Genomic DNA, 57,671 nt, shown 5'->3' with positions numbered 1-57,671 from the left:
AATAAGGAGCTGTGCCTCAATCACTTTTCCAAAAGATAGGATGAACTTATTACCGAAATATTTCAATTCTACATAGAGCCAAGCAATTTTACTTTCACTCAACCGGGAAGTAAAAGCAACAATTCGCTTCTTTTCAAGACTAAAGAAAAAGCTCAAAATCGTTGCCAAAATAAACGTGGTGCCCCAATTGCTGATGCGAAGGATATATTCAAAGCCATGTTTCATATAGTTTTGCAAATTTAAATCTTTTAACGTTTTATACATAAAGCGCGAGACTTCATCATCAGGTACGGGTGAATTCGTCATTCTGACTAAAACTTCTTTTAATTGCAAGATTTGTTCAAACACCTTAGGCATGTAGTTGACGATGGATACGACAATGACAGTCAGCATGACCAGATATAAGAAGATGAGAATGACTTTACTATTTATGGGGATGTATCTGCTTAGCTTTAGGTTTACCAAATTTAGAATACTGTTCATCAGAAAGGCCATTAAAAAAGTTAAGAGAACTAAATTGAGCATGTCTCTGATAACAAATAAGATAAGGCCAATCAGTATCAGAATCGAAAACCGCCGTACTGTTCCATTCATAAACAAATTCCTAATATACGCCATGATGATAAATGTCTCCATTCCAATGAACAAACTTGAACTGCCTCTCCTTTTCTAGTGTACAGAAATAACGTTCTTATAGCAATTCGCACACAAGACTGGCATAAAAAAGCGTCTGATATCTACTTCGAAATGAAAAAACGGAACCTACTACACCTCGGTGCAATGGCTCCGTTTCATCTATTTTGACCCCGTTCGTTTAATTCTCGCTCCTGAAATTAAATTCATTCTTCCCCTCACTCAAGGGATAACTTTCATTGTTCCATATCAAGGTACCAGGCAAACCTTGGGGTATTGCAACATCGACGTGCCACTGGCTGCCCCGACTCGCGACGTTCACTTCGATGAACCCTTTCGGATGCGGAAGCTTACCTTGCAACATGGTTAACGAGCCTGGCTGCGGACGAATAACGACGGAGGCGAACTCCATCGACGCCGGGCGAATGCCAAGCAAGTTCGTGTACAGATGGTAGATCGGATGAGCGCCCCATGCATGACAGTCTGAACGCGTCGTATCGAGGAATATTTCCGGCGTCGTCTTCAGACCATTCGCTTCCATGCCAAACCATGGCTCGAGTCGACCCAGTAGCGCGTCAATCTGATGGGTAGACGCTAATGCTTCGAATGTATAATGGTCAAAATAGATGCTGGTACGCATCAAGTCGACTTCCGTTTTCAGCATTTCAGGTACTGCGCGCTGGCTGATCTGCGGCGAGATTGACTCGCAAAATAACGAGAGAACTTGAGGATGCTCCGAATAATACTGATGCCCAGTATCATCAGCAAACAGCCCTCTCTCCTCATGCCAGAACAGCTGCTCGACCACGATCGCCAGCTCCTGAGCCAGCCGTTGTGCACGGGATGCCATCTCGACCTCGCCAAGGTAAGCTTCCAACTTCGCGACCAACTCCAACGTATGGATCATCTGCAGATTGTACGCTGCATTTAATCGGTCCGCTGCATGCGGTGGCACACCCTGACTCCATGCGTCGGAAGACGCGGTCTGCCAATCCATGAAATTCCATGAGATTGGCAACTTAATAGCTCCATTCGGTGCGCGATGCAGCAATAGCCGATCCAACTCGTCACGAACGCTGCTCATCATGACGCGAACCCACTCCTTGTCTCCTCTCCACAGGGCATAATCGTAGACCATCGCTACCCACCACAAGGAGAAGGAGGAAATATGTTTGCCGCCTTGGTCTGGATATGCACAATTCACAAGACCAAGATGATTGTTGCGCGAAGCTCGGAACATATCCAGCGCTTTACGCGGTAATCGATCATCGAGCGTACTCACGTAAGTTACGAGTGATTGGATGCGAGTATCCCCCACATACATCAGCTGCTCCCAATAAGGGCAGTCCATGTACGTTTCGTGCGCACACATTTGCAGCGTTCTGAAGGCTGGGGTTACGATTTGATTGACGCGTTCATCACTGCTATGAATCGAACCTTCCATTTCCAAGGGATATCTCGTTTCCAACAGTCTGAACGCATCAAGGTTTAGCGGCTCGCTATCCGTTTCCACGATCAGCTCGCCATATCGTCCCGCATGCCACCAGAGGGTATCGAACTTGCGGTGAACTCCGCCATCTGGACGAAACGTTTCGCCAATACCTTTGAACCATTTGCCCTCAATCTCGTTCCGATTCGTCTTGCGTCCACCTTGCGCTTCGTCATATAAGGATTCCTCCCAATGAAGTCGAATGACGGAACCTTTCCCGCCCGATACAACAACCTCAGGATAGAAACAATAGTAATTACCTAAATCGATAATGACGCGTCTTTGGGTAAAAGCTGGAATGTACATAGGTTGTCCGGCAATTAGATCCTGCCAACTGTCATGCTCATCTAGGAGATCGCGACTTGCCTCTATCAATTGACTCTCGGAATCGAGGATGCCAGCCTGCTCCACAAAGCGAACAGCTTGTGGCGTAAACCGCACCTCTTGCATCGCAGGCAAGGTAGCTGGGCTCATAAGACGCTGCACGGAAGTAAAATGATAATTATCCGTTCTGTGGTAGACTTTCTCCGTCACTTGTACCGGCAGCCAACCGTCGCCTCCCCCCACTAGGGCATCCCAATCAAAAGCAGCGCCATCAATGGCTAACTTTGCGCCTGTACCGATGCCGGAGTGCGTCGGGATAAAGCGATAGCCCGGCATTGGCTTCGCTTCCCACTGCGCAACGCCAGTCCCCATCAAAGGGGCGAGCGCTTCATCATCCGGACTTAGCAGAAAGCCTGGTTGTACACTAACCTGCGCCCACGGCTTATGCTTGCCAATCGCCCAACAGCGGGCAATCCATTGATGTTCGCCTGCCGGAAGCTCGACCTCATACGACTCATAAAACCAATTGGTGCGATCTCCACGTTCGCAACCTCGGCCAATTCTTATTTGATTCAGATACAGCTCATATCGTTCGTCGCCAGATACGTGAACCCTTAATCGACGAGCTTCACTGAGCGTGAACTTGCAACGATAAACGATGACATGTGGCGGTTTAACAGCCTCTGCGCAAGTCACCCAACGACTTGGCCAACCTGTCGCTTGCTCCCACGGTTTTTGCGATTGATTTTGTGCGATTTGTTCGCTATAGGGTAAGTCACTCAGCAGTACGCGCAAACCGTACACTTCCTTCCTTATCGGATCTCATTCAAAACGTAAAGCTCGATATTGCGGATATTCATCTCTTCCAATGTTGTTGCTGGCTTCGTATTGCCCGGCATATAGATTTGATCAAAGGTCACATTTTCGATCTGGAACGGACCTGTGCCACGCAGCATGGACGGCAGTCGGCCTTGATCGCGCACCTTGATATTTTTCAAGACCACTTGGTTAACGGGGCCAATCCCTCTTCCACTGTCTTCAATTTCTAGATGCAGCCAAAATGGGCCATTTCTTGTATGGATGACTTGTTCAATATCGATGTTCTCAAAAGTAATATGTTCTGCAGCGTACGTACCGAAGCGGTGATGAATCGCTATTGCACGACTAGCTTGATAGACGTATGAATTTTTAAAAACAACATGTCTTTGTGCTTGCTCAACACCCATCCCGACCTTAAAACCGCACAGCAGGTCCATGCTACGCAATCGTCAAACGTCACATCCTCAAGCACTTGTGGCGAGCCCGGCCAATTTTGGGCAATATCGGTGGCTTCATTCCATGTCTTGGTTGAGAACGGGTCATCCTCTGAAATGGCAATCGTATGTGCAACAAGTACGTGCTGGGACTCCACGATATCAATGGCGTCATCCTCATAATCGACCAGCGATTGAAAGCCCTTATAATTCGCAATCTTGACATGATTAGAGCGAGTCGGAATGAGAGCCCAGAGCCCTGCATCTCGACCAATAATGCCATCAATCGAAAAGTTAGAGGTAAGTATAGGCACAATTAAATTGCTCACAAATCTTTGATTCGCTCTCAGCCAGGAGCCATTCCCATCAATCGTCCCTCTGCCAGTAATCGCAATATGCGTGGAGTTGGGCTCTGTTTGGATAAGCCAAGTTCCGTCGTAATTGAGGGAATCCTTATGAAAATCGACGGTGTAATCCTCTTTCTGATCGGTCGCTCGAAGCACAGCTCCCCCTTGCAGATAAAGGGTAACATGGCTTTTCAGAATCAAATTGCCGATTAAGAATACGCCTTCGGGCACATAGATTACGCCTCCGCCAGCTGAACTCGCAGCATCAATGGCTGCTTGAATCGCCGGTGTAGCCTTTACCTTGCCTGTAGGGTCCGCGTCATAATCCGTGACCACATGATAAATGCCGTCACCAGATGAAGGCGGAACGTTCACTTCCCAAGGATCTGCGATGATAACGAGTTCCTTTAAATGGTTGATTTTCACAATGAGGTAGCGCGATTCTTTCAAGTTGAACGTAAGCTGATTCCCAGCTACCGTCCCTTGTATCTCAAACGCTAACGGACTTATCGTATACGTATCGATCGGCTCGCAAACCGTAATGGTGATGGTTGCCACGCCGGAAAAAGAGAAATGAGCGTAATCATAATCGCGATCCGTTAAAAAAGAAATGACCGACACGCCGATCTGATCGGCTTTTAAGGTGTAATACGTGGATTCCGAGTAAATGGAAGGCACGGAATAGGTGTTAATCATTGCAGGCATACTAATCCTCCTATGCTTTATAACTAATAGGTTTACCATACCGACTTCGCTCCCCCACATCAATCTACATTTCTTTGTAGGATTAACATGCAGGCAGCTAAACCAAGAAGCCTGAGACTCTGAGCCTCAGGCTTCTTGGTTACCGATTATGGTATATAGCTTACCGTGGCCTCATCCACGCTCATCGAGCTTGCATTGCCTCCGATCGATGAACCTAGCTTGTCGACCTTGGTCACGCTAGCATAACGGTAGCTCCACTGTGAGCCTCGCAGCTCACCATTGACATAGACATCGAACTTTTTCGTTGTCGTATTGATGATGACTTTGAGTTGGTAGGGTTCGCCATTCGTGGTCGAGGTCTGTATATTCGTTGCCGTACCGCCATTGTAGCCCCAAATTCTGCCTGCTTGCATAATGAGATGAGCAGCACTGTTGTTCGAGGTGAGGCTGCTGTCAGAGACGACCAGCGCATTTTTCCAGTTGTCATCATCTGCTATGACAGTCGCTTCTGCAATAACCGTGCTGTTTGCCGGAGCGGTAAACACCTTATACGCTTCCGCTTTGCCACTAGTGGACGTAGTCGTCAATTTGAGGGATTTGTTCGATCCGCTCACCGTTTGTACCACGCCTGTGTTCCCAGTCACGCCGCCGTTATCAAACACCCAACCACCTTGCCCATTCACATTGCCAAGCGCAAGACCATCAAACTCTTCATCGATAAGGGAAGTTAACGTAAGAGGCTTATACGATATCTTCACATCGTCTACGCTCATTGAGCTTGCGTTGCCAGCAATGGATGTAGAGAACTTGTCGAGCGTAGCCACGTTGTAACGGTAGTCCCAGCCCGTAGCGAGCAGCGCATCGTTGACGTAGACGTCGAATTTTTTCGTTGACGCGTTGATCACGACTTTCAGACGATACGGCTGACCATTCGTAATCCCCGTTAATACATCGGTTTTGGTGCTTCCGTTATAGCCCCAAATCTTACCGGCTTGCATGACAAGTTGAGCAGCATTGTTATTGGACGCTATGCTGCTATCAGCGACGATGAGTGCATTTTTCCAATTGGCATCATCCGCTATGACAGTTGCTTCCGCTGTGATGTAACCGTTCTGCGGGGCATTAAACAGACGATAGGCTTCGGCACTTCCGCTTGTGGAGCCTGTCGTTACTTTCAGCGATTTTTCCGTGTTATCTGCGTTTAACGGCTGTACAACAACGGTATTCGCAGCAACGCCAGCGTTGTTGAAAATCCAGCCATGTTGCCCAGTCAGTGAACCCGGCAGCATGTCATCGAAATCTTCGTTTACCGTATAACCAGTAATCGGTACGCCAGTAGGCGTTGCAAAATACGCCTTGATACTTTTGCCACCTGCACCGTTCACATTGACAGTAAGTGTAGTCGTACCGCCGCTTGTGCTCGTTGTGACCCGTGAATCTTTATACACAACAGGTCCCAGATTTTGCGTAAGCGTCAGCTGAATCGTGCCCGTATTGGACAGCGTCGGATCGGATACGGAAACTTCCGTGCCATTCTCCGTTGTATGAACCATCACGGACGCCTTTTTGTTGCTGGTGACGCCGCTCACTGTTTTGGTAGCATCATTCCAGAAGTTAATGCCTAGTATGCCTAATGAATTTTCTTTGACTGCTTGTGCATCACCCGAGTTCTCAACTACCGTAATATCCGGGTTTAATGCATAGGTGTCCACCTGCCCGCTAGTCTTGCCTGGTAGAAGTACATAAGCGTAAGTGCCATTCATCGGATTCGTACCATGGTCGAACCACAGATTCATGTAGTTGCGTGTAAAATTCGTCGTGTAATCGGTGCCCAGATTGTAGAGATTGATGCTCGACCATTGGTCTGTACGCGCTTCACGCAATCCCTTAAGCGTAGTTGTCGTAGGGAAGTAGTAACCCACATCCGAACCGGCCACACTTCCTGCCAAATGAATACGATTGACACCCGTCATTGTCTCGGCCCAGCCAAGTGATGACGTTTTAGCTACACCATTAACGATGAGCGCATTGTTTCCGCTGCTGTTCAGCTTGCGGTTATCGACAATCGTTTCGACAACTTTACTATCCGTAGACGTAATGCCTGCGCCAAGATTCACGATTTCATCATCAAACATAAACCAGGATTTCTTCGCTGTGAGATTGTAGCCATTAGCCGTGTATTGCATCCCTGTTGCTCCGTACAAGCCTGCGACTTCTGTGCCTCCGACCCAACTATTCGGATTTTTGGCATTAGCTGCAGCCGTGGTATTCTGATTAACAGTCGTACCTGGCATGCGATAACTATTGACAGTTGGCCAGAAGGAATCTTTATATTGTGTCAAATCCGAGTTGTACAAATAGGTCATTCCGTCACCGGTATGCCAACCCCTCAGATTAACATTATTGATAAGCTCATAATTCCCGATTCGATTGGACGACATGCTGACACCAAAGGCAAATCCTGGTCTATGGTGAACAGCTCTTGCCATACTAGGATATTGTTTATTCATGATTAGCGGTGCTCTTGGCGTAACGGAGGTATCACCCTCGATTAGCTTCGCTTGGACAATATCGCTCATCATGACCAAATCCGCATACTTCGTAGGCGAAGTGGCTTCCAGCAACCATTTTTTGATCATCGATTTATAAGCCGCACGATCGCTGGCATTGGGTGCGGACAGTGCCATCCGAACCACGGCAGGCCCAATCGCTTTAATCGAAGTTAATCCTTTATCATCGTCTCTAAAACCAGCAATGCCTCTTCCTCTGACATTATCAAACATGGAGTTATTATAGTAGAGCGGTTCAAAAGCCGTATAAATCCATTGATAAATGTTATTCACATCCGAATCCACGATATCCCAAGTGGACCCCGCTACGACATACATCAATTTCGTCAAATTATCGAGCAAAGCTGTGCCGTATCCTCCGTTGTAAGGAATGAGTGCGGTATGCTGAATGAAGGAACCATCGCTGTACACACCTTCTCCGGAAGTCACATAATCAAATACCGAGCTAAGTTGGTCTCTGCCCTCGATAATTTTGGCGCTGTTCTTGACGATAATGCCGCTTTGAATTTTAATGTAGCAAGCCCACACGCGATTGGCTCCAGTTAAGCCAGTTCCCCATGCAAGCGCTTGCCAATCGATAACGGCATGCCAATTGCTAATTTGCGTAGGTGTTAAACTGTCATACAACCACGTCGTGATGTTATTGATAACGAGCGGTGACGTAACCTGCCAGTCAAACCAATTGTCGTACCCTCTTTTAGGAATGGTGGTATTGTATCTGTTCGTATACATCCAATCCATGGCACTGATAATATCTGCACGCAACGTTGCATTGTTTTGAAGCGTTGAACCTCTCGTTACATAAGCCAGCGTCATCGCTTCTAACCGTTGGTAGCTTTGGGAAACGTGCTCCGACTCCGTTGTCGTTGCCAAGACACTCCACAGATAAGTTCTATTTGTACTCTTATCCATCCAATCCCAGTAGTTCTGTGCTTGAGTCGTAATATTCGTAATCTTGACGCTGATGTCCGAATCAGCCGTATCGTACGTAGATCCTCCTGTTGTAAAATCGTACATTTTCGCGCGCAAGGTGTCATACTCATCTGCGGCTTGTGCAGGTTGAACAGGTAGTGCCACAACGTTGATGACCAGAGCTAACAACAATATAAGCGCTTTCACAACTAGTGCTTTACCTTTTAACATAAATATCTCCTCTCATAAATAAATTGTCTATCCGCTTGAATTATAGGTGGTGATTTAACGTTAGAACAATATACAAGATTCCTGTCGATGAAAAAAAGCTCCTCTTCATGGTTGGAATATGATTAACCATACCAATGGAAGAGGAGCTTATGACTGAACGAGATGTTAGGCTAACTCTAAGTGAAAACCTTATTGCATATAGCTCACGTTGACATCATCAACGCTCATCGAGCTAGCGTTGCCGCCAATGGATGAACCCAGTCTATCAACTTTAGTCAGACCGGAATAGCGATAATTCCATTGCAAGCCACGCAGCTCGCCATTCACGTAGACATCGAATTTTTTCGTCGCTGTGTTGATAATGACTTTAAGACGGTAAGGTTCACCGTTCGTCGTTGAGGTCAGAATGTTCGTTTGCGTGCCACCGTTGTAGCCCCAGATTTTGCCGTTCTGCATGATCAGATGAGCGGCAATGTTGCTTGAAGTGAGACTGCTGTCGGATACGACTAAAGCATTCTTCCAGTTGTTATCATCGGCAGTCACGGTTGCTTCTACAATCACCGTGCTGTTTGCCGGTGCGGTAAAAGCGTGATACGCCTCGGCTTTGCCGCTGGTGGACGTTGTTGTTAACTTAGCGGCTTTGTTCGTTCCGCTCACTGTCTGCACTACGCCCGTATTTCCAGTGACGCCGCCGTTATCGAACACCCAACCGCCTTGCCCGTTCAAATTACCAAGCGTCAAGCCGTCAAACTTCTCATCGACGAGGGACGTTAATGTCAAAGGCTTATACGCTACTTTCACATTATCCACGCTCATCGAGCTCGCATTGCCGGCGATGGAAGATGACACTTTGTCGAGCGTGGCTACCGTCGAGAAGCGATAATTCCAGCCCGAGGCGAGCAACGCATCGTTAACATAGACGTCATATTTTTTCGTAGTCGGATTAATGACGACCTTCAAGCGGTACGGCTGGCCACTCGTAATCCCCGTTAACACATCGGTTTTGGTGCTGCCGTTATAACCCCAAATTTTGCCGTTTTGCATAACTAATTGTGTAGCTACGTTATTGGAAGTCTGGTTGTTGTCTGAAATAATAAGCGCATTCTTCCAATTCGTATCATCGGCTGTGACTGTGGCTTCTGCTAGGATGTAACCGTCTTGCGGGGCATTAAACAGACGATAAGCTTCGGCACTCCCACTTGTAGAAGCTGCCGTTACTTTTAATAATTTGTCCGTGGCAGAGCCATTGTCCTTCTGTACGACAACCGTATTCGCAGCCACGCCTGCATTATTGAACATCCAGCCGTTCTGACCCGTTAGATCGCCAGGCAGCATGTCGTCAAAATCTTCATTCACTGTATAGCCAGCGATCGGAACACCTGTCGGCGTTGCAAAGAATGCCTTGATGCTTTTACCACCTGCACCGCTAACATTAATCGTGAGGGTCGTTGTACCGCCGCTCGTGCTCGTTGTAATTCTTGAATCCTTATACACAACAGGTCCCAGATTTTGCGCAATCGTTAATTGAATCGTACCTGTATTGGACAGAGTTGGGTCGGAAACGGAAACCTCGGTTCCATTCTCGCCTGTGCGGACCATGACGGATGCCTTTTTGTTGCTCGTCACGCCGCTCACCGTTTTGGAAGCATCATTCCAGAAGTTAATGCCTAGAATGCCGAGTGCATTTTCCTTCACAGCCTGTGCATCTGTGGAGTTCTCCACGATCGTGATGTCCGGATTGGCAACATACGCGTCCAACTCCCCGCTGGACTTGCCTGGCAGTGTTACATAAGCGTAGGTGCCGTTCGTTGGATTCGTGCCATGATCAAACCAGAAATTCACGTAGTTGCGTGTATAGTTCGTCAAGTAGGCAGGATCTGCCGAAAGGTTCACACTATACCAATTGTCTGTTCGCGCCTCGCGCACACCCTTGATTGTCGCTGCTGTCGGGAAGTAATAGCCGACATCTGATCCTGCCACATTGCCGGCCAAGTGAATTTTGTTCACGCCGGTCATCGTTTCGCTCCAACCTAACGCGGATGATTTAGCCGCACCATTGACGGTCAGCGCATTGTTGCCGCTGCTGTTCAATTTGCGATTCTCAACAATTGATTCTACAACCTTGTTGTCTGTGGACGTAATGCCTGCGCCAAGGCTCACGATTTCATCATCGAACTGGAACCAAGATTTCTTCGCTGTGAGATTGTAGCCATTGGCGGTGTACTGCATACCCGTAGCTCCGTACAAACCGGAGATTTCCGTGCCGCCAACCCAAGTGTTTGGATTTTTCGCGTTGGCTGTTGCCGTTGTGTTTTGATTAACGGTCGTACCAGGCAAGCGATAGCTATTCACGGTCGGCCAATAATTATCCTTATACTGGGTCAAGTCGGCATCGTAGAGATACGTCATCCCGTCACCCGTATGCCAGCCTTTTACATTCTCATTGTTAATGAGTTCAAAATTCCCGATTTTGTTCGAAGACATACTGATACCAAAAGCGAATCCTGGTCTAAGGTGGATCGCTCTAGCCATGTTCGGGTATTGTTTGTTCTTGACAATTGCATCTCTTATCGTTACCGAAGGATCGCTCATAATTTGTTTCGCTTGCACGATAGAGCTAATCATCACCAAATCCGAATACTTGGTAGGTGACGTAGCCTCTGTCATCCACTTTTTAACCATAGATTTAAACGCTGCGCGATCATCGGCGGAAGGGGCGGACAACGCCATCCTTGCTACGCCTGCTCCTAGCGTCCCCATGGATGTTAATCCCAAATCATCATTTCCTTTTCTTGAAATATTGCGTCCTTTGACCATATCGACCATCGAAGTATTATAAAATAGCGGTTCAAAAGCATTGTAAATCCATTGATAACTGTTATCGACATCCGGATCTGTAATATCCCACGTGGAACCTGCGATGATATACATGACCTTTGTCAAATTATCAATCAAGTTAATACCATAACCACCGTTATAAGCAATGAGTGCAGTATGTTGAAGAAACGAACCATCGCTATACATGCCTTCGCCAGAAGTCACATAATCAAATACGGGACTAAGCTGGTCTCTCCCCAAAATGATTTTGGCACTATTCTTCACAATAATGCCACTTGTAATTTTAATGTTGCAGGCCCATACGCGATTGGCTCCAGTTAGGCCAGCACTCCATTGAAGCGCTTGATAGTCGATGACGGCATGCCAATTGGTAATCTGCGTCGAGGTTAAACTCGAATAAATCCAAGTCGTGATGTTATTAATGCTGAGTGGCGAGGAGATCTGCCAGTCGAACCAGTTGTCATAACCTCTATACACGACGCTTGTGTTATATCTGTTCGTGTACATCCAGTCCATGCCGCTAATAATATCCGCCAGCAAAGCGGCGTTATTTTTTAGTGTTGAACCTCTTGTCACATAAGCTAGCGTCATGGCTTCTAACCGTGCGTAACTACCAGAGACATGCTCGGACTCTGTTGTCGTGGCCAAATCACTCCACAGGTAGGTTCTTCCTACGCTCTTATTCATCGTATCCCAGTTCGTCTGTGCAGCCGTCACAATATTGGTGATCTTGCCGCTGATGTCTGGATCATTCGGATCGTACGTCGGTCCTCCAGTCGTTAAATCAAAAACCTTTTGTCGCAGGGTGTCATACTCATCTGCCGCATAGGCAGAGTTCATTGGCAGTGCATGAAAGGTAACTGTCATAACCAAAACCAATAAAAGCGCTTTCAATAAACGTAATTTAATCATTAATAATCCCCTTTCATATTGAAATGGCTTCCTTCCCGAACAAATTCGCTGCAGGAAGGAAGCACATGATGAACTACTTGTATGAATTTATCATTCTTAATTTATAATGCTTATTTCGTCAACAATTTATAGTAATCTTTTGTATAAATAACGTCTTTCTTGTTATCTGTATAGGCTTTCGTGTAGAAGTCATCGACTTTCTTACCGCCGCCTTTTTCCCAAGCGTCTTGTGCATCTTTCATCGCTTGATCAACCGTATAACTTGCTCCACCTACAACAGCTTTTGTATAAATGTTGATGAGTGTATTCTTCAACGTGTTTTTAATAACTGTCAAATCATCTGGCAATGTTATTGGCAATACGATCTCGGACGTTGTTGGACGATCTGGCGAGATATAAGCTTCTCTACCTTGCTTAATTAAGTCGATATACGCTTTATCATTTGGCTTAGAAGGATCCAATGTGTTCGTGTAGTCTACACATTTGCCCATTGTGCCTGTTTGGGACATCATTTGGAAATCGCCATTCCAGTTCAATTCTTTTTTGTTTTTCTCAGCATCTATTGGTTTCGGGCAGCCATCTACCGTCTTGTAGTGTACGCCTTCCATTCCATACATCAATGTCTTTTGAACATCTGGGTTCATTAACCAATCCACGTATTGAACAACAGCTTCTACGTTTTTCGCAGTTGCATTAATTGCGGAAGTAAATTGCATTGGAACAGCACCAGCTGGTGAGAATTGACCGATTTCAGACTTCGGAAGCGGTAGAATCGTTACCTTCGCATCTGGATTATTTTTGATCAACGTATTGTAAACGTCGTAACCTTTCGCGCCTTCAAGAACATCTGAACCGTAGATGCCAAGCTTGCCGTTAACCCAATCCTGCTTTGCCTTTTCCATGTTTTTATCTGTGAATGTATCTTTATCAACAGTACCAGCATCATAAAGAGCCTTTCTGAATGCTAAATCTGCTTTTGGACGATCCCATGTGCGAACATATTGATCATTGATCAAGTGGTAGGACGTAACCATCCCTAATGTCTCATCACTCGCTTGACCTAATTGATAGAAATAATCGACATCAAAGAAAGTGGAACCCAGTGTATCTTTCTTACCATTGCCATCTGGATCTTGTTCTGTGAACGCTTTCGCAACTTTCAAATACTCTTCCGTCGTTTTCGGCATTGGAAGCTTCAATTTATCCAACCAATCTTGACGGATCATCACATAGTGATTCGCTGAAAATGGCAATGTGCGACCCATGAAGAACGTTTTTCCATTATATCTCGTTAATTTCTGTAGTGACTCATTCGCGGAAATCACCTTTTTGTAATTCGTGGAATACTTCGCAATCGCATCATCCAGTGCAATAATTTGCCCTTTGGATGCCAAATCCTTCATGTAAGGATTCGAGAATTCCATGATCAAGTCTGGTGCTTGCCCGGAAGCGAACAATACGTTCCATTTCTCGGAAGAATTCGTACGTGGAACTGGGATAAATTCAACTTGTACAGGCGCATTCTCATTAATCCACTTTGTCCAACGGTTGTTCGTAATTGTGCCTTCACCCTCAGGGACATTGTTACGATCATAGATAGAAACGGTAATTTTCGGCTTAGGTCCAGCAGGTTTCGCACTTGCCGCAGCTGTGCTTGCAGAACCTGGCGTCGTCGTTGCAGTATCTGTCTTCTTATCGGATGCACAAGCTGTTAGAAGTGCTGTGCTTGAGAGTACAAGTGCTAAGGATACGGACGTTGCTTTCATTTTGCTAATTTTCTTCATATGAATAAGTCACCCCTCATGTTATGTACGTGCAATTTTTAAGATAACCCCAATTATTTCATATCTTTGTACAGCTAAGCCTATCATGTTTCGCGCTGCACATCACCCCTTTCAAATTTTTACCATTACCCTTTCACAGCACCAATCATGACACCCTTCACAAAGAACCGTTGTAAGAATGGATAGACGATTAACATCGGTAATGTCATTACAATAACACCTGATGCTTTCACACCTTCCGGCGTGATCAATGCGGCCATTTCAGGCTGTGTATTGGTCAGCTCTTGCATTAAACTTTGATTCTGAATCATTTGTTGAACGAGTACCGCTAAATTCAACTTACTGGAATCATTAATATAAATCAGGACGTTCATAAAGGCGTTCCAATGAGCAACCCCATAGAATAAAGTTAATGCTGCGAGAACTGGCATTGACAATGGCAGTACAATCTGAATGATTAAGCGCCATTCAGAGCAGCCATCAATACGTGAAGCCTCCTCTAATTCTTCCGGCAATCCTTCGAAAAAGCTTCTCAAAACCAAAAGATTATACACCGTGATCAAACCAGGCAGCCACAGAGCGCCGTAACTATTGATAAGTCCCAGTTTTTGAACCAATAAATACGTAGGAATGAGTCCGGCTGAGAAGAGCATAGTGAAAATAATGGCGAATGAATAGAATTTGCGTCCGATAAAATAACGTTTAGACAAAGGGTATGCAGCCAGGATAGTGAACCCCATATTCAAGATTGTCCCTACTACTGTAATAATCACACTATTGGTAAAATCCTTGATGATAGGGCTTTCCTTGAAAAGTGCATTATAGCCATCCAGACTAAAATTAACAGGCCAAAAGCTAACGGTTCCAGACATTAACGCATGTTTATCACTGAGTGACAGAGCAAATATATGGACGATTGGCAACAAACAGCTGAGACCAATGATGGACAATAATAGATAGTTGAGGGTGTAAAAAACCTTTTCTCCCCGTGTATGTTTCATAAGCTTCTCCTTCTTAGCATAGTCAGTGTGCTGCGTGTTCGCCTACCATAAACCTTGGCCGAAGCGGCGTGCAATCCGATTAGCTGCAAGTACTAAAATGAGTCCTACCAAGGATTCAAACAATCCCATGGCTGTCGCAAGGCTGAAATTCGCTTGTTGGATACCGATTTTGTACATAAAGGTACTAATAACCTCAGATATTTCAAGAACAGCATTATTCTGGAGTACAAACACTTGGTCGAACCCTAATTCCATCAGGTGTCCGATCTTCAAGATCAACATAATGATAATCGTTGGCAAAATCCCAGGCAGTGTAATCCGAAACGTTTGCTGCCATTTATTCGCGCCGTCAATACTTGATGCTTCATATAAACTTTGGTCAATGGAGGTTAATGCTGCGAGATAAATAATGGCGTTCCAACCCGCTTCCTTCCATACACCTGACGCCAGATAGATGGAAATCCAAGAACCTTCTTTATATAAGAACGGATACGTTTCTCCAAAAATCTTTTCAATGAGATGACTAAGTGTGCCCGTACTTTGTGAAAACACCGTAACGACGATGCCTCCGACAATAACCCAGTTCAGAAAATGAGGTAGATACACTAGCGTCTGCATCACTCGCTTAAAGGCCATCTTCCTTACTTCATTGAGCAGCAGAGCTAATATGATAGGCATTGGGAAACCAATGATGATGCTTAACCCACTCAGTTTTAGCGTATTCCACACGATTGCAAAAATTTGTTTTGTCTGAAAAATCATTTTAAAGTTATCGAAAGCTGCCCAAGGGCTGCCCCAGATCCCTTTAATGAAGCTGTACTTCTTAAAGGCAATCACTAACCCCGTCATCGGGTAATATTTAAAAATAAGGAAGAAAGCGATGACAGGCACAAACATGATGTACAACGGAATGTTTTGTTTTAGTATGCGTTTGCCATACTTCCTTACTAACCAATTGCTCTTGGTTTTAACTGTACTCGCCTTCTGATTAACCATCGCTGGTGTTGAAGGAGGGAGTGTTTGACTCATCGGGTTCACATCCTTGCGCTGTAATTTGTTGAGCTCATCGTACCTGCTGATCCGCCACCTGGACAATATACATGATTTCGATCAGTTAACAGGTTGAATTATCTTGGATATTCATTGCCCGATATACACTTTTTCTGGCAATATACATGTGTAAAACGCTTCATATATCTGGCTTTCGTTCATCGTTAAACAAAATATTTTCTTACAAAATACGTGGTTGTGCAGCTCCAAGCATGGCAATAACTATTGATTAAATTGCTTCCATAAGGAGAGAATGATTTATCCGAAGGATTATACAACTCCCAGAAGCAGTCCGCTCCATCCTCGATCATACCTCCCCAATAGTAACGCATTCGTTCTAATGCTCGTTCTCTATACCCACTTGTGATCAACGCCTCAATGAGATGATGGTACATATACGGTGTGTTAATCGGAATGGCGGTTGGAAACTTATTCATGTTCTCCAGTAATGCCGCGTTCCTCTCCTGGCTTTGCACCTCAGCAAGGACCATCCAGATCTGTGAAGCCCACGAGACTTGAGCGTCACTTCCACTAATAAAGACCATTTTCTCCGCATCCCATAAATACGCCAAAGCAGCTGTGGTTAAAGCCTGGATGTCATTTTCCAATTGGGTACATTCATCCAACATCATCAGCTCATTAGCCAATGTTAAGCCTCGTTTTAAACAATAAATCAGCACAGCTTGCGCGGATGCCTGTTTGTTTAAATCTTGGTGCCAATCAATGAAGCACCACCCGGTTGCATCATCTTTTACCAAGTTATTAGGATCCAGTCGACGCAGTCCGATTCGAAGCTGTTCCCACGCAATAGACCACAGTTGTGAAAGTGTTTCCTTATCACCACTCGCGATATAATAATCATGGAGTGTCGCTACGAACAACAGCGAATAATCATACAGAAGTGTGTCATCCACATGCGGTTGTGGCTTCTCGAACACACAGGCGCCAACCTCCCCTCCATCCAGTCTCATCCCAGCAAATAAATATAAGCAGCGTTTAACGAGATCGTTATTTCCAAAAGTCTCATAATTAGCTAACGCTTGCAGCCGCAAATCTCCTATCCAAAGTCTGCGATCACGCTTAGGACCATCTTCGAAAACAGTTTGCATACAATCTGCAAGTGTCCGAATGCCAATATGATCCAATTTTTTCAATTCTAAACTCACATGATCCGGCAAAGGAATTACTCTAGTAACATCCGCAGAAGTTACAGTCGTACAACTAATTTCCGTAAATGCCACTTTATATTTCGGAGAAGTATCCAGTACGATCACCTTCATATAGCGGAAACAATATCGTCTAGGCAGTTTGATCACCGCTGGAAGTATATCTACATAGAAAGTTTCTTCCTGCAACCACGTGCGACTTAACCAACCTTGATAGTTCTCGAACGGCTCTGCCACTTCACAAGGCATTTCGCCAAAGATGAGCTTCAATCCGAGCGGTGCATCTGGAGGACTGCCAACAGCTGATATTCCTAACGTAATATAGCCCACACGATGATCGCCAAAGTCCAATGTAAAGCTGTCATCTTTACCAAAAGTCATAGCCTTGATCTCTTTGAAGCTCTGTACATTCCGAACACCCCACCCTTGAAAGGCATTGTCATCTGAGTAAACCTCAACAGACGTCTCCGGTATGACCTCAACTTCATAAAGCTTGGGTTGTAATGCTTCTGCAACATCCACATAATTCGGATTGATTTTCATCTTCTTAATGTACCTGCTGCTCCTATTTCCCAAAAAGAGCGATGACCTTGCAGCTTCGACAATGCTTCCATATAGTAGTAATCGCCGTAAATGAGCGGTTTGTTAATATTCTGATTGCCTGGCAAGTTGCCGGTCCCAGAAAGCAAGATTGCTTCTTCCGCATCATCTGCACGGTAACGGTGAGTTAATGACTGCAAGATCGAACACGCTTGTTCCTTATAAAAGAGTGCTTGATCGCCTTCGCATACCTCAGCTAAATCCAGCAATCCGCTTGCCGCTATCGCTGCGGCACTCGTATCGCGCGATGCACCTTCGAAGGTGGGCAATCGGAAGTCCCAGTACGGCACCTTATCCTCAGGTAAGTGTGAGAGGAAGAACCCCGCCGCATGCTTCGCTGCTTCCAGCAGGTCGGCACGGCCGGTATGACGGTAGCTGAGCACCGAGCCATAGATCGACCATGCCGAGCCCCGTGCCCATGCGGACTCTTCCGCATAGCCTTGGCCGCCAAGAGCGCCGGTGCGTTCCCCAGTCTCTGGGTCGAAGCAAACGACATGATACGCAGACCCATCCTTACGAATAAACTGCTTGATGACCATCTCAGCATGTGCTTCCGCGATATGCTTAAAGCGCGGATCGCCAGTTTGCTGCGAAGCCCAGTAGAGCAGTGGCAAATTCATCAAACAATCGATGATTGCCCATCCTACACGCTCCGGATGATTCCATGCCCGGATGAAGCTTCCCTTGATGTTGAATCGCCCCGCCAAATGGCTAGCTATCTTCAAAGCTCGACGTTTCGACTGTTCGTTGCCGGTCAGGTGCCAATTCGTGATCGAAGTTAATGTCCACATGAAGCCCATATCATGATCGAGAGCTTCATAAGCCTCGATGACAGTATCCATTTGTGTTTCACAGCTCTCAGCCAAGAGGCGTAATTGTTCATCTTGGCGATCTTGATAAATAAGCCACAAGATCCCTGGCCAGAACCCTGCTGTCCAGTAATGCGGCGAGGTCAATTGGAATTGCCCCTCATTCGATCCGTGAGGAAATGCTGCACCTACTCGCAGGCTCGTGTTCTTTACTTTGCGGACGCCTTGTTCCCAGGCATCTCCTATCCATTGTTCTTGTGTCATTCTCTACACTCCCTCCGTTGAATGTCCCAAGCATATCTATCGGAGGCCGCTTGCTCAATATACATGTTTTCGTTGGGTTAACAGGAACATGAAAAAGGCGCCATGCAAGGGAAATACCCTTGCTTGGCGCCTCTGTATCTTATCTTTTATCCTATATCGCTTCCAACTACCTCTTGCGCTCTACTTAACGTTTTCTCTTTGGCGGCAATCGTTTGTTCATATCTGGAAATTTTATGATCCAACCGTTCAAACACGCTCTTCATTTCTTCCATTCTTGTAAGTAGCTGCTCCCGCTGCTCGATCAAGAGTTCTTTTCTAGCCTCTAGGGTTTCATCGCCTTGCTGAAATAATCCAACGTATTGAATCAAGGTTTCAACGGGGAGACCTACGCCTCGCATACATTTAATAAATTCTACCCACTTGCAATCTTCTTCCAAATAATCTCTTATCCCATTCTTATTGCGGTTCACTCGTGGAATAAGACCGATTCGTTCATAATAGCGAAGTGTATCCTGAGATAAATCATACGTTTGGCTTACTTCCGCAATCAGCATTTAGACTGCACCCACTACCCGATGCGGAACATATTGCTCTTCTAATGAAGCAATTTCTTCCGGGGTTAATGTAACGGAAAGCGCAGCTACCGCATCATCCAGATGGGCGTCTTTCGTAACGCCGATAATCGGAGCCGTGACAGGTTCCTTCTGCAGCAACCAGGCAAGTGCAATTTGTGCCCGCGGCAGACTACGTTTTTCAGCAATGACAGCAAGTCGTTCCACAATTGGGAGATCCTTGCTTGCAAACGCATCATATTTGGATTTCTGCGCTTGGTCAGTTTCAGAACGATGTGTCGTTTCCGACCAGTCACGTGTTAACCTCCCTGATGCGAGTGGACTGTAGGGGATCACGCCGATTTTTTGATCCTTACAAAGCGGCATCATCTCCCGCTCCTCTTCGCGGTAAATGAGGTTTAGATGATTCTGCATCGATACAAACCGGGTCCACCCATTTTTTTCAGCGACATGTAATGCCTTCTGAAATTGCCATGCGTACATCGCAGAAGCACCAATATATCTTGCTTTTCCAGCTTTCACAACATCATGGAGGGCTTCCATCGTTTCTTCAATAGGGGTATGGTAATCCCAGCGATGGATTTGATAAAGATCTACATAATCCGTTCCTAGTCGCTTAAGGCTCTTGTCAATCTCACTCAAGATTGCTTTTCGGGACAAACCAGCCCCATTGGGACCTTGATGCATACGAAAATGAACCTTTGTCGCGATGACAAGCTCATCTCGGTTCGCATAATCTTTCAGTGCTCGTCCAACAATCTCTTCGCTTGTTCCGTCCGAATAAATATTAGCCGTATCAAAAAAATTGATACCGAGCTCTAATGCCCTTTTGATAATAGGCCGACTGTTTTCCTCATTAAGGACCCAAGGATGCGTCCACCGCTCAGCAACACCAAAGCTCATACAACCCAGACTGATTCGCGATACGTCCAAGCCCGTATTTCCAAGTTTCACATAGTCCATCTTCGTGTTCCTCGCTTTCCTATACATCGTATTTGCTACCTCTTCATTCTACCCCTTGGAGTTAACTCCAAGTCAAGACAAGATTTATCTTGTTCCTATTCTCATGACAATGAACGCATCAAGGTAAATTGCTTTGCTAGAAACACTGGTGTATAGGGCATATCCTTGCGGAGCCAAGCAACAATCGTTCCGATTAAAGCGGAAGAACCGTACCAGATAGCAATATCCTTTTGAACACCATTCGTAGTTAACGCAGAGTCTCCACCCATTCTTTCTATTCTTAAAGTAATTAATTCCGTCAACAAATTTAACAATCTCTCCGTAAAGATCGGCGTACGTCTGGACGCAAGGACGACTTTATAAAACTTAGCATTCTCAGCAAAATGCTCAAGCAAGTTCACCAGCATCGACCAATCATCTTCTTCGGTCATGGGTTGACTTTCTGAAGTCATGTTCAAACTACGATGGATGTCTTCAATCATGTCATCTGCTATTTTCTCCATCATATCTGGGATGTCCTTATAATGAAGATAAAAAGTAACACGGTTGATTGTGGCACGCTCTGCGATCCGATTCACGGAAATTTTCTCAATATCCATCTCCTGAAGTAACTCTATAAAAGCATCTTTCAGCAATTGACGTGTGCGAATAACTCGCGGGTCTGTACGTGTTGTTCGATTATCCATAGTTCTAATGTCCTCTACTCTTACATGATAATTGGGTGAAACATGTATTTATTTACGCCATTTTAAAACGTGTAAATTATACTACAATCTGTAAATTTAGTCTAATGAGCACTTTATTCACATCATTCAGTAAGCTTACATGACATGTAAATTTTGATTGCCCAATTGGCCGGAATAGGGTAAAACTATACTAATAACTTTTTACTCTATTTTAAAATTGTGAAGGTGGATGACAGCGTGTTAGTTCAAGTGGACAATGATGTAGCAGCAAGAGAATATGTAAATGGCATTTACGAAACTGTAGTCAAAAGAAACCCCAACGAAACAGAGTTCCATCAAGCTGTGAAAGAGATTATCGAGTCACTGATTCCGGTTCTCTCCAAGCAACCGAAGTATATCAAACACGGCATTCTTGAGCGTCTTGTAGAGCCTGAGCGTTTAATTACGTTCCGAGTACCTTGGGTAGATGACCAAGGCTTTACACAAGTGAATCGCGGTTTCCGCGTTCAATTCAACAGTGCAATTGGACCTTACAAAGGTGGCTTGCGTTTCCACCCTTCTGTTAATGCCAGTATTATCAAATTTCTTGGATTTGAACAAACATTCAAAAATTCCCTTACAGGTCAGCCGATTGGCGGCGGTAAAGGCGGCGCCGATTTTGATCCTAAAGGCAAGTCTGACAATGAAATCATGCGTTTCACTCAAAGTTTCATGACAGAGCTTTATAAATATATCGGTCAAGACACAGACGTGCCAGCTGGCGATATCGGCGTAGGCGCTCGTGAGATTGGTTACATGTTCGGACAGTACAAACGCATTAGCGGCGTGCATGAATCTGGTGTTCTGACAGGCAAAGGTATCATCTATGGCGGAAGCTTAGGTCGTACCGAAGCCACTGGCTATGGTTGTGTGTACTTTGTGAATGAAATGCTGCAAGCCCAAGGACTAAGCTTTGAGGGCAGCACAGTCGTCGTTTCAGGTTCCGGTAACGTTGCCACCTACTCCATCGAGAAAGCGGTTCAGCTAGGCGCGACAGTCGTTGCATGCAGCGACTCTAATGGCTACATTTATGATCCAAAAGGCATTTGCCTCGAAACGGTTAGACGCCTCAAAGAAGTTGAGAGATCCAGAATCAGCGAGTATGTCAAAGAACACCCTCACGCAACCTACCATGAAGGCTGTAATGGCATCTGGACGATTCCGTGCGATATCGCGCTTCCTAGCGCCACACAGAACGAGATTAATGAGGATGCTGCTAAAATTCTTGTACGTAACGGTGTCAAAGCTGTCGGTGAAGGTGCGAACATGCCATCGACTCTGGAAGCCATTGACGTCTTCCTGCAAGCAGGCGTGCTATTTGGGCCGGCAAAGGCCGCTAATGCAGGCGGAGTTGCCGTATCCGCTCTTGAGATGTCACAGAACAGCATGAGATACTCCTGGCAGTTCCATGAGGTTGACGATAAGCTTCATGCCATCATGAAAAATATCTACAGAAGCGCTGTCCAAGCTGCTGAGGAATATGGCCATCCAGGTAACTTTGTCGTTGGTGCCAATATTGCAGGATTTACCAAAGTGGCTGACGCCATGATCGCTCAAGGTGTTGTTTAAGAAGCATAAGGCTAGCCGTAGTTAAAGTACCTAACATGTCTTTCTATTGCTAGGTACAAGTAATAGACATGGCATGGGAACTTTAGTGCCTTAAAGTGATAGGGTGTCCCAGAGTAGTTTCAGCTACTTTGGGACACCCTATTTTTGGTATGCTCGACCTCGGCGCTGCTGGCAGTTGCTTGCTTGCGCACAAAAATTGTGCGCAAAGGCGTCAGCACTGCTGCTTTCGTTCTTTCTCTCGCTCTTTCTCTCGCCTGTAACTCGATTATTGAGACTGTCGATTAACTGTTTATCCTGAATATCCTATAAACATTTGAAATTTAGAGAAACATCCGGGAACTTTTGCAACTCGAGATAACTTATCGCTCCCATGACATAGAGATGAACCTCGTTCGCAAAATAACGTTATGAAAACATCTTATTTGTTAGTTTAGAAGAGAATACGAGAGAATAACGTTATAAAATAACGCTATTTCACCATAAATGGATAAATACCACTCCATTCGGTCGAAATAGCGTTATTCCGTAATGCTATTTCTTCGCAGAACATGCCAATGTAGCAAATAACGTTATGGCACACCTTTATTTGAAATCGCATGTATGTGAACGTACCTTTGTAAGGAGAGACAAGCTCCTCTAAAACCGTCAATTTTTATAAGAATTCACTAAGTTGCATATTTATTAAGTCTCGATTCATTAATCGACAGTCTCTTATTTCGAGTTACACGCCCCCTATCACTCTTCCTCTCGCCCGTAACTCGATTATTTCGAGTTACGTAGCCCCTTTCGCTCTTTCTCTCGCCTGTAACTCGATTTCTTCGAGTTACACAGCTCCAGCTACCCAACACGCAAAAAAGAGCTGCCTCCCGGCAGCTCTTACTTTCCTTCTCAACCCTCTATGTCGCTCGTACCCGCAGCTTGCCCTCCACCTCTTCAATCTCAAGAAATAGCGGTCGCTCATTCGGCGTCTGGTTCGGCGTGTGGATCGCAAGCATCAATGCTCCGTCGAACGCATGGAACATCATCGCATGGCCGCCATCGCTTTGGAATAGTGCCTCATCCTCCTGCTCCCAAGGACCCAACACATCGCCCGAAGCAGATTTCGCCACACCTAGGGCATAGGTATTGTTAATGAAGCTCGCCCACAACATGAACAAGTCTCCATTCGCTGCACGATAGAAGGATGGGCCATCCGTTACGTAGTTGTCCTGTCCAGGGTAACGGGGATGCTGGAAGGAAGTCGGCCATTTCGCATGAGATGCGGAAAAGAGGACGACTGGCTCGCCAACGATATCCCTCAGATCTGCAGTCAGTCGTACCGCACAAACTTGGCCATCACCTACCTGCTGCCATTCACGGCAAAACACAATCCACGGAAGCCCTTCCTCATCGACGAACAGCGTCCCGTCCAGCGAACACCAGTCCTTCGGCGTAACAGGCCCCTCACTATGAGGCGTAAACGGGCCCAACAGGCTGTCACTTGCCAAAACAGCCGTTCCTAGCAAATTATTATCCTTCCGACGGAAGGTTGCGAACATATAATAACGTCCCTCGTACTTATGCACTTCCGGTGCCCAGAAGTTGTTCTCGGCATAGAAATCCTCATCGGGCTTAAAGACCGTGTAAGGTCCTTCCCATTCCTGCAAATCTTGCCCTACATAGGCATTAAACCCAGTTCCCTTGCCCCAAATATTCGAATCCGTGCTGCCGAACAAATAATACTTTCCTTCTTCTTTTACGGGAACAACGAAGGGATCCCTGATTTGTATGTCCTTATTTTTTATCATCGCCATACCTAACTACCTCCCATTTTACCGATACGTTGGATAAATAACGCCCACATCGCGCACACTAACAAATCGCCCTTCTACAAGCTCAACCCCCTCGTTCCCTTTCACAAGAAGCGGAATATCGCGACCTTCATAAGTGACAGTCCCCTCAATGGTCCGCACGCTCATACCAATTATCGCTTTCAGTTGACCGCTGCGATCTGTCACTGCCCTAGTGCCGATCGGTATCTGCAAATAAGCTTTCCCGTTCCGATACACAGTGCTGCCTTCACTCGTCGTGACGAACTCAAATGTCATGCCATCTATGATTCGACGATATCCCGTCTCCGCTGCCATGACCTCCCCGTGATCTTGCGGATACGGTAGTAATGAAGTGAACCATAGCTCTCCATCCGGCCTTGGCACGATTCCACACATCCGTTCAACGAAGTCTAGCAGGCACAGAATAGCTGGTGAATAAGACTCCGTATAACCTTCTTTTCCTGTCCACGGGCTTACAGTTTGGGCAAAACGAGTCATCTGCGCCAATGCTGTAACAATCGGGTTCAGCACCCAAGTTAGTTCCACATAGCGATGATGGTGCTCAAAAGCATGCGGTGTACGAATTAAACTCAAGAAATTAGACGTTCCTGCCCATGTATTGTAGCTTGAAAACGGATCGAAGCGCGGATCGTCCATCGCCACCGAAGTAAACGGATACTTAGCGAAAAACTTGCTCGTATTGAGCAAATATTTCCGCAACGAAGCTGCGAAGAACTCCCCATCGCCTACCTCACAGGCGAGCACTCGCAGTAAGACATCGGACTGAACTCGAACGAATTCGTCGTTCCGATCGCGATCATAGAAGAAAGCATCACTTTCATCGAAACAATGAGTGAACAAACTATCTAAGCTTATCCCCGCCTTCACTCTCCACTCTGATGCTGCATGCTCGTCCCCTAGCTCTTCCGCCATACGTGATAAATAGAGACGCTGACAATACACATTGGCTGTCAAATCAGGCGCTAAGAAGGGCAAGGTTGGTGAATCTGGATTATACTGCCGAGCGTCATCCAGATGCGCTGAATCAGGAACATGCCAGAATCGCGGAGACAAGTCATGCCCTGTATCAAACGTACAAAATGCCTCTATACAGCCGGTATTCCGAGTATCCCGATACGTCGCAAGCCATGTATCATGACGTACCATCGCCTCATACATTTTGCGCAAAAACACTTGATTTCGCCCATTCAATTCATAATGATTCCACACGCTTCTCGCCAGCGGGGTAACCATCTGAATCTGCCGAAACGCCGGGCCATTCTCGGTCACTTTATATGGAAGCTGACCATCTTCCTTCTGATAGTCTGCGAACAATTCGAAGGTATCCTCCGACACCGTAGGAAGAAACCGGGACAGCAGTTCATTGTTGATCGTCCCCGTGCTTTCCATCCAACAACCTAGATAAATGCCACCCTCGTGCAGCACAGGCGCGTCCCCCATCGTAGGTACGATGCAATCAAACAACTTGCTCAGCGCATTGTAATACGTTTCCTCCAACCGACCACCAGTGGATGTAAATTTAACTCCTGATTGGAGCCACTCGTTCAGCACATCGTGATCTGTGGCCTTTTTCAATTGACCTAACTGCTCCGCTACGGATAGCTCACGAAGCCGATGTAAGATGTTCTCACTCATCGTAATTGCCTCCCCAAAAGAAATGGACTGCCTAAGGCAGCCCCTGTATTAACCTTTTACACTGCCCATAACTAGGCCCTTCATGAAATATTTCTGTAAGAATGGATAAAATACTAAGATTGGCAAAGCCGCCAGGAAAACTTGTGCCGCCTTGAAAGTACGATCTGATACCTCTGACATGTACAGTTCTGTTGATGAAAGCGTACTGGAGTCAGGATTGACTATGATCGTTTGCAAATAGCTTTGCAGTGGATAATTCGAAGGCGAATTCATGTAAATCAAACCGTCGAACCACGAATTCCAATGCATGACTACGGTAAAGAGCGTGATTGTTGCCAACGCTGGTTTAGATAATGGAATGTACATACTCCATAGTACCTTCCAGTGACCCGCTCCATCGATGTATGCCGCTTCTTCAATTTCTTTAGGTAAATTTCGGAAGAAGTTCAACAACAATATCATATTGAATACATGTACGGCCCCAGGTAGGACTAATGCCCAAATGGTATCGAGTAAGCCGAGTGCTTTCATCGTCATATAGCTAGGAATTAATCCGCCATGGAAAAGCATCGTGATAATGAAGAACCAAGCATATACATTTCTTGCACGAAGCGTAGTTGTTTCTTTCGAAAGCGGATAGGCAATCAGGATGGTAACAACCATATTAATCGCATAGCCGAGCACTACTCTTTGGATGGAAACGAACAAACCTTCAAGGAATTCCTTCTTTGTTAGAGCATGTTTATAAGAGGCAATCGTGAAATCCACAGGCCAAAGTTTGACGAGGCCACCTGCTGCAGCGCTGCTAGAGCTAAAAGAGACAGCTAGCACGTTAATCAGCGGCAATAGACATAAGAATGCTATTAAACCCAACAAAATATAGTTGATTAGCAGAAATAATTTTCTGCTTGTTGAAACTTTTTGCATAGCCTTTCCCCCTGACCTTAAAATATCCGATAACCCGTATACCGATTGGCAAGCTTATTCGAAATGACAATTAAGATGAAAGCAATCACGGATTTAAACAAGCCAACCGCCGTTGCTACGCCATATTGCGCATCCACTAAACCGATCCGATAAACCATCGTATCAATAATATCTCCAGTACTGTAAACCATCGGACTGTACAGATTAAACACCTGGTCAAACCCAGCGTTCAGTACATTTCCTAAGCTCAGAACAGTCATCAGCGTGACAATAGGCAGCATGCCGGGAATAGTAACGTGGAGTGTTTGCTTCCAACGATTAGCTCCATCTACAACTGCAGCTTCATACAAAGACTGATCTATTGCCGTCAGGGCAGCTAAATAAACGATCGTGCTATATCCGAATTCCTTCCACGTGTCGGAAGCGACAAGTGTAAATGGAAACCAGTTTTCGTTGCCAAGGAAAAAGATCGGTTCAATACCTAGTAGGCCAAGCATCTGATTCACTATGCCGGCTGAAGGCGAGAGAATATCAATGAGAATGCCTCCCAGGATGACCCAGGACAAAAAATAAGGGAAGTAGATAATCGTTTGAACGGTCCGTTTGAACGCCGTGCTGATGACCTCATTTAAAAGCAGGGCAAAAATAACGGGCACAATCAAATGTACAATGATTTTCATAACAGCAATGAACACCGTATTCCATACCACACTACTAAAATTGGGCATCTCCAGCATATAGCGGAAATTATCAAGCCCGATCCATTTGGAATGAAAGATTCCTTTGGACGGTACAAACTTTTGAAACGCAATGACAATCCCCGCGATCGGGACATAGCTAAAGATTATCGTAAGAATAACACCAGGTAACAACATAAGATGCAAAGGAATTTCCTGCAGTTTTTTGTTCATCTCCGTTTTACTCCTCTCCATTTGCATAATGGCACAAATAACGAAAGGGAAAGCAGTGTACGACCGCTTCCCCTAAGCTCCAATCCGTATTAAGCCGCCAACTTCTTATTTACTTTTTGCATACCAGTCGTTGACTTCCTTCGTAATCTGTTCACCGCCAAGCTTCTTCCAGTCTTCAACGAATTTATCAAACGTATCGATGGATTGGCCCATAATAATCTTTGTAAATACTTCTTCTTCCAATTTCAGAAGCGATGCATTTTTCTCAACCATCGTTGGTGTTGCTGCACCATAGAAAGCATCCAGCATGTAATTATCGTCTTTTACGTACTTGCTAATAACATCGAAGCTGCTCGGCGAACCGAATACACGCTCCGTACCCCAATTCGCATTGTTTCCTTTACGGTAATCTACGATTTTATCATAGTAACCTTTTTCTTCCGTCGTCAGCTTGGATGCATCGTTCGCAGCAATCGCACTCAGCGTATTGTTATGCGCGCTCAAGTTTTTGTTTGCTGGCTCTGGGTTCATCAGACTATAGAGATAGACAGGAACATTCGTAGGGGAGAAGCTCATCTCTGGTTTGATCTTCTTACTCTCGTCATACCCATCCATTGCGAAGTTCAGAAGCTTAATAATGGCTTCCGGATTTTTGCTTTTCTTACTAACAGCATAATAGCGTTGAATTGGCATTTTACCGATCGGTGTTGCCTTCTTATCATCGACAGATACCAACGGAATCGCTTTCCAATCTGCTTTTGGATCGTTATCGATGTTCTTTTGGATGATTGACAATGGGGCAGACATGCTGCCGTAGAAGATACCTACTTTGCCGCCAACAACGGATTCCGTTACCTTCGCACGATCTTTAACGCCGAATTCCTTATCGAGCAAACCTTGCGCGTACATATCTTGGAGCTGCTTCAGTGCCGTCTTCACTTCTGGCAGAACACTTCCGTAGGCAAGCTTGTTACCAGACGCATCCTTCACCCATTTACCCGCATAAGCATGAAAGCCTGAGAAGAAGCCCGTTGTTCCAAAATGCGTATCCGCTAAGAACGATTTCGTAAATGCCATTCCGAAGGTATCATCTTTACCGTTTCCGTCCGGATCCTTCTTCGTGAAAGCTTCTGCAACTGCCAGCACTTCTTTCATCGATTTCGGCTCTGAAAGACCAAGCTTTGTTAACCAATCCGCTCGTACATACAAAAGCGGAAGACCGTCGATTGCCGACGATGTCTGAGGAATCGCCATTAGCTTACCGCCAATCTTAGCCGTATCAAAAGCCTTCTGATCCTGCTGCAGAATACTCTTCGCCATCGGTGAGGCATACTTGTCATACAGCTCCGTCAAGTCATAGAGCATGTCGTTATCAGCTAAATCCGTAAGTTGCTTGTTTTTCAGCCACATGACATCAGGAAGATCCCCCGCTGCGATTGCCACATTCAACTTTTGATCGAATTGCTCGACGGGCACGGTCCATTGATATTTCAAGTTAATGTTCAGGTCATTTTGATACGCTTTTGTATAAATATTATTTTCAATCGTGTCACCATTCTCATACTTGTAGGTTGCTTCTGTGTAGCGCCAAGCTGTTATGTCCACCGGTTTTTCATATTTTGCCATCAAGTTAGCCCCAGACGCAGAAGTCGCAGGCGTAGCCGTTGATTTACTATCCTTTGAACCCTCTGAACTACAAGCAGAGAGCACCAATAGTCCTGCTGCTGAGAGAATAACGGCCGATTTAGCTTTATCTCTTTTTCTCATGTGAACCTCCCCGAAAGATCTGAATGTACTAGAGTTGCTACATCTCTAATGGTAATGCGCAATCAATCGGCATTCAATATTCATGTCTTTACATTTGAATCACTTGTTTACTTGTTGAAAATGGAGGTCCTATACTCCAGTGGGGTCATACGTGTCATCTTGCGAAAATAGCGCGTAAAGTTCGTCGCTGTTCCATAACCAACCTGTTCGGCAACCTCTTGGATTTTAATATTCGGATTTTCCAGTAAGCTCTTGGCTCTTGATAGACGGGTTGCCGAAATGTAATCAGATAAATTGGTTCCCGTGACCTGTTTAAATAATCGTGACAAATAGGACGGATTAAAATACACCAGCTCCGCTAATTTCACCAGTGACACCTCATCCGGATTATGAAGATGATCCTTAATGTGTTTCTGTATCAGAGATATAATCGCATTTGCTCGTCTCTCTTCTTCTTGATTCTGAAGATTGAATAGAATTTCTTCTACACGGCTCAGATACTCAAATGCCACACGCCATGACTCATGCTCGCCTGGCTGCATAAGCTTGTGCAAGCCAATCTGGGTCGCAACCATCTCTACCAAATTCCAACGGTTCATATAGGATAAAAAAACAAGTCCAATGGAATAATAAAGCTCTTGCGCAGGAACATCATGCATGCTCTCGATATTCTTTAACGATTCCGCACAAGCAAGTAACGTATTGCGGAACTCCACACGTTGACCATGCTCTAATTGATCCGCCAATTGGTCCAATTTTGCTTGCCGAATCTGCGACTTCTCACGCTGACTCCCATCCGACTTCTGAAGCTCATGCTCCACCATTTGTTTATCTAGAAGCAGCATGCCACCGCCTTGACCAATCCGATAATTCATCAGCATCGTAAGCGTCGCGAACCGCTCTGCTGTGCCGCCCCATGCTACCGTACTATCATCCAAAACAAAGGAAAGTATTTCACCGACTGATTCGCGACAGGCAGCTTGAACCAACTCCAAATTCCCTTGTACGAACGTCAGCGTGCGCTCCCATCCCTCTTGCTCCAAATTATCTCCTAGGGGTTGAATCAGCCAAATAAGGTCCATATGCTCATTCACCGCATCGATAAAAGAAACATGGGATGACATGTATTGTTCGGCAATTTTCTTAATCCTGTACAGCTGCCTAGACTTCTCCGAATACGTTGTCCTGTTAGACAAACTATTGCTTCTACCCAGCATAATAAGGACAGGGTGATCCGCTTTCAGCGGTATTCCAAGCTCATCGAATTGCTCTTGATTAATCTCACGCACATCGAGCTGCTCATTCAGAATCTGCTTCACATAATCGTTCTGGAGCATCCCCCGCATATCGTCCAACTGCTCCTGAGCGATCTTCAGCAATGACTGCGCCCTCAACTCTGTTTCAATCTCAGCAACGGTATGCTCAACCATTTGAATCACTTTCTCATAGCCTTCGGTTTTCAGTAAGTAACTGACCCTTTCATACTGAATAGCGGAGTAAATATAGGAGAATTCATTGTATCCCGTGAGAAAAATAACCCTGCATTGCGGCCATCTCTCCCGTATTTTCTCCAGCAGCTGCAAGCCATCAAGCCCTGGCATCCGAATGTCCGTAAGCACGATATCGAAGCGTGTACGATCGAATTGCCGCATAGCCTCAATACCCGAGTAAGCTTTATACACATCTAACTCAAGCTGAGGAATACTCTGTAGTACCTCATAGACCCCGTCTGCAATAATCATCTCATCATCTACGACTAGCACCCTGTACATTTATACGCCTCCATTCGTGTAATCGATCTGAATCGTCGTCTTCAAGCCGCCCCATTCACTGCGTTCCACAACTAACCCGCTAGTCTGTCCGAATTTCAATCGAATCCTTTGGTGGATGTTCAAAATACCTGTCGTCTCCACCCCATCTTGGTTGGATAAGGCGGCTCTAAGCAGCTCGATTCGTTTCTCATCAAGTTCCTCGCCGTTATCTTCAACAATCATATGAATCACGCTAGCAATCTTAAGAATACGAACCCGCAAAATGCCATTCGCTGGCTTCCTTTCCAGTCCATGTTCAAAAGCGTTCTCAATAATCGGTTGGAGAATCAACCTCGGCACCATGACATGCCCAACATGCTCAGGCAGTTCATCGAATTCAACTCGCAGTCGGTTCGAGAATCGCATAGCTTGAATATCCGCATATACTTTAGCATGATTCACTTCTTTCCAGAGCGGTACCTCATCTGAACTATTCCGTGTAACGAATTGGAAATATTCGCCCAGTTGATTCGTAAATTGCTCCAGATTCTCATAGTCACCAAGCCGTGCCATCGTACTCAGAATAAAGAGGTTATTGTACAGAAAATGAGGATTAATCTGGGATTGAAGCTGCTTCAATTCCGCCTTCTGTGTTAAGATTTGCTGTTTATAGACTTGATCAATTAAGGATTTCAAATTTCCAGACATGACATTGAAACGCTTATAAATATACTGAAATTCATCGTTAATCGTATGATCAATCTGAACATCTAGATCGCCATGCTCGATTTTACGGAAAGCTTTGACCAGTTTATCCAACGGTTTATGAATGTATTTGTACACATATAACGAGTAAATAATGATTATAAAGAGCGCTACTGCTGCTAGTAAAACAAACCAACTTCTATACTTCTGCAGCGGTTGAAATACGGCATTTTCCGGTACATATTTACTTAAGACAGCACCAAAAAAATGAGAAGATGCGTATACAGCGAGATAATGCTTGTCATTGATGATGAGCTTCTGCGCCTTGCCCATATTCACGTCGCTCGTCATGCGGGCAGTGATCTGTTGATCGAAAGCAGGATCATGGCTAGTCGTGATAACAAACTGAGAGCTGTTGAATATCAGTCCCTCATCCTGTGAATTCACCATTAATTTCAAATGCTCTTCCAGCTTTTCCTTCGACAGTTCGATGGCCACAATAAAAAGAGGACCCCTCTTACTACTTGGTGTAGAGAAAGGATACACAGCGCTCAAATACATTCGACCGTCAACATTCATCACTTGCGAATCTAAGGTCAGCGGAATGTTTCTTAATTTTTGAAAGGCTTCCTGATCAAAAGAAGAGATCGTTAGCGCCGACACATTCTTCTGGATGGCCGGGATGTAAGCGTACACATCCTTTATATATGTGCTGCTGTTCCGAATGGCATTAAGGCGTTGCTGGAGACGCAGAATACTTTGCATTTTCTCAATATCATTCAAGGAATCCGGAATCGCTCCTAAGGCATTCAAATTGTCATCGCTTAACACATCGTACTGCAGTGTTTGTATACGTCGGAATTCCTCCTCCAGCCCGCTGAAATATCCTGAAACTTGCGAGATCATTGATTTGGATATTTCGTCTTGCAGCGTTCGAATCCCCCAATTGTATATAATCATGCTAAGCAGGTAGAGTGGCAAAAGAATGCAAATAAATGAAAGAATTAATCTTTTGAGTGCATTCTTCTTCCAAGGATGTCTCGTTAGATTCAGATTCATTAGTAGTCCCCCTTTCGTGGAAAACTTATCCACTTCTGTTATACTCCGGTTCATTCACGCGACGACCGAAAGTTAGTTTAACAACAATACTAACATGAAAAATTTAAACTTAGTAGTGAATGATTCTTCACAATCTGGCCTTATACAGTTTAACCATTCATTGACCTTAACATTTCTACTGACACTTCCACCTCCACCTCAACCTCTGCACTCAACTAGTTGAAGTGACCCTTTCAGCGCTCGACCTTGCCAGCTAGCTCACGGAACTTGTAAAAAACTGCGAAAATACATCTTTTAATAGGGTTTTGAGCAATAAAGAGGAAATTGCTGCGATTATGCAGTTTTTTCTATCAAATTCATCGGAATCAAGAGATATTCCGAGAAAAGGATGTATTTTCGCATCAATTCTTCGATAATCGGTCTATTCTCCTTAAAAAAGATGTGTTTTTGCAGTTCTCTGCTCCTATCGAGATGGCATGACAAGAAAAACACCTTCTCCAGTGAGAAGGTGTCGCCCTTATTTGCTATCCGTAGCTGGCTCGATCAATCGATGACGATACCACTGATCCCCCTTGAAGCGCATGAGGAATATGAGTCCACGCACGCCCCATTCAATATTCATCGCTAACCATACACCAATAATCCCCATGTGAAACATGATGCCAAGCACATACCCTAGAACGACTCGGAACAACCACATGGACAGCATCGATGTCAGGGATGTGAATTTGGAATCACCCGCAGCTCGAAGTGCTGCTGGCAAGAGGAAGCTGATTGGCCAGAGCGGCACTTGTGCAATTGCATTGATCAACACGATAATGAAAAGCTCCCGAATGATATCATCCGGTGGGTGAAATAAGCTGACCAGCGGCTTGAACAACGGAATAAGGATCAACGCCATTACGAATAGTGTAAATGACGCAAGCCAAAGGAATGATTTAGCAAATTTGCGGGCATCTTTCACATTTTGCGCCCCCATACATTGCCCAATCACAGTTACCGTAGTCAGAGATAACGCGGCTGCTGGAATCTGTAACACACCTGCCAGTGTACCGCCAATTGCATTCGTTGCCATGGCATGCGTGCCAAGACTCACGATAAAAATTTGCGTAACAATTTTCCCGCCATTAAAGAACATCTGCTCCGCCGCAAAGGGAAGCCCGATAAATAAAATTTTCTTCATCATCGCCATATTTGCATGCAGTAAATCGTACAATCGCATTTTAAAATTCGTATCTAATTTTACCACGTACAATACTGCTATGAATGCCGCCAGAAATCTAGACACATTCACAGCGATGATTAATCCATGTACCCCCATATGTAAGAAATGGATACATATCACATTCAAAAGTACATACGATAGATTCATAATCAAAGAGAGTTTCAAGGAAGTTCGGGATTTTCCGATCCCTCTAAGTGCACCGCAAACAGCCTCTACAATAGCAATCCCCACATAAGATACACTGCTCCCTATCAGATAGGTCTTGGCATAAGCGAACACTTCTGGAGAAGCTGTTCCAAACAGGAGCGTTAAGACGGGACTATGAAACACAATCATTAACAAGCTAATGCCTAGCGCAAATGCCGAAACCAAGGAAATCGAGCTAGCAGCAGCTTTGGCTACCATCCCGTCATTGCCGCTTCCTTTGTACTGGGCGACCACAACGGTTCCACCTGTCGAGACGGCTATGAATACGCTGATTAGAAATATATGGAGCGAATCAATCATACTTACTGCACTAACTGCAGCAACACCTGACGAACTAATCATCGCAATGTTCACCAAGTTGAGGCCAACCAGGAAAGTCTGATCAATCAGAATCGGTATGTATAAGCCAATAATCTGTTGATAATCCATCACTTTTCCGGAGAAATACTTATGCATAAAAGCTTTTCGTCTCAAGCTAAATGCAGTTCCCATCACATCATCTTCTTCTTCGTTAATTTATTGTCAGGTAATCAATCTTCGACCTCGCTAGTACAATTCCTTTTTTCACTCATGACTTCCTTGGTCCATTGTTATAGATGAACAGAGAAAAAGCAAGACTCTACCATCATAAATGGGAGAGCTTGCTTTGCTTGCGAAGCATTTTATTAAACAGATGACTTACTGCCATACCGCCGCACACGCAGATCAGCTTGTTCCTTATGACCCATGAAATTCTCGATTTCACAGAGACGTGAAACATACTCTCCGACGATTGCGCTAGCGTCTTTCGTACATCGCTGATAGGTACACGTTTTCAGAAATTTACCAACCCAGAGACCGCCCGTATACCTCGCAGCGCCTTTGGTCGGAAGCGTATGATTCGTGCCAATTGCTTTATCTCCATAAGCCACATTCGTTTCGGGGCCGAGAAACAAAGCTCCGTAGTTCGACATATTGGCTAAGAAGTAATTCGGATCCTCCGTCAGTACTTCGACATGCTCGTAAGCAAGTTTATCCGCTTCAATGAGGGCTTCCTCCAAGCTATCCACCACCAAAATAGTGCCATAATCACGCCAGGCGACGCCAGCAATATCAGCTGTCGGGAGAACCTTCAGCTGTTTTTCAATTTCAAGCAGCGTCTCCCTTGCCAATGCCTCGGAGGTTGTAATCAAGGCTGCCGGAGAAGTCGGCCCATGCTCGGCCTGACCTAGCAAGTCAACAGCCACCATTTCGGCATCAGCTGTATGATCGGCGATGACCAACACTTCAGTCGGCCCGGCAATCAGGTCGATGCCCACTTTGCCGAATAGCTGCCGTTTGGCCTCAGCCACGTAGGCATTGCCAGGTCCGACCAGCATATCAACGGACTCGATCGTTTCCGTCCCGTGCGCCATCGCAGCCATCGCTTGAATACCACCAAGCACATAGATTTCATCCGCGCCTGCGAAGGCCATCGCACATACGGTTGCGGCTGGTATCTCCTCTTTGATCGGTGGCGTGCAGGCAATAACTTTTGGAACACCAGCCACTTTGGCTGTTAGGATGCTCATATGAGCCGAAGCTACCATTGGATAGCGCCCTCCAGGTATATAGCAGCCTACTCGCCCAACGGGAATATGTTTATGTCCCAGAAAAACACCCGGAAGGGTTTCAACTTCGAGGTCATGGATCGTTGCCAATTGCTTTTCGGCGAAATGGCGAATTTGCTGCTGAGCAAAACGAATGTCCTCCTTCACGCGATCGGGTACGCTGGCTATAATTTCTTGAATCTGAGCTTCGCTCAATCGGAAGCTTTCCGGCGACCAGTTATCGAATTTCTCCGAAATCTGACGAACCGCTGCATCCCCACGGCTAGCAATGGCTTGAATGACATCCTTAACGGTGTGATAGACCGTCTCTTCGCTAAGTGCAGATGATGATTGCGCATTACCTTGTTTGAGATAGGTGACCATGGTAATCTCCTCATTTTTCCGAATATTTGGATGGCCTGGCGATAATCAGACTGCCCACATGGAAGGCGAAATCACGAGTTCAGGGACTTCAGAGAAAGCTGTTTCCAGTACTTGCAGTGTCTTTTCGCTAATAGCAGGTGTGGCTAGAAGCGCAATATTATCTTCTACTTGCTTCGGCGTTTCGGCACCAAACACGATGCTTGCAATTCCCGGCATATGGTGGATATAAGAAAAGGCTAATTCAGGTACAGTCATTCCTTCTTGATCCGCACAAGTGCGCAATAAGGTAAGCCAACGATCCGCGACCTGCAGATTGCCCTTTAATTCGGTTGGCTGAAGGAAGAACAGTCCTTGCAAATAAATACTTCTGGCAAACAGTTTCTTATTTGCGTTCCTAAGCCTATCGAACGCCCCATTCGCAAACATCCGACGATCCATGACGTTGATGGGCAATTGGATAATTTCGTAAAAATCATCCTGAAGTTCCTGCCAATTTGCTGCAAATTCCTGTGCTTCGTAGGAAAGGAGTGATGCCCCCACCGTGCCGATATTCCCTCTTTTTACCTGCTTACGCAGCAATTCAGTCACTTTGTAACCGAACACGCCTAATACATTTGGTCGATGCAGCAGCACGGCGGGAATACATGAGGTCTGCAAGCGTTCCAACGACCTTTGAACACTTACTTCTATTTGATCCTCCAAATCGGTAATCGTTGTTTCATGATCCACAGTCAAGTGGATTTTGGTTATGACATGAGCTGAGCGCTCTTGCTGTCCAAAATAAGTGCCTAAAACCTGCTCTGAGCTTCCATACACGCCAGCCGTATCTAGACAGGTAATGCCACCTTCCAAGGCAGCATCCAAGATACGTCCTGCTACGCTCTCATCGGGCTGACCCAACTGATTCGCAATCCCATAGGGCATCCCCAACTGCACAGTGCCGAGCGTTAAAGGGGAGATCGTAGATGTCCATAGTTTGTCGTAGCTTAACATAAAGAATCATCTCACTTTCTCTGACACATGCCATTATTCTCGCTTGCGAATACGCTTGGTATAAGGTGGGCGCCCAAACGGCTCTACAGGCACTTCACCCTGAGGATGGTAACCGTACTCGTCGATTCCTTTCATCATGAAAAGCTTGAAATCAGGGTAGATTTGCGGATCCCATCTCACCATCGTCTTGGAATAGCGAATCACAAATCCGATGCGCCAGCGCTCAGAGGTATTTGGACCGGAACCATGAATAAGGGAATCGACATGCATCGAAATGCCGCCTGATGGGATAATCATCGACACGGCATCCTTTTCGCTGAAAGTTCCTTGGTCCAGTTCGAATGATAGAATGGCGTCTTCGCCTGCGATTTTATGTTGAATAAGACCCGCTTTATGTGTACCTGGAATAACCTTCATGGCACCGTTGGCTTCATCCACATCCGTGATAGCCAGCCAGACGGTAACCGTGTTATTCAGCGCAGTCGACCAATAGTAGGAATCTTGATGCCAAGGGACAATCTTGTCTGAATGCGGCGATTTCGTAATAAACTCAGTAGCTGCCAAATAAAAATCATCGCCCAATACGCCTTCAACACAGCTGAGAATCTGCGGATGCGCACAAATGTCATATAGCCAGCGGCTCGTCTTATGCCAGCCCATCATGTCAGATGGATTCTCATCCTGCTGCAACAAAGAAATGAGCTTCTCATAGCCCCTTTGCATTCGCTTCGCTTCTTCACCGGGGAAAATAGCAGGTAGATCCAATAAATACCCCTGATCTTCAAAAAATTGTTGCTGCGCTGTCGTTAATGGGATCAGTTCCATCATCAATCTCCCTTAGTCAAGATCGAATTGAGTGTCCTGCTTTCATTCAACAAGCACCTGCTCAGTGGTACCACCTCTTGCATAGGACTGGTTCAACGCCTCCGCTACATATAGCGGGTAAATGCCATCCGCCAACGTACAAAGCGGTTCCACGCCCACATCTAGGATGTGGACCAGGTGAGCGATCGCATTGACCATTGGGCTGGATTTGCCAAGATCATCTTTCTCTGTTCGTTCGAGCACCAGCTGTCGCATGCCAGCTTGCACCGGATGAGGCTCGGTCCCATAGTATCGAATCTCAGTTCCACCTTGAACCATTTCGATCATGCCGCCTTCCAAGTACAGCACAAGTTCAAACAGATTGTAATTGCGGTCATCAAACGCCTCCGCGTACCCCGTAACCTGATTGTTTGCTGCTGTAAACAAGAAGGAATAGGTCCAATCCTCTCTCTCATCCAAGTTGGTAGGCACGCGCTCTACGACCTTTACCTGCTCGATGGTTCCTGCCACGTATCGCACCATATCGAATAGATGCGAACCGGTGTTAGAAATCCCACGACTATACCGTAAATGTATCTTCTTCAGCTTCCCATAGATCTCATTCTGGACTGCCCTACGGATCTGCATGGCTCCTTCACTCCATCTTCGTGATAAGTTAACGACGACGGTTCGTTCGCTATGCAGCTTGCATAAAGCCGCTATACGCTCCGCTTCTTCAAGCCCATTCGCTACAGGCTTTTCTAGAAAGATGAGCCTGGCCTTCGACTGCTCAAGCACAGTTTGAAGCAAGTCATACCTTACCGCAGGCGGCGTGCAAATACTGATGATATCCAGGTGATGATGCCTTAGCATGGATGACAATTCCTGATCCCCATAGAATTGCGCCTCTGGTGCAATCATTGCCAGCTGTTCCGCCTGCTCTTGCCTTCTTCCGACAGCTGCAACCAACGCCACCTCTGGATGCAAATGATAGGCCATTGCATGGCTGTTTACTCTTCCTTTATAGGGAATATCAAAGGTTAAGCCGATCTTGCCAAGTCCGATTATCGCAGCGTGATACATGGAAGTCCCTTCTTTCGTCGCGCTGAAGAATTAACCTTTCAATGCACCTAAGGTAATGCCTTCCGTAAAGTATTTTTGAAAGTAGAGAAATATGACTAATACAGGAAGCGTTGCGAACATTGCACCTGCCATAGCGATTCCATAGTTCGTTTCCAGTTCTGATATTTTTTGGGCAACTTTAATACCCACTGGTAAGGTATACGTCTTCTCGCCGCTTAACACGATGACTTGCCACACATAGTCATTCCACGTGTTAACAAATGTGAAGATCGCTAAGACGCCAAGACCCGGTTTGGCAAGCGGCAGAATGATGCGCCAGAAGGTTTGCCATTCCCCGCAGCCATCGATTTTGGAGGCTTCTACCAGTTCACTTGGAAGCGTGCTCATGAACTGTTTTAACAGGAAAACACCGAAAGGCCAACCCACGACGGGCAGTAGTACCCCCCATTTGGTATTAATGAGACCTAGCTCATTTAACAATTGAAAAAGTGGGATGAACAGCACCGTATGCGGAATCGTCATCGCTGCAATCATGAACGAGAACAGCCATTTAGAGCCTTTGAATGGAATTTTCGCTAAGGCATACGCGGACAACGAACTAACCGTGATCACCAGCACGGTGGCTATCAACGAGATAAACATGCTGTTATAAAACCAGGTGAACACAGGGCTATTTTTTATTAAGGACGTATAGTTATGAAATGTTGGGTGAATCGGTATCCATTCAGGTGGAATTTGCAGCGCAACCTTGAGGTTCTTGAGGGAACCGCTAACCATCCAGTAGAAGGGCCAGAGGAAGAACAAGGTTAATACCCATAGAAATAAATGGCCCCCCCATAGCGGTGACTTTTTATTCGGCATCCTCGTCCCACCTTCCTTAATATTCGTTATCTGATTTAAGCAGCTTAAATTGCACAAAGGCGATTAGGCTGATGATGACACATAGGACAATCCCCATCGCATTCGCAATTCCGAAGTTCATATTAACGAACGCCTGCTGGTAGATAAGCATCATGATTGTAGTGGTGCGATACGCCGGTCCGCCTCCCGTCATAATCATGATGATGGCGAATACTTGAAAAGCGCCGATCGTCCCCGTTACAACGACATATAATAGCGTCGGTTTTAACATCGGAAGTGTGATTCGAGCGAACATATGCCACGGTTTTGCTCCGTCCAGCGAGGCAGATTCGTAGAAATCCTTGGGTATTCCTCCAAGTGCCGCCGAAAAAACAACGACCGCAGAACCTACGGAAATAGTTAGCACAATAACCGACAAAGCCAGCGTGGCCGAGTTGACCCCCAGCCAGTTAACGGCATTCATGCCCAATCGATCCAACACATAATTGCCAAGGCCGAATTGTCCGTTATAGATGTATTGCCAAACTAAAGTTAGAGAAACAATCGATGTCACGCCTGGTATATAAAAGGCAGCTTTGAAAAAGGATTGCATTTTTTTCGGATACGTATGAATCGTTACGGCGATCATCAAAGCAATAACCGTAATGGACGGGACTAGATATAAGACGAACTCCAGCGTATTACGAATCGACTTCCAGAACAGCGGGTCCGTGAAAATGGTGCGATAATTGTCCAAGCCTGACCAGTAGTACTTCGTATAATCAAAGCCATAGAAACTGCTCTTGATTGCTTTAAGAATGGGATACACGACGAACAGCACAAAAAACAACAACATCGGCAGGACGAATAACCAACCGCTGATTTCTCTACGTAAACGGATGCTGCTGATTTTCCCCTGTTTCATGAATTTCTCCTTCCTACTGCCGCTAATCTGTTATTGAAATGACGGCAAGAGACCACGGTCATCCTGCCGCCCAGTACCGGTTATTTATTGTATTTGGCTATCGTGTCATTAAACTTCTTGGAGATCGTATCTATCGTTTGCTTCGGCGTTGACATCCCGATGAACAGCTTTTGAATCTCAGGGAACATCGCAGCTCTCATCTCAGGATAGCCTTTAATTCCCCAACCTGGGTCAATTACAGGCCATTCTTTCGTTTTCGTAGCTAACTTAGCTAGGAATTGAAGCTCTGGGTCACTTTCGGTCCAAGCAGGCGCTTTACCAAGCGGATTGAATGATTTCATAGCTGTTTGGAAAATCGTATTATCTCTCATCGTCCAGTAAAGGAATTTCTTCGCCCATTCTTCTTTCACAGCATCCGAGTTCTTGAACACAACACCAAAGCCAACTTCAGACTTTAATGCCGCTTGACCAGGCGTTGTTGAAGGAAAGTTGACATACATATACTCATGAGGTCCACTTACACTTCCATCCTTCAAGCCGTTCTTGATAATGTCGGAGTGAGCTGCTGAGGCAACGACCATCCCGTTCTTCCGTTGCTTCCAGTAATCGAGCGCGTTCGTGGATGTCAATGTTTCAGGATGCGGCGTGACGAGCCCTTCATCGACGAGTGATTTGAAGAAGGTTAACGCCTTTTCCGATTCAGGGCTGTCACCTGCTGTATATTTCGTGTAATCAGCATTGAACAACTTCGCTCCGTATCCGGAAATAATATTGTTATAGATTTGATCCCCTTGTTCATTCAATGCGAATAACGTTAGTCCATAAACGCCTTTTTCTTTATTAGCTACAGCCTTCAAAGCGGCTTTGAACTGATCAGGCGTCCATGTCCGGAATTCATCTTGTGGAAGCAATTTCTCAGCTCCCGCTTCTTTCCATAAGGATTTATCAAGTATCAATCCGAGTTGGGTCGAATAATACGGCATCGTCACGACATTGCCGCCTACCGAGACCATTTTCATCATATCCGCACTTTTCTTCACTTGGGCCAAATCTTCAGCAGGAATAATATCTTCAAGCGAAGCAAGTGCTCCCATTTGTCCATAAGCCAAAGTGCGCCCTGGATAGTCCAAAAATACGTTTGGAGCTGATTTGGAGGCGATGGCTGTTGTGACTTTCTCATTAATCCCATCAAAGGGGATAAGCTCAATGTTGACTTTGACATTCGGATGGAGCTTCGTCCATTCCGGCAGCAAATCTTCTTTAAACCAGTCACCAGCTTTTTGACCTGGTTTGTACGTGCCGTTCGGAGCCGCCCATACCGTCAGCTCGATCTTAGGATCCTCTTTTGGCGCTTGCGAGGCTGCCGCTGTCGGACTGGCGCTGCCCGCTGGTGCTGTGCTAGGTGTTGGTTTACTAGCCCCTTCGTCTGTGCTGCACCCTACTGTTGTCGCCATTAAGAGCGAAACACTAGTTGCCACAAAAAGTGATTTGAATGAACGTTTTTTCAAGTAAGAAATCATGCTCGTCTTCCTCCCTTTTCCTAATAAAAATGAATGAGATGTGCAGAGTCTCTTCGCCTTGTTGGACTGCTCGAAAACGTTAACATTGTGAAGGTTGTATGCTCTTGCTGGAGAAGGGTAGGTAACATCATGTGAGTAGATTGGAAGATCGTAAGAAGGGGAGGCCTACCAGTTACTCCGGCAGGGGAAACATCTCTCTTATACTCATTGTCGAGTAACTGAGGTGTCTCATGAGAAGATCACTTTCTTGCGCAGCTGCTGTCAGCGGCAGATGTTCATGGGTTTCGTTATAGACTCTGAAAAAGCCTTCGGCAAAATTAACACCAGCCGCTCGGCCATACTCGCCGTTATAGGATTCAAGCAGCTTACGGGCGAATAAGCCGCTGTAGCCTTGGCTTTTGAATTCATCCATCGCTTTAATCTTCTCACCTACTACTGAACTGATGTCAATAAATACATCATTACGAATGCCATACAGACTTAATCCATCGATCGGACTTACCGGAAGGGAGGTTAAAAAGATTTGTTTGACTTGATACTCAGGCTGACCATCTAGATTTTTCAAATAAAGGGATACCTTGCTGAGGCCAGCGAAGGCCATTTGTGTTGCGATGGTATGGGGATTGTGAAAGGCGGTATTCATGGGGTAATCACAGATGACGATGTCCGGCCGCTCCTTCGATACCTCTTCTGCAATTCGATTCACGATTTCTTCATTGACCGTTGAATAGTTGTCGTCGTAATCGAGCATGATCAGCTTAGCAATACCTATGGTCTGAGCTGCACGTTCCAATTCGCGTTTCTTATTCAACGCAATTTCTTCCAAGCCCGCCTGCAGGAGACTCGCATCGGGGTTTTCTTTGCGCCACTCCTCTGCATACTTGTTCGGATGAAGTCGTCCGCCGTGTGTCAAAATGAGCGCGACAACGTCATCCCCTCGTTTGGCATGAAGCGCGAGCGTCCCGCCGCAATTCGTAATCGTATCCGCGGGATGCGCGTAAATCGTCATAACTTTCATAGAACCCTCCTCGTTATACCCGATTAATTGCGTAACCTACTTACAAGTTAGCATGTGCTCCTCGTACTTGCGTAGGTGAAATTAATTAGATACACGTGGATTTCATTAGTCCTACAAGCAAATATAAAGAAATTGACCTATTTCTGATAATAACAAAGCTTCCTAATTAACTAATTTGCCCTAGAAGCTGCTTGCGAAATTGCGAAGGAGACAGCCCTGTATTCTCTTTGAACCAAATGCTAAAGTAATGCGGGTTGGTGAAGCCGATCTGCAGCGCCACATCTTTAATTTTATTGGCAGGATCCTCCAACAGCCGTTTGGCATGTTCCATTCGCACTTGGCCCACATAGTCAGTAAACCCAACGCCGACTTCCTTCTTAAATAATTGGCTGAAATAGTTTGCATTCAGTCCAACTTGCTCCACAACGGAATCGATACCAAGCCCAATATCGCTGTATTGCTCGTTAATAATTTGCAAGGATCTGAGAATATTCCGGCTATGCTTTTTCTCTTTCTGTTCATTCACACCTAAATGTTCCCTCAGAAGTGTAATGAATTGTCTGCCGTTCTTCTCAAGTGGTTGTGATAATAGCTTCGCTTGCACATCACCGAACCAATTTTTGTCCATGACAGTCGATTGACCCGACTTGATTAGCAGCTTATACAAATGATTATAAAGCGCCGCCATGAAGGCATATAGGACATGCGGAACGAGATGACTGGCCCTCGCGTAAACGATGAGTTCTTCCATTACATCCGCACAATTGTCTATATCCCGTTCGTCCATATAATAGAGGAGTTTATTTTCAAAAGCTTCCGGATATTGCGACTTCCAAGAATCCCCGACAAAATAGATATTCGTTTGATCATCCATCTGCTCTCCGACGAGGTAATTGAGAAGTGCTTTTGCTTCTTCGAACGAGGTCTTAATCAGGTTAAAATGCTCGTAATGATTGCCAACAAACGCATAAATTTGTAGTTCCTGCCGTTCTTTAAGTTCGCTGATCAACGCATGGATGTTCGGCAATGCCTCATCGTTCTCACCGTTAAATATCAGGCAATACTGTTCATTGGATAAATAAATGCTAATCATCTCATGCCCCTCTTCGAATTCGTGCATAATCGATTCCAACTTATCTAACTCTTCTTTCTCATAACTACTGTGCAAATGAAGCAGCACAACCCGAAATGATGCCGCACCGAGCTGGAAGCTCAGTCGTTCTGTGAAGTAGCTAGCTTCTGTTTCGGTCATTCTACCTTCTAAAAGAGAGCGAACCAGCTTCTCCCTCATGAGCGGTTCACCTTCACGTACCTTATCGATCATATGATTGAAAGCCCGACCAAGATCTCCAAGCTCATCTTTAAACAAAGGCTGAAATTTCATATTCAGATTGCCATGCTCAACATTTCGGAGCATACGAATCATTTTACGGAGCGGCATAGAGATGGTTTTGGAAATATACACGGAGACAACGACCATCAGAATGAGGGATACGCCAAGAAAGGCTACCCATAAATTGTTTATATGTTTAAGATCCTTTAGCAATAAGCTCTGAGGGATCGTATGAACGAATGTCCATTGGGTCAAAGGGTGCTTCGAATAAGCAACGACATAGTGGTCAGATTCATTCGTATAATGACCTTTCGTCCCAGTTAATTGATCAATGTGAATAGGCGGAATACTTTCGCCGCTCCCTGCTGAGAAGATATAGCCGTTCGAATCAACGATGCTATTCGTGCCTTCGTCCAGATTTGATGAAGCTAAGTAGTTGTTAAGAATCGTAGGAGAAATGGAAATGATGAGATAACCGAGGACTTGCAAATTATTTTTATCATAAATCGTCTTGAACATCACGATCGATGTTTGCTTATCACGCCACTTGATGAAGGACCATAACGAATTACTGCTTTTATTGTTTGCCATTTTGTCATACCAGCCCTGACTGGTGAATTCATCACTGACCAAATAGCTAGGCGTGAAATTCATGCCAACTCCGCTGTCGTACACATTTTGAAACTTATCCACCAAATAAATGGCTTCAATGCCAATAAACCGAGCTGATAATTGCCTTAATTGATCATAGATGTAGTTGTAGGAAAGAATCCGTTCCATCCCATTCAAACTTGCGGCGTTCGCACTTAAAGGTTCTTGCACATTCTCATTGTAGACAAGCAATTGAGATGATTTCTCAATACTTTGGAAATAGCTGTCCATACTGCCTGTGAAATACTCAATCTTTTGCAGCATGGCATTGCCTTCTTGATCGGTCATCATTCGTTTGATGTACGTCGACGACAATAAGGCAAAGATGACGAGTGCTAGAAGTGTGACAAGCGAGAACGATAACCATAGCTTCTTCACCAATTTTAAATCGTGAAAAATTCTGAAACCATTCGAAAACATTCTCATACTCTTTCACCACCCCTATTTTTCTATTGTTTAAAAAGAAAACGGCATCACTTGCTGATGCCGCTTCCCCCCTTACTTGGCTGTATAACCGCCATCCACAGGCAGGTTCGTGCCCGTTACATATTGAGAGGCATCCGATGCGAGAAATACGACAGGCCCCCAAATATCATCCGCTTTAGCCATGCGGCCTAACATCGTTCTGTCATTGTAACGTTGGATAAATTCAGGGAGATTCTTCTCCGTCTGAAAACCGCCTGGTGAGATGCAGTTGCACCGAACCTGACTTGCACCATAATAACTGGCGATAAATCGGGTAAAGTTGATCATCCCGCCCTTATGGAAGAAATAGTCGGGGATCAGTCCATTTAACGGCAACCCCTCATACAGCGTAGGATCGGGTCCGACCATGCCTTGAATCGAACCGATGTTAATAATAGATCCGCCGCTCCCTTTCTCGGCCATCCAATCGCCAATCACCCGCGTTAACTCGAACAATCCTGTTGCGTTAACCGCCATGCTGCGCGCGAAGGTTTCCAGCGAATCGTTATAATGAGACATCGTACGGGCGACAGCATTGTTGATGAGGACATCACATTTACCTTCCCGCGCTTCTAACTTTTCTCGAATGGAAGAGATCGATCCGAGATCTTCCTGGTCGAAAGGAATGGCGCGCACCGTAAATCCGTCCCTTCTAAAATTCTCTTCGATCTCCTCTAAACGAGCTTCATCACGAGATGTCACGTATACGTTGCCTCCTGCTTGCGCGCAGGCCCTTGCGATTTGTGTCCCATAAAGTCCGGCGCCTCCCGTAATGAGCACCGTCTTATCCCTTAGCGAGAAGCTATTCATTACATTCGTACTCACATCGATTTCCTCCTATCGAATGACACAACCTCCCGCGTTACCAAGCGGTCCATCCACCGTCCACCATGAGATTCGATCCAGTCATATAGCTGGAGGCATCGGATGCCAGCATAATGACAGCACCTACCATTTCCTCGGGTTTGCCTACTCGACCGAGCATGGTTTTGGCTTGCAGCTGCTGTAGGAAAGCTTCGTTTTGAGCGATTGCCGCATTGGGGAAAGGTCCTGGCGATACGCTGTTGCAACGAATCCCATACTTGGCCAAATGTGCTGCACAGTATCGGGTCAGCTGAACAACACCAGCCTTCCCTACGCCATAATTCGGCGGATTGTTGGCACCGCTATCCCCATAAATCGAAGGATCAGGCGATACGACTCCGTACATCGAAGCAAAGTTAACAATCGACCCGCCGCCGCTTTCTCTCAAATAGGGGATGGCTTCTCGAATGCAACGGAACGTCGTACCGAGAGCTCCGTCTACACCTTTATGCCATACTTCATCTGTCATAAATTCAAGTTCAGCCGCTTGGCCATAGCCAGCACCATAGGTGGCACAGTTAACAACAACGTTCAATCGCCCGCTGGCTGTGTGATGTGACGCAAACATGTCTTGAATCGATGTTGTTTGGGAGACATCGCAGACCACCTGCCGTAATCGCCCCTCCTCCAGGGCGGATGCCAAGTTCGGGTTCGTTCGGAAGGCTAGGTCTGCTACCGTCACATCAGCGCCGAATGCCAGTAATGCTTCCGTAATTGCGGTTCCAAGATACCCAGAACCTCCTGTAAGAATGACACTTTTATCCCGCAATGAGAAAAGCTCCGTATACATGTCGTGGCCTCCCTTAGCTTTTGGTTGAGCCGTAGACGGAATCCGTACCTGTTCCGGAGCTGCGGTTGATGCTCGATGCGATACCGCTTAAATACTGACCAAAACCAACCACATCGGCCCCAACACTTACAAATTGGTAGCCCATCGCCGTTAAATCATCCAAATTACTCGGACTGCCAACGGTCCCTGCGTATTTCCCATGCTTTCTTGCCAGTCTAGCCACCGATTGCCGTGTTTCAACGAGCAGCGGATGATCCCACTTGCCAGGAGCTCCAATCCCTTGACTGAAGTCTCCGGGTCCGAAAAAAATCATGTCCAGACCAGGCAGCGCGATAATTTCTTCCAGCTCATCAAGCGGCTCTGGATCTTCGATTTGCAGCACGTTAAAACGTTGATCATTCGCTTGTGACATGTAGTCACCCAACTCCAAATTGCAGAAAGCACCGTCCGAATTCCCGCCATCAAGCGGCCGTCTGCCAATCGGGTAGAACTTGGTGTGATAAATGATTTGCTTAGCATCCGCTAAACTCATGACGTGAGGAACCATGATCCCTGCCGCATCCATCTCTAACGGCCGAATTAACTCACTGTAGCTTCCTCTTGCTACACGGACAAGCACATCCACATCATAGGCTTTTGCTGCCCAAATCTGGCGTTCAATAACAGCCAAATCATTGGGGACATGCTCCATGTCCGTCCATAGGCAGTCTACGCCAGAAATTCTGGCGGCCATTTCTGTTATGCGTGGATCGGCGAGATTCAGCTTCAACGCGATTGCTGTTTCCCCTGCCCGCAGCTTACGTAAGACTCGACTTTGACGCATATGAAAGTTAGTAGCCATCCGTTTTCGTCCTCCTTAAGGTTATGTACGAAAAGCGTGTTTCACTACGTTAGTTCGCAGTGATTTCCTCTAGCCTTACAACTCTTCCACCTTCGTCTCGGCTGCGAATGCCGGCAATGATCATGCGCATTAATTCTTCCGTTTCACTGAACGGGAAGGGCCTTTCTCCTGTTTTCAAAAAGTGTATGAAAGCTTCAAGCTGTGATTTGAAGGAATAGAACGTATCTTGAGCGATAACCGTGACATTGGCTTGTGTCCCACATAGCTGTAGAATACCGTGCGAACCATACATGTCATCCATCGCAAGCACCATCACATCGCCATGCAGGCGATGCTTGAAGTGAACGATGTTGCGATCTTGCGTTCCTACGTTTTGAGCGGAAATAAAACCGGGGCCTAGAATGGGGTAAATCGACTCCAATGCATGGATACCGTAACGTTCCCAGCTTTTGCAAGTCGTGATGCTTGTGTAACGAAGTTCTCCTAAGGAGTGAATGGACGTGCGATAAGGCATATATTCTTTACAATAGCGCATGCAGCTAGATGACATAATCGGGGCACCATCGCGCACCCACCTTCGGAACTGCGCAAGATCGGACTCATTATCGACCAGAGGCTTATCGACGAATATGGGGAGACCAGCCTCAACAAACGGCCGACAGCGTTCCACATGCTCATGGCCTTTATCCGTTGTAATCATGACGGCATCTACGTGTCCGATAACATCCTCTGGCCTGGATACAACGTGTGGGATCAGCGAAGCCTTAGCCACATGTGCGGCATCTAGGGGATCATCCGTCCAAATATGGGTGACAGATGCTCCAGGTATTTGCAGCTTTTCTGCGGGCTCTTTGGCTAAATAATTCGGTATTGCGGGGTAAGGACACTCGGCCATCGTCTGCTTGTCATAGTTATTGAACATGGCACTCCAAGAATATGGGTGCCCATTGCCTTCCACCATGCCTAGAACTGCTATTCGTAATGGTTGCATGAGGAACTCCCCTCTCCATTATGTAAACTGATAGCCTAGTTTCCGCGAGATCTGATTCGCAGCAAATTTGATACTTTCGGCCATATCGGGCAATAAATCAGGAGCAAACCGATGCATAGCCCCCGAAATGCTAACCGCACCCTCGATGTTCCCATACATGTTGAAGATTGGAGCAGCCACACAACGTGCACCCTCTACAATTTCTTGATCATCCATGGAAAATCCTTGTTCGTGTACAACTTTTAGTTGGGCAAAAAGTTGATCGACCGAAGTAATCGTATTTGGTGTGATAGCCGGCAAGCCGTGAAGTGTGATAAACGCTTTCACCTTATCCTCTGGTAGAAAAGCGGACATGGCTTTGCCCATAGCAGTCGCGTGAAAAGGTGCTTTGGATCCTACGGTATCCGTCATTCGCAGTGGCTGTGTGCTCTCGATAATCTCTACATATAACACCTCACCCTCCAACATAACACCTAAGTTTATGGTGTCGCCATAGAGCTCAGAGAGCCTCTTCATCTCGTGCATCGCCGCGGTTCTTAGCTTATTTCGCTCTAACAACCCGCGTGTCAGCATCAGCTGTTTGTATCCTAAGCAGTATTTGCCATTGTCATCGTCTCTGCTGATGAATCCCCTGTTTTCCAAGGTTAAAATGATTCGGTACGTCGACGATTTAGGCTGATCCAGCATCTCTGTTAGTTCCAAAAGATTCAGGGAATCGTGCTCCGCCAAAAGCTCCAGTAAATCCAAAGCTTTATCGATGGCTTGTATGGTGTAACGCTCTTGTTTCTCTCCTACATCCTTGCTCATTGTATAGTGAGTTCTCCTTTGTCAAGATAACTTAATTAGCTGCCCGCCATCTACAACTAAGCAATGCCCCGTCATATAACGTGAATCACTAGTTGCCATGAATAGTGCAGCGTCTGCGATTTCCTCCGGTACGCCAGCTCGGCCCATAGGGATGGTTTCGAGGTAGGGGGCAAATGCCGCTGGATTATCAATCAACGGTTTCGTCAGCCTTGTCTCAATAAAGCCCGGGCAAAGCGCGTTGACACGTATTCCTAGTGGCGCAAGCTCCAAAGCCATAGACATCGTAAGAAGATTAATGCCGCCCTTCGTTGCGTTATAATGCGCTTGATCTTTCTCCGCAGCTAAGCCATTCACACTGGACATATTAATGATGGATCCACTTTTCCCTTGTTGTACCATGCATCTTGCCACCGCCTGCCCGACGAGAAAAGTTCCCTTCAAATTAATCGCCATATGTCGGTCCCACTCAGATTCCTCAATCTCCAAGAAGGAAGCTGGGCTGCAAATACCCGCATTATTCACTAACACATCAATGGTTCCCCAATTCCCCAGAACCGTATCCACCATGCGATTAACATCTGATTTCAACTGTACATCACCATCAATCCAGATGACATCACCGCCCTGAGCTGCAATCTCCTCAGCTGTTGCTTGCAGCGCAGCCTTTTCACGACCAGTAATGGCCACCTTCGCACCTTCAGCGGCAAACCGCACAGCGGTTGCTTTACCTATGCCAGTTGAACCGCCCGTTATGAGCACGACTACATCTTTCATTCTCATCCGGAATGCCTCCTTATAAATTGACTAGCGCTCGATCGACAGCCTTCAATGTTTCTTCAATTTCTTGAGCGCCATGCGTCGCGGATAAATACCATAATCCATTGGAACGAACAAGCACACCTTCTTCTAGCATTTTGCCTGCAAAATCTGCATACTTAGCTCCGTCCCGCTTCGTAAAGGAAGCGAAATCTTCAACCGCCGGCTCGTGCGTAAACATCATATGGAAGACAGGACCGACATGATTGACGATTCCTGGAATGCCATGCTTAGCGAGTAAACTACGAATCCCTTCAACGAGTTGGGTTGTGTTCGTTTCCATTTTACGGTAAATCACCCCATCCTCTTTGGACAGTTCCGTTATTGTCGCTAAGGCTGCTGATGTCGCAACGCAATTTCCATTCAATGTACCCAAATGGCTAACGGTTCCGTTCTCAATCAGCGCCATAATGTCCTTGTGGCCAGCTACAGCACTTATGGCAACGCCTCCGCCTAATGCTTTGCCAATGGTAATCAGATCTGGCTTTAATCCAAACTTCCCATGTGCGCCGCTTAAGCCAAGTCGAAATCCGGTGATGACTTCATCCAAAATCATGACCATGTTCAGCTCTTCAGTCAGATCCTGCATGAGCTCGAGATAGCCAGATTTCGGCAGCACGCAGCCGGAGTTGCACATCACTGGCTCAGAAATCACCGCAGCAATGTCATCCTTATATTCCCGTAGGGTTGCCTCCAAGACTGCGGAATCATTCCACGGAAGCAAGATGATATCTTCCAGCGCTAGCTCACTCTGACCGCTTGTGCCTGGCAAAAGCCGTTGCTCCTGCGTAGCAGAAGCGGAACTGGACTGGCGCATGTCTGAGCTTGGGAACGCGGTAAATATCGCATCCGACCACCCATGATAATGCCCATGAAAGCGAACGATCTTCCGCTTGCCCGTAAAAGCGCGAGCTAATCGCAGAGCCAGCATAACCGCCTCTGTACCAGAACCACTTAAGGCCACCTTATCCGCGCAAGGTAAAATCTCAGCCAAGCGGCGGGCCAGTTCAATCTCTCCTTCATGCTGCAACCCGAAAGTAACGCCACGCTTCATCGCTGCATGGACACTCTCCGTCGTTGCCTCATGCGCATGGCCCAAAATCAAGGGTCCATAGGCAAGCAAATAATCAATATAGGTGTTACCATCCACATCCGTTATTCGTGGACCGGAGCCCGATGCAGCGAATAAGGGCGTCGGCTTCATGGCGCTTCTTAACGAGCTCGCCACTCCGCCTGCCAAAAAGGCTTGTGATTCGGTGTATTTTTGCCTCGATTTCTCAACATACTTCATACATACATCCTCCCTAATTCGCACTTCCTTTGAGAGTGATTTCGTTATGTAGGGTCATAGATGATATAGAAGGTTAATTATAGGTTCCAAATCTCGGCTGCGGCAACGAATCCATAGGATATATTGGACGATTTACGTGTTGATATTGAAAATGGGCAAGATTGGCATTACAGCATCCAGGCGAATCCACGTTAATGACATGCTTGGCGAACGATCCAAAGGCTGTCTGCCAAGCAAGCGCTGATTTAGCCACAATCATGTGATAATCCCCGGGCCATAAACCAACGGATCGCACATGCCCAACATCCCAAGGGGCCACCCGCTTCTCCGTCAGTACGAGCGTGAGTAGTCCGCATTCAAGAACGGCAGTTAAACCCATCTCCGCTTGTTGGCCAGTCATATACGGACCCGCATGTTTGTAATGCCCGTCAAACAGTAACCGAATCTTCCCCTTCACAGCTACAGGCGTTCCGTGCAAGGAGTCGCTTTTACCTCCTACCAAGCCTTCGAAAAGGCCTCCGATTCCATGCCGATAAGCTACTTTCACGGCTTCGGGATCGCGAATCACAATTAATGCTTTCTTCGGCACATTGATTAATTCCGCGAGTAGATGCGTTGCATCAGCCGGTGCGCCTCCCCCTACATTGTCGGAACCTTCCGCCAAGATAACAGGACCTTCCAGCTGCGCCAATGCCTCAGTTACGGCTTCACGCGGTGTCGCATAGCTGACATTGAACGTCTCCTTTCGGTCAATCGCCATCTGTGCGAGTTCTGCCGCACAGCGTTCAGCTAAGCCGGGATCGCCGTCTGTCGTGACGATAACAGACATTCCCGCATCGGGCATGTCACTGTAGGGAAAGCCTCCGGCTACCGTCACGTTCAGCACACCAGGCATACGCTCCATCTCAAAGGCATGATCCATTATGAGTTTCATACTGCCTACACTTGTCAGCATGCCCTGCGGTACAACGAGCATGCCCGTATGAACCATTGCCCGAACGGGGCGAATCTCGCCGCGAATTGAACGAATGAGCAGGTCGAAGGCTTCAACCGCCCGCTCATACATGTCCACATGCGGGTAGGTATCATAGCCAACGATGAGATCCGCATGGCGAACCATCGCTTGGCTGATATTGCCATGCAGATCGATTGTCATGGCAATAGGGAAATCGGGTCCTAGCTTCGCACGAAGACGTCGGAGGCACTCCCCTTCATAGTCGGCGTACTGCTCCGACACCATAGCGCCATGCATGATCAAGACAAGGCCATCTGATCTGCTGTCGATGGTGTCCACGAGGGCATCGATCAGCGTATCGCCCGTTACTGCCTCCACCATTCCGCTGGGTGTCGCTGCCACATACAAGCCTGGCAACAAGCTGACGCCTTGTACAGCTGCAGCGGCGATTACGCCCCCCATCGTAGTGCGCGTCCCTGCGTAGCGGGCTACAAAAGCATCACCGCCCATCGTCCACTGCTCCCGAAAATGAGCCATGTCCGTTATGCCAGGAGCGAACGTATTCGTTTCATGCAAAATACCGGCTACAGCAATCTGAAGCTGGTCATTCCTCATCTTAAAGGTTCTCTCCACGACGAGTAACTGCATAAGCAATCGCATCAATCTCTACTAAATAACTGCCGATGGAACAACCAATAGAAGTCCTCGTTGGAAAAGGTTGCTTCATCAAGCTTTGATAAGCTGTATTGTAGCCAGGAAAATCCTCTTGTCTGGAGAGGAATGCATTGATTTTTACAATATGATCGAGCGTAAGATCAGCCTCTGCAAGAATGGTCTCGATGTTGCGCAAGCATTGGAGCGTCTGTTCTTCGATCGTTTCTCCAACAACTTCACGTGTTACAGGATCTACGCCGACTTGACCAGACACATAGACGAAATCACCTGCGCGAAGGGCTTGCGAGAAAGGAAGTGGGAATTGGGGTGCTGCTGTAGAATGAATGGGCTGTGACATAAGTAATCGTCTCCTTTGTATGTACATTTATAAATTGCCTGTTAAGTAACTTTGCCTCTGGCATCGACCGTTAGGATACGCTCGAGTTGCCCGCCACGTACGCCAAGGAGTCGATCATGGAGGTTGGTCACGGCGCAGCAATGATTAGGTATAATCTCCACGATGTCACCGATATGAAGATCGGTGCCGTCAGGCACGGAGAGAATGCCATGTTCTTCGCTAAGCCGCTCAACGAAGATAGCGGGATTCTCCGGTATGAATCCGTAACCTTTGCGGTGTGCGCTGCTATCGTTGGACAGCGTCTTCGAGCCCGCATCGACGATGACGGTTCCCTGCCTAGGCGTGCTGACGACCGTGGCATAGATGCGCATCGCACAGGCTTCTTCGCCGATTAAGCCTGTGTACAGCTGAGAGCCATCACCGAAAACATAAGCCCCTGGCCGCATCTCCGTTACACCCAAGCCGGCGAGAGCACCAATGAACTTGGATGTCGGTGTCGAACCCACGCTAATGTCAGGTACATCCACACCTAATCGCCTTAGCACGCGTTGTGATTCCAGTAAAGCTTCCGCTTCAGCAAGGGCAACTTCCAGACAGTCGTCGGCACGACTCTTGCTATAGGCCTGACCCGCATGAGTCATTAATGCGCTTAGACGAATACCTGGCAGCTTAGCAATTTGCACAGCCAACGCAGCTGTCTCCTCGCCCGGTTCTTTCCCGCAGCGGTTCAACCCGCTATTCACATCTAAGTAGAGCGGTACGCGAAGTTTCAACTGCTCACCAAGATCGGACAATCCTTTGGCCACTTCATAACTGTCCACACTGACTGAGACTTGCGTTTGTTGTAACAGTCGTCCCAAACGCTCCAGCTTCAATCGGCCCACAAGTGGATAAGCGATCAGAATATCATCTATACCGCCAGCCGCCATGACTTCAGCCTCGCCAAGCTTTGCCACCGTAATGCCTGAAGCGCCATGTCGCAGCTGCTCTTGCGCGATCCAAATGCTCTTGTGCGTCTTCGTATGTGGCCGTAATCGTACGCCAGCTTTCGTTGCCAATTCAGCGGTACTCCGCAGATTGGCATCCAATCGATCCAAATCGATGACGATTGCTGGCGTATCCATATCCGCTGGCCATGTTACATCATTCATCTCAACACCTACCATCCTGCGTATTAGAAACTAACGCTTTGTCCATGTAGAATAACTTGTTTCACCTGAATCTCTTCATCAATAAGTAGGAGATTGGCTAACTTCCCAGGCTCGATACTCCCCATCTGACCATCCATACGAATCACTTTTGCTGGATTCAGCGAGGCCATACGGAAGGCATCCACAAGCCCGATTGAGGCATGCTTCATCATATTGCGAACGGCTTTGTCCATCGTTAGACAACTGCCGGCCAAGTGACCAAGATGATTCCAATTCAGATCAGAACTGCTGCCATTATTAACACCTGCATCAGGCATGGCATCCGTAATAATGATGACACGATCAGTACCTTTGGTTTTGTGAATAAGCTTCAGCATCAAGGGACGGACATGAACCCCCTCTGCATCAGGAATGACTTCGGCATAAATATCGTCATGAACGAGAACCGCCTCATCGACACCAACCTCACGAGTTCCCCCATATCTAGAAGGAGAGGGTGTTGTGCCTGACGCATTCGTACAGTGACAGCCGATACGCAGTCCTTGCGGGACAAATCGGAATATTTGCTCCGCAGTCGCTTCGGAATGTCCAACGGAGAATGAAATCTCATATTTCGCCGCCTCATTCACAAACGCTTCCTGACCATCCAGCTCAGGTGCGAGCGTCCAAACTTTAATGTGATTTCCAGCAGCTTGTAATATTTCTTGGTATTCAATAGGGTCAACAGGACGAATAGGTGAAGTGATAGCGCCATATTTATTATTAATGTAGGGGCCTTCCATATGAATGCCTACAATGGCCTGTGCGAAGGGTTTTTCGGAGTTCATACTGGTTAAAATCGTTTGAATACCTGTCTTTACCTGCTCTCTGCTCTCGTTATAGGTAAAGGTTGGCAGAATAGCTGTCGTCCCATGTTTCAAATGGGCAAGTGCGAACTCATACGGATGCTCCCATGACCATACGCCACCACCACCATGACAGTGGATATCGATGAAGCCTGGAGCTATGTAGGCGCCTTGTGCATCTAACACCGTGTAACCCTGTGGGATTTGCACTTGCTCTGCTTCGCCGACACTCACAATGAGACCGTTCTCGACGAGAACTACCCCATTTGGAATTAAGCGATGGGCTGTAATAATCGTGCCGTTTTGAATGACTAACGTATTCGTTGCCGGCATTCATTCACCTCTTTCTCAAAAATGAAACCTTGGTTTTATTTTTAGTATAGCATGCCTTTCACCACTGTAAAGATCCATTTACAAATTTTCTCAACCGACGTGATTTTCTCAGAAAACGACGCTTTTAGAACACCGCCTAACGTGATATACATCAATTACTCTCACTCCACTTCCACTATCCCCTTCACTCAGGATTCACTTCCCTAACTAACCCTCCACAACTGTTCTTCTGAGCCAAAGGGATAGTGAGGAGATAAATTTCTAAACACCGCCTAACGTGATATACATCAATTACTCTCACTCCACTTCCACTATCCCCTTCACTCAGGATACACTTCCCTAACTGGCCCTCCACAACTGTTCTTCTGAGCCAAAGGGATAGTGTGGAGATAAATTTCAGAACACCGCCTAACGTGATATACATCAATTACTCTCACTCCACTTCCACTATCCCTTTCACTCAGGATATACTTCCCTAACTAGCCCTCCACAACTGTTCTTCTGAGCCAAAGGGATAGTGTGGAGATAAATTTCAGAACACCGCCTAACGTGATATACATCAATTACTCTCACTCCACTTCCACTATCCCCTTCACTCAGGATTCACTTCCCTAACTAACCCTCCACGACTGCTCTTCTGAGCCAAAGGGATAGT

43 protein-coding genes (1 of these 43 running past the window's edge) are annotated in these 57,671 nt (G+C 46.2%); 1 reads left to right on the top strand and 42 read right to left on the bottom strand.

Going from position 1 to position 57,671, the window contains the following annotated elements; all coding sequences use genetic code 11:
• The 14 genes from AC58QT_RS33605 to AC58QT_RS33540 form a co-directional block, all read right to left on the bottom strand.
• On the bottom strand, positions 1-594 hold the 5' portion of the coding sequence (locus AC58QT_RS33605) for an AI-2E family transporter (RefSeq protein ID WP_497412786.1). It extends 402 nt beyond the left edge of the window; the window shows 594 of its 996 coding nt (coding positions 1-594); the start codon lies at positions 592-594; its stop codon lies off the left edge, out of view.
• 220 nt (positions 595-814) lie between these two features.
• Positions 815-3,241, bottom strand: coding sequence for an alpha-L-rhamnosidase-related protein (locus tag AC58QT_RS33600; RefSeq protein WP_497412785.1), 2,427 nt, complete (start codon positions 3,239-3,241; stop codon positions 815-817).
• Between the two features lie 17 nt (positions 3,242-3,258).
• On the bottom strand, positions 3,259-3,672 hold the full coding sequence (locus AC58QT_RS33595) for a hypothetical protein (protein WP_497412784.1): 414 nt from the start codon (positions 3,670-3,672) through the stop codon (positions 3,259-3,261).
• A complete protein-coding gene (locus AC58QT_RS33590) occupies positions 3,600-4,751 on the bottom strand; it encodes a glycosyl hydrolase family 28-related protein (RefSeq protein WP_497412783.1) in 1,152 nt (383 codons plus the stop codon). The genes AC58QT_RS33595 and AC58QT_RS33590 overlap by 73 nt, the downstream gene beginning before the upstream one ends.
• A gap of 146 nt (positions 4,752-4,897) precedes the next feature.
• The gene (locus AC58QT_RS33585) at positions 4,898-8,464 is read right to left on the bottom strand and encodes a polysaccharide lyase 8 family protein (protein WP_497412782.1); all 3,567 of its coding nucleotides are present in this window, start codon (positions 8,462-8,464) and stop codon (positions 4,898-4,900) included.
• Positions 8,465-8,653: 189 nt separating this feature from the next.
• Positions 8,654-12,214, bottom strand: coding sequence for a polysaccharide lyase 8 family protein (locus AC58QT_RS33580; RefSeq protein WP_497412781.1), 3,561 nt, complete (start codon positions 12,212-12,214; stop codon positions 8,654-8,656).
• Positions 12,215-12,324: 110 nt separating this feature from the next.
• Complete coding sequence (locus AC58QT_RS33575; RefSeq protein WP_497412780.1) at positions 12,325-13,998, bottom strand: extracellular solute-binding protein; 1,674 nt, start codon at positions 13,996-13,998, stop codon at positions 12,325-12,327.
• 125 nt (positions 13,999-14,123) lie between these two features.
• Positions 14,124-14,999: a carbohydrate ABC transporter permease gene (locus AC58QT_RS33570; RefSeq protein ID WP_497412779.1), complete on the bottom strand. Its 876-nt coding sequence runs from the start codon at positions 14,997-14,999 to the stop codon at positions 14,124-14,126.
• Positions 15,000-15,041: 42 nt separating this feature from the next.
• Positions 15,042-16,028, bottom strand: a complete 987-nt coding sequence (locus AC58QT_RS33565) for an ABC transporter permease (protein ID WP_497412778.1) — start codon at positions 16,026-16,028, stop codon at positions 15,042-15,044.
• 185 nt (positions 16,029-16,213) lie between these two features.
• On the bottom strand, positions 16,214-17,758 hold the full coding sequence (locus AC58QT_RS33560) for an alpha-L-rhamnosidase-related protein (protein ID WP_497412777.1): 1,545 nt from the start codon (positions 17,756-17,758) through the stop codon (positions 16,214-16,216).
• Positions 17,755-18,888 carry a glycoside hydrolase family 88 protein gene (locus tag AC58QT_RS33555; protein WP_497412776.1) on the bottom strand — a complete coding sequence of 378 codons (1,134 nt, stop codon included), beginning with the start codon at positions 18,886-18,888 and terminating at the stop codon, positions 17,755-17,757. The genes AC58QT_RS33560 and AC58QT_RS33555 overlap by 4 nt, the downstream gene beginning before the upstream one ends.
• A gap of 146 nt (positions 18,889-19,034) precedes the next feature.
• Positions 19,035-19,442, bottom strand: a complete 408-nt coding sequence (locus AC58QT_RS33550; protein ID WP_497412775.1) for a MerR family transcriptional regulator — start codon at positions 19,440-19,442, stop codon at positions 19,035-19,037.
• The gene (locus tag AC58QT_RS33545) at positions 19,443-20,423 is read right to left on the bottom strand and encodes an aldo/keto reductase (RefSeq protein ID WP_497412791.1); all 981 of its coding nucleotides are present in this window, start codon (positions 20,421-20,423) and stop codon (positions 19,443-19,445) included. It lies immediately after the preceding gene.
• A gap of 101 nt (positions 20,424-20,524) precedes the next feature.
• Complete coding sequence (locus AC58QT_RS33540; protein ID WP_497412774.1) at positions 20,525-21,109, bottom strand: TetR/AcrR family transcriptional regulator; 585 nt, start codon at positions 21,107-21,109, stop codon at positions 20,525-20,527.
• 237 nt (positions 21,110-21,346) lie between these two features.
• On the opposite strand from AC58QT_RS33540, the gene gdhA reads away from it, so the two are divergent.
• Complete coding sequence (gene gdhA, locus AC58QT_RS33535; RefSeq protein WP_497412773.1) at positions 21,347-22,717, top strand: NADP-specific glutamate dehydrogenase; 1,371 nt, start codon at positions 21,347-21,349, stop codon at positions 22,715-22,717.
• A gap of 896 nt (positions 22,718-23,613) precedes the next feature.
• On the opposite strand, the gene AC58QT_RS33530 is transcribed toward gdhA, so the two are convergent.
• The 28 genes from AC58QT_RS33530 to nagA form a co-directional block, all read right to left on the bottom strand.
• Positions 23,614-24,504 (bottom strand): glycoside hydrolase family 43 protein, encoded by an 891-nt coding sequence (locus tag AC58QT_RS33530; RefSeq protein WP_497412790.1) that lies wholly within the window; start codon positions 24,502-24,504, stop codon positions 23,614-23,616.
• A 24-nt stretch (positions 24,505-24,528) separates the two neighbouring features.
• Complete coding sequence (locus AC58QT_RS33525; RefSeq protein ID WP_497412772.1) at positions 24,529-26,184, bottom strand: MGH1-like glycoside hydrolase domain-containing protein; 1,656 nt, start codon at positions 26,182-26,184, stop codon at positions 24,529-24,531.
• 48 nt (positions 26,185-26,232) lie between these two features.
• Positions 26,233-27,111, bottom strand: a complete 879-nt coding sequence (locus AC58QT_RS33520; protein ID WP_497412771.1) for a carbohydrate ABC transporter permease — start codon at positions 27,109-27,111, stop codon at positions 26,233-26,235.
• Positions 27,112-27,128: 17 nt separating this feature from the next.
• Positions 27,129-28,022, bottom strand: a complete 894-nt coding sequence (locus AC58QT_RS33515) for an ABC transporter permease (RefSeq protein WP_310225304.1) — start codon at positions 28,020-28,022, stop codon at positions 27,129-27,131.
• Positions 28,023-28,127: 105 nt separating this feature from the next.
• Entirely contained in the window at positions 28,128-29,789 is a 1,662-nt protein-coding gene (locus tag AC58QT_RS33510) for an extracellular solute-binding protein (protein WP_497412770.1), read from the bottom strand.
• Between the two features lie 107 nt (positions 29,790-29,896).
• Positions 29,897-31,561, bottom strand: a complete 1,665-nt coding sequence (locus tag AC58QT_RS33505; RefSeq protein ID WP_497412769.1) for a response regulator transcription factor — start codon at positions 31,559-31,561, stop codon at positions 29,897-29,899.
• Entirely contained in the window at positions 31,562-33,304 is a 1,743-nt protein-coding gene (locus AC58QT_RS33500; RefSeq protein ID WP_497412768.1) for a sensor histidine kinase, read from the bottom strand.
• A gap of 517 nt (positions 33,305-33,821) precedes the next feature.
• Positions 33,822-35,228 carry an MATE family efflux transporter gene (locus AC58QT_RS33495; RefSeq protein ID WP_497412767.1) on the bottom strand — a complete coding sequence of 469 codons (1,407 nt, stop codon included), beginning with the start codon at positions 35,226-35,228 and terminating at the stop codon, positions 33,822-33,824.
• A gap of 173 nt (positions 35,229-35,401) precedes the next feature.
• The gene (gene hisD, locus AC58QT_RS33490) at positions 35,402-36,688 is read right to left on the bottom strand and encodes a histidinol dehydrogenase (RefSeq protein ID WP_497412766.1); all 1,287 of its coding nucleotides are present in this window, start codon (positions 36,686-36,688) and stop codon (positions 35,402-35,404) included.
• 45 nt (positions 36,689-36,733) lie between these two features.
• A complete protein-coding gene (locus tag AC58QT_RS33485; protein ID WP_497412765.1) occupies positions 36,734-37,681 on the bottom strand; it encodes an aldo/keto reductase in 948 nt (315 codons plus the stop codon).
• 33 nt (positions 37,682-37,714) lie between these two features.
• Complete coding sequence (locus AC58QT_RS33480) at positions 37,715-38,509, bottom strand: phytanoyl-CoA dioxygenase family protein (protein ID WP_497412764.1); 795 nt, start codon at positions 38,507-38,509, stop codon at positions 37,715-37,717.
• A 39-nt stretch (positions 38,510-38,548) separates the two neighbouring features.
• Positions 38,549-39,568, bottom strand: coding sequence for a Gfo/Idh/MocA family protein (locus tag AC58QT_RS33475; protein WP_497412763.1), 1,020 nt, complete (start codon positions 39,566-39,568; stop codon positions 38,549-38,551).
• Positions 39,569-39,598: 30 nt separating this feature from the next.
• Complete coding sequence (locus AC58QT_RS33470) at positions 39,599-40,429, bottom strand: carbohydrate ABC transporter permease (RefSeq protein WP_497284162.1); 831 nt, start codon at positions 40,427-40,429, stop codon at positions 39,599-39,601.
• Between the two features lie 16 nt (positions 40,430-40,445).
• Positions 40,446-41,333 carry a carbohydrate ABC transporter permease gene (locus AC58QT_RS33465; protein WP_497284160.1) on the bottom strand — a complete coding sequence of 296 codons (888 nt, stop codon included), beginning with the start codon at positions 41,331-41,333 and terminating at the stop codon, positions 40,446-40,448.
• Between the two features lie 80 nt (positions 41,334-41,413).
• On the bottom strand, positions 41,414-42,853 hold the full coding sequence (locus AC58QT_RS33460; RefSeq protein ID WP_497412762.1) for an extracellular solute-binding protein: 1,440 nt from the start codon (positions 42,851-42,853) through the stop codon (positions 41,414-41,416).
• Between the two features lie 172 nt (positions 42,854-43,025).
• The gene (locus AC58QT_RS33455) at positions 43,026-43,871 is read right to left on the bottom strand and encodes a PIG-L deacetylase family protein (RefSeq protein WP_497412761.1); all 846 of its coding nucleotides are present in this window, start codon (positions 43,869-43,871) and stop codon (positions 43,026-43,028) included.
• A 166-nt stretch (positions 43,872-44,037) separates the two neighbouring features.
• Positions 44,038-46,281 (bottom strand): helix-turn-helix domain-containing protein, encoded by a 2,244-nt coding sequence (locus AC58QT_RS33450; protein WP_497412760.1) that lies wholly within the window; start codon positions 46,279-46,281, stop codon positions 44,038-44,040.
• Between the two features lie 72 nt (positions 46,282-46,353).
• Positions 46,354-47,145 (bottom strand): SDR family NAD(P)-dependent oxidoreductase, encoded by a 792-nt coding sequence (locus tag AC58QT_RS33445; protein ID WP_497412759.1) that lies wholly within the window; start codon positions 47,143-47,145, stop codon positions 46,354-46,356.
• A 37-nt stretch (positions 47,146-47,182) separates the two neighbouring features.
• A complete protein-coding gene (locus AC58QT_RS33440; protein ID WP_497412758.1) occupies positions 47,183-47,974 on the bottom strand; it encodes an SDR family oxidoreductase in 792 nt (263 codons plus the stop codon).
• Positions 47,975-47,987: 13 nt separating this feature from the next.
• Entirely contained in the window at positions 47,988-48,815 is an 828-nt protein-coding gene (locus AC58QT_RS33435; RefSeq protein ID WP_497412757.1) for an HpcH/HpaI aldolase family protein, read from the bottom strand.
• Between the two features lie 49 nt (positions 48,816-48,864).
• Positions 48,865-49,806: a Gfo/Idh/MocA family oxidoreductase gene (locus AC58QT_RS33430; RefSeq protein WP_497412756.1), complete on the bottom strand. Its 942-nt coding sequence runs from the start codon at positions 49,804-49,806 to the stop codon at positions 48,865-48,867.
• An 18-nt stretch (positions 49,807-49,824) separates the two neighbouring features.
• The gene (locus AC58QT_RS33425) at positions 49,825-50,613 is read right to left on the bottom strand and encodes an IclR family transcriptional regulator (RefSeq protein ID WP_310225342.1); all 789 of its coding nucleotides are present in this window, start codon (positions 50,611-50,613) and stop codon (positions 49,825-49,827) included.
• Positions 50,614-50,634: 21 nt separating this feature from the next.
• Entirely contained in the window at positions 50,635-51,393 is a 759-nt protein-coding gene (locus AC58QT_RS33420; protein ID WP_497412755.1) for an SDR family NAD(P)-dependent oxidoreductase, read from the bottom strand.
• Between the two features lie 13 nt (positions 51,394-51,406).
• Positions 51,407-52,720 (bottom strand): aspartate aminotransferase family protein, encoded by a 1,314-nt coding sequence (locus tag AC58QT_RS33415; protein WP_497412754.1) that lies wholly within the window; start codon positions 52,718-52,720, stop codon positions 51,407-51,409.
• Between the two features lie 73 nt (positions 52,721-52,793).
• A complete protein-coding gene (locus AC58QT_RS33410) occupies positions 52,794-54,290 on the bottom strand; it encodes a M81 family metallopeptidase (protein WP_497412753.1) in 1,497 nt (498 codons plus the stop codon).
• A 1-nt stretch (position 54,291) separates the two neighbouring features.
• On the bottom strand, positions 54,292-54,687 hold the full coding sequence (locus tag AC58QT_RS33405; RefSeq protein WP_497412752.1) for a RidA family protein: 396 nt from the start codon (positions 54,685-54,687) through the stop codon (positions 54,292-54,294).
• Between the two features lie 41 nt (positions 54,688-54,728).
• Positions 54,729-55,838 (bottom strand): alanine racemase, encoded by a 1,110-nt coding sequence (locus AC58QT_RS33400; protein ID WP_497412751.1) that lies wholly within the window; start codon positions 55,836-55,838, stop codon positions 54,729-54,731.
• 23 nt (positions 55,839-55,861) lie between these two features.
• Positions 55,862-57,016, bottom strand: a complete 1,155-nt coding sequence (gene nagA, locus AC58QT_RS33395) for an N-acetylglucosamine-6-phosphate deacetylase (RefSeq protein ID WP_497412750.1) — start codon at positions 57,014-57,016, stop codon at positions 55,862-55,864.
• Between the last annotated feature and the right edge of the window lie 655 nt (positions 57,017-57,671).

The organism is Paenibacillus sp. J31R109 (genome assembly GCF_059692055.1).
This window is presented reverse-complemented; position numbering and strand designations above follow the sequence as displayed.

What these genes read in the sequence shown, in the direction of transcription:
- AC58QT_RS33520 (WP_497412771.1), bottom strand. Translation starts at nt 27,111, where the DNA reads ATGCAAAAAGTTTCAACAAGCAGAAAATTATTTCTGCTAATCAACTAT.
- AC58QT_RS33540 (WP_497412774.1), bottom strand. Translation starts at nt 21,109, where the DNA reads ATGGATAATCGAACAACACGTACAGACCCGCGAGTTATTCGCACACGT.
- AC58QT_RS33575 (WP_497412780.1), bottom strand. Translation starts at nt 13,998, where the DNA reads ATGAAGAAAATTAGCAAAATGAAAGCAACGTCCGTATCCTTAGCACTT.
- AC58QT_RS33495 (WP_497412767.1), bottom strand. Translation starts at nt 35,228, where the DNA reads ATGGGAACTGCATTTAGCTTGAGACGAAAAGCTTTTATGCATAAGTAT.
- AC58QT_RS33560 (WP_497412777.1), bottom strand. Translation starts at nt 17,758, where the DNA reads ATGAAAATCAATCCGAATTATGTGGATGTTGCAGAAGCATTACAACCC.
- AC58QT_RS33500 (WP_497412768.1), bottom strand. Translation starts at nt 33,304, where the DNA reads ATGAATCTGAATCTAACGAGACATCCTTGGAAGAAGAATGCACTCAAA.
- AC58QT_RS33515 (WP_310225304.1), bottom strand. Translation starts at nt 28,022, where the DNA reads ATGAACAAAAAACTGCAGGAAATTCCTTTGCATCTTATGTTGTTACCT.
- AC58QT_RS33545 (WP_497412791.1), bottom strand. Translation starts at nt 20,423, where the DNA reads ATGGACTATGTGAAACTTGGAAATACGGGCTTGGACGTATCGCGAATC.
- AC58QT_RS33565 (WP_497412778.1), bottom strand. Translation starts at nt 16,028, where the DNA reads ATGAGTCAAACACTCCCTCCTTCAACACCAGCGATGGTTAATCAGAAG.
- AC58QT_RS33470 (WP_497284162.1), bottom strand. Translation starts at nt 40,429, where the DNA reads ATGCCGAATAAAAAGTCACCGCTATGGGGGGGCCATTTATTTCTATGG.
- AC58QT_RS33460 (WP_497412762.1), bottom strand. Translation starts at nt 42,853, where the DNA reads ATGATTTCTTACTTGAAAAAACGTTCATTCAAATCACTTTTTGTGGCA.
- AC58QT_RS33595 (WP_497412784.1), bottom strand. Translation starts at nt 3,672, where the DNA reads ATGGGTGTTGAGCAAGCACAAAGACATGTTGTTTTTAAAAATTCATAC.
- AC58QT_RS33410 (WP_497412753.1), bottom strand. Translation starts at nt 54,290, where the DNA reads ATGAGGAATGACCAGCTTCAGATTGCTGTAGCCGGTATTTTGCATGAA.
- AC58QT_RS33400 (WP_497412751.1), bottom strand. Translation starts at nt 55,838, where the DNA reads ATGAATGATGTAACATGGCCAGCGGATATGGATACGCCAGCAATCGTC.
- AC58QT_RS33570 (WP_497412779.1), bottom strand. Translation starts at nt 14,999, where the DNA reads ATGAAACATACACGGGGAGAAAAGGTTTTTTACACCCTCAACTATCTA.
- AC58QT_RS33550 (WP_497412775.1), bottom strand. Translation starts at nt 19,442, where the DNA reads ATGCTGATTGCGGAAGTAAGCCAAACGTATGATTTATCTCAGGATACA.
- AC58QT_RS33415 (WP_497412754.1), bottom strand. Translation starts at nt 52,720, where the DNA reads ATGAAGTATGTTGAGAAATCGAGGCAAAAATACACCGAATCACAAGCC.
- AC58QT_RS33590 (WP_497412783.1), bottom strand. Translation starts at nt 4,751, where the DNA reads ATGCCTGCAATGATTAACACCTATTCCGTGCCTTCCATTTACTCGGAA.
- AC58QT_RS33435 (WP_497412757.1), bottom strand. Translation starts at nt 48,815, where the DNA reads ATGGCTACTAACTTTCATATGCGTCAAAGTCGAGTCTTACGTAAGCTG.
- AC58QT_RS33505 (WP_497412769.1), bottom strand. Translation starts at nt 31,561, where the DNA reads ATGTACAGGGTGCTAGTCGTAGATGATGAGATGATTATTGCAGACGGG.
- AC58QT_RS33580 (WP_497412781.1), bottom strand. Translation starts at nt 12,214, where the DNA reads ATGATTAAATTACGTTTATTGAAAGCGCTTTTATTGGTTTTGGTTATG.
- AC58QT_RS33475 (WP_497412763.1), bottom strand. Translation starts at nt 39,568, where the DNA reads ATGTATCACGCTGCGATAATCGGACTTGGCAAGATCGGCTTAACCTTT.
- AC58QT_RS33480 (WP_497412764.1), bottom strand. Translation starts at nt 38,509, where the DNA reads ATGATGGAACTGATCCCATTAACGACAGCGCAGCAACAATTTTTTGAA.
- AC58QT_RS33450 (WP_497412760.1), bottom strand. Translation starts at nt 46,281, where the DNA reads ATGAGAATGTTTTCGAATGGTTTCAGAATTTTTCACGATTTAAAATTG.
- AC58QT_RS33420 (WP_497412755.1), bottom strand. Translation starts at nt 51,393, where the DNA reads ATGAGAATGAAAGATGTAGTCGTGCTCATAACGGGCGGTTCAACTGGC.
- AC58QT_RS33440 (WP_497412758.1), bottom strand. Translation starts at nt 47,974, where the DNA reads ATGTATACGGAGCTTTTCTCATTGCGGGATAAAAGTGTCATTCTTACA.
- hisD (WP_497412766.1), bottom strand. Translation starts at nt 36,688, where the DNA reads ATGGTCACCTATCTCAAACAAGGTAATGCGCAATCATCATCTGCACTT.
- AC58QT_RS33525 (WP_497412772.1), bottom strand. Translation starts at nt 26,184, where the DNA reads ATGAGTGAGAACATCTTACATCGGCTTCGTGAGCTATCCGTAGCGGAG.
- AC58QT_RS33485 (WP_497412765.1), bottom strand. Translation starts at nt 37,681, where the DNA reads ATGTTAAGCTACGACAAACTATGGACATCTACGATCTCCCCTTTAACG.
- AC58QT_RS33405 (WP_497412752.1), bottom strand. Translation starts at nt 54,687, where the DNA reads ATGTCACAGCCCATTCATTCTACAGCAGCACCCCAATTCCCACTTCCT.
- AC58QT_RS33425 (WP_310225342.1), bottom strand. Translation starts at nt 50,613, where the DNA reads ATGAGCAAGGATGTAGGAGAGAAACAAGAGCGTTACACCATACAAGCC.
- AC58QT_RS33510 (WP_497412770.1), bottom strand. Translation starts at nt 29,789, where the DNA reads ATGAGAAAAAGAGATAAAGCTAAATCGGCCGTTATTCTCTCAGCAGCA.
- AC58QT_RS33555 (WP_497412776.1), bottom strand. Translation starts at nt 18,888, where the DNA reads ATGACACAAGAACAATGGATAGGAGATGCCTGGGAACAAGGCGTCCGC.
- AC58QT_RS33530 (WP_497412790.1), bottom strand. Translation starts at nt 24,504, where the DNA reads ATGATAAAAAATAAGGACATACAAATCAGGGATCCCTTCGTTGTTCCC.
- AC58QT_RS33430 (WP_497412756.1), bottom strand. Translation starts at nt 49,806, where the DNA reads ATGCAACCATTACGAATAGCAGTTCTAGGCATGGTGGAAGGCAATGGG.
- AC58QT_RS33455 (WP_497412761.1), bottom strand. Translation starts at nt 43,871, where the DNA reads ATGAAAGTTATGACGATTTACGCGCATCCCGCGGATACGATTACGAAT.
- nagA (WP_497412750.1), bottom strand. Translation starts at nt 57,016, where the DNA reads ATGCCGGCAACGAATACGTTAGTCATTCAAAACGGCACGATTATTACA.
- AC58QT_RS33585 (WP_497412782.1), bottom strand. Translation starts at nt 8,464, where the DNA reads ATGTTAAAAGGTAAAGCACTAGTTGTGAAAGCGCTTATATTGTTGTTA.
- AC58QT_RS33465 (WP_497284160.1), bottom strand. Translation starts at nt 41,333, where the DNA reads ATGAAACAGGGGAAAATCAGCAGCATCCGTTTACGTAGAGAAATCAGC.